The sequence below is a fragment of the Candidatus Accumulibacter necessarius genome, from assembly GCF_036625085.1.
Map to the genome: position 1 here is coordinate 342397 of NZ_JAZKUM010000002.1, position 57671 is coordinate 400067.

At 65.3% G+C, this 57671-nt stretch carries 45 protein-coding genes and 3 pseudogenes (1 of these 48 running past the window's edge); 33 read left to right on the forward strand and 15 right to left on the reverse strand.

Annotation, left to right across the window (positions count from 1 at the left end):
• The first annotated feature begins 251 nt into the window (after positions 1-251).
• Both V5B44_RS05905 and katG read left to right on the forward strand, forming a co-directional pair.
• A complete protein-coding gene (locus V5B44_RS05905; protein WP_332344167.1) occupies positions 252-449 on the forward strand; it encodes a hypothetical protein in 198 nt (65 codons plus the stop codon).
• Positions 450-607: 158 nt separating this feature from the next.
• Positions 608-2803 carry a catalase/peroxidase HPI gene (gene katG / locus V5B44_RS05910; RefSeq protein WP_332358166.1) on the forward strand — a complete coding sequence of 732 codons (2196 nt, stop codon included), beginning with the start codon at positions 608-610 and terminating at the stop codon, positions 2801-2803.
• Between the two features lie 645 nt (positions 2804-3448).
• Here the strand turns inward: katG and V5B44_RS05915 are convergent.
• Positions 3449-6190, reverse strand: a complete 2742-nt coding sequence (locus V5B44_RS05915; protein ID WP_332358167.1) for a glycosyltransferase family 2 protein — start codon at positions 6188-6190, stop codon at positions 3449-3451.
• Between the two features lie 59 nt (positions 6191-6249).
• Between V5B44_RS05915 and V5B44_RS05920 the strand changes: the two genes are divergently transcribed.
• On the forward strand, positions 6250-7956 hold the full coding sequence (locus V5B44_RS05920) for a glycoside hydrolase family 17 (RefSeq protein WP_332358168.1): 1707 nt from the start codon (positions 6250-6252) through the stop codon (positions 7954-7956).
• Here the strand turns inward: V5B44_RS05920 and V5B44_RS05925 are convergent.
• Entirely contained in the window at positions 7911-9617 is a 1707-nt protein-coding gene (locus V5B44_RS05925) for a sulfatase-like hydrolase/transferase (RefSeq protein ID WP_332358169.1), read from the reverse strand. The two genes, V5B44_RS05920 and V5B44_RS05925, sit on opposite strands and share 46 nt — an antisense overlap.
• On the reverse strand, positions 9614-10276 hold the full coding sequence (locus V5B44_RS05930) for a class I SAM-dependent methyltransferase (protein ID WP_332358170.1): 663 nt from the start codon (positions 10274-10276) through the stop codon (positions 9614-9616). Before V5B44_RS05930 ends, V5B44_RS05925 begins: the two co-directional genes overlap by 4 nt.
• A gap of 266 nt (positions 10277-10542) precedes the next feature.
• Between V5B44_RS05930 and V5B44_RS05935 the strand changes: the two genes are divergently transcribed.
• Together V5B44_RS05935 and egtD are read left to right on the forward strand one after the other, a co-directional pair.
• Positions 10543-11955, forward strand: coding sequence for an ATP-grasp domain-containing protein (locus V5B44_RS05935; RefSeq protein WP_332358171.1), 1413 nt, complete (start codon positions 10543-10545; stop codon positions 11953-11955).
• Positions 11952-12977, forward strand: coding sequence for an L-histidine N(alpha)-methyltransferase (gene egtD / locus V5B44_RS05940; protein ID WP_332358172.1), 1026 nt, complete (start codon positions 11952-11954; stop codon positions 12975-12977). The genes V5B44_RS05935 and egtD overlap by 4 nt, the downstream gene beginning before the upstream one ends.
• Before the next feature lie 34 nt (positions 12978-13011).
• Here the strand turns inward: egtD and senA are convergent, their stop codons facing one another.
• Positions 13012-14214 carry a selenoneine synthase SenA gene (gene senA / locus V5B44_RS05945; RefSeq protein ID WP_332358173.1) on the reverse strand — a complete coding sequence of 401 codons (1203 nt, stop codon included), beginning with the start codon at positions 14212-14214 and terminating at the stop codon, positions 13012-13014.
• Here senA and senB point away from each other — a divergent pair.
• The 9 genes and pseudogenes from senB (at position 14177) to V5B44_RS05990 (ending at position 26852) form a co-directional block, all read left to right on the forward strand.
• A complete protein-coding gene (gene senB, locus V5B44_RS05950) occupies positions 14177-15193 on the forward strand; it encodes a selenoneine biosynthesis selenosugar synthase SenB (protein WP_332358174.1) in 1017 nt (338 codons plus the stop codon). The genes senA and senB overlap by 38 nt on opposite strands.
• Positions 15194-15246: 53 nt before the next feature.
• Positions 15247-18630 (forward strand): type I restriction-modification system endonuclease, encoded by a 3384-nt coding sequence (gene hsdR, locus V5B44_RS05955; RefSeq protein ID WP_332358175.1) that lies wholly within the window; start codon positions 15247-15249, stop codon positions 18628-18630.
• Between the two features lie 18 nt (positions 18631-18648).
• A pseudogene (locus tag V5B44_RS05960) lies at positions 18649-20115 on the forward strand (N-6 DNA methylase).
• Positions 20112-21809 (forward strand): restriction endonuclease subunit S, encoded by a 1698-nt coding sequence (locus V5B44_RS05965; protein WP_332358176.1) that lies wholly within the window; start codon positions 20112-20114, stop codon positions 21807-21809. Before V5B44_RS05960 ends, V5B44_RS05965 begins: the two are co-directional and overlap by 4 nt.
• Entirely contained in the window at positions 21806-23392 is a 1587-nt protein-coding gene (locus V5B44_RS05970; protein WP_332358177.1) for an AAA family ATPase, read from the forward strand. The genes V5B44_RS05965 and V5B44_RS05970 overlap by 4 nt, the downstream gene beginning before the upstream one ends.
• On the forward strand, positions 23389-24189 hold the full coding sequence (locus V5B44_RS05975) for a hypothetical protein (RefSeq protein WP_332358178.1): 801 nt from the start codon (positions 23389-23391) through the stop codon (positions 24187-24189). The genes V5B44_RS05970 and V5B44_RS05975 overlap by 4 nt, the downstream gene beginning before the upstream one ends.
• A gap of 12 nt (positions 24190-24201) precedes the next feature.
• A complete protein-coding gene (locus tag V5B44_RS05980; protein WP_332358179.1) occupies positions 24202-25911 on the forward strand; it encodes an RNA-binding domain-containing protein in 1710 nt (569 codons plus the stop codon).
• A gap of 489 nt (positions 25912-26400) precedes the next feature.
• Positions 26401-26631, forward strand: coding sequence for a hypothetical protein (locus tag V5B44_RS05985; RefSeq protein WP_332358180.1), 231 nt, complete (start codon positions 26401-26403; stop codon positions 26629-26631).
• The gene (locus tag V5B44_RS05990; RefSeq protein ID WP_332358181.1) at positions 26628-26852 is read left to right on the forward strand and encodes a hypothetical protein; all 225 of its coding nucleotides are present in this window, start codon (positions 26628-26630) and stop codon (positions 26850-26852) included. Before V5B44_RS05985 ends, V5B44_RS05990 begins: the two co-directional genes overlap by 4 nt.
• A gap of 134 nt (positions 26853-26986) precedes the next feature.
• Here the strand turns inward: V5B44_RS05990 and V5B44_RS05995 are convergent, their stop codons facing one another.
• From V5B44_RS05995 to V5B44_RS06010, 3 genes and pseudogenes are all read right to left on the reverse strand, one after another.
• Positions 26987-27517: a glutaredoxin family protein gene (locus tag V5B44_RS05995; protein WP_332358182.1), complete on the reverse strand. Its 531-nt coding sequence runs from the start codon at positions 27515-27517 to the stop codon at positions 26987-26989.
• 603 nt (positions 27518-28120) lie between these two features.
• Positions 28121-28599: pseudogene (locus tag V5B44_RS06005) on the reverse strand (VOC family protein).
• A gap of 80 nt (positions 28600-28679) precedes the next feature.
• Complete coding sequence (locus V5B44_RS06010; RefSeq protein WP_332358183.1) at positions 28680-30008, reverse strand: tetratricopeptide repeat protein; 1329 nt, start codon at positions 30006-30008, stop codon at positions 28680-28682.
• A gap of 151 nt (positions 30009-30159) precedes the next feature.
• Here V5B44_RS06010 and V5B44_RS06015 point away from each other — a divergent pair, with 151 nt between their 5' ends.
• Complete coding sequence (locus tag V5B44_RS06015) at positions 30160-31113, forward strand: AraC family transcriptional regulator (RefSeq protein ID WP_332358184.1); 954 nt, start codon at positions 30160-30162, stop codon at positions 31111-31113.
• A 44-nt stretch (positions 31114-31157) separates the two neighbouring features.
• Here V5B44_RS06015 and msrA read toward each other — a convergent pair.
• The 3 genes and pseudogenes from msrA to V5B44_RS06030 form a co-directional block, all read right to left on the reverse strand.
• Positions 31158-31742 (reverse strand): annotated as a pseudogene (gene msrA / locus V5B44_RS06020) (peptide-methionine (S)-S-oxide reductase MsrA); the annotation flags it as partial.
• Between the two features lie 68 nt (positions 31743-31810).
• A complete protein-coding gene (locus V5B44_RS06025) occupies positions 31811-31978 on the reverse strand; it encodes a hypothetical protein (protein WP_332358186.1) in 168 nt (55 codons plus the stop codon).
• Positions 31979-32160: 182 nt separating this feature from the next.
• Positions 32161-32472 carry a hypothetical protein gene (locus V5B44_RS06030; protein ID WP_332358187.1) on the reverse strand — a complete coding sequence of 104 codons (312 nt, stop codon included), beginning with the start codon at positions 32470-32472 and terminating at the stop codon, positions 32161-32163.
• A gap of 580 nt (positions 32473-33052) precedes the next feature.
• Between V5B44_RS06030 and V5B44_RS06035 the strand changes: the two genes are divergently transcribed.
• The 11 genes from V5B44_RS06035 (at position 33053) to V5B44_RS06085 (ending at position 45284) form a co-directional block, all read left to right on the forward strand.
• The gene (locus V5B44_RS06035; RefSeq protein WP_332358188.1) at positions 33053-33205 is read left to right on the forward strand and encodes a hypothetical protein; all 153 of its coding nucleotides are present in this window, start codon (positions 33053-33055) and stop codon (positions 33203-33205) included.
• A complete protein-coding gene (gene selD, locus V5B44_RS06040; RefSeq protein WP_332358189.1) occupies positions 33206-35482 on the forward strand; it encodes a selenide, water dikinase SelD in 2277 nt (758 codons plus the stop codon).
• 75 nt (positions 35483-35557) lie between these two features.
• Entirely contained in the window at positions 35558-35965 is a 408-nt protein-coding gene (gene mntA / locus V5B44_RS06045; RefSeq protein WP_332358190.1) for a type VII toxin-antitoxin system MntA family adenylyltransferase antitoxin, read from the forward strand.
• Positions 35962-36393, forward strand: a complete 432-nt coding sequence (gene hepT, locus V5B44_RS06050) for a type VII toxin-antitoxin system HepT family RNase toxin (protein ID WP_332358191.1) — start codon at positions 35962-35964, stop codon at positions 36391-36393. Before mntA ends, hepT begins: the two co-directional genes overlap by 4 nt.
• A 327-nt stretch (positions 36394-36720) precedes the next feature.
• Positions 36721-37584: a putative selenate ABC transporter substrate-binding protein gene (locus V5B44_RS06055; protein ID WP_332358192.1), complete on the forward strand. Its 864-nt coding sequence runs from the start codon at positions 36721-36723 to the stop codon at positions 37582-37584.
• Between the two features lie 105 nt (positions 37585-37689).
• Positions 37690-38565, forward strand: a complete 876-nt coding sequence (locus tag V5B44_RS06060; RefSeq protein WP_332358193.1) for a phosphonate ABC transporter ATP-binding protein — start codon at positions 37690-37692, stop codon at positions 38563-38565.
• Positions 38566-38637: 72 nt separating this feature from the next.
• Positions 38638-39480: a PhnE/PtxC family ABC transporter permease gene (locus tag V5B44_RS06065; RefSeq protein WP_332358194.1), complete on the forward strand. Its 843-nt coding sequence runs from the start codon at positions 38638-38640 to the stop codon at positions 39478-39480.
• Positions 39477-40292 carry a phosphonate ABC transporter, permease protein PhnE gene (phnE, locus tag V5B44_RS06070; RefSeq protein ID WP_332358195.1) on the forward strand — a complete coding sequence of 272 codons (816 nt, stop codon included), beginning with the start codon at positions 39477-39479 and terminating at the stop codon, positions 40290-40292. The genes V5B44_RS06065 and phnE overlap by 4 nt, the downstream gene beginning before the upstream one ends.
• Positions 40293-40414: 122 nt before the next feature.
• Positions 40415-41086, forward strand: coding sequence for a TetR/AcrR family transcriptional regulator (locus tag V5B44_RS06075; protein WP_332358196.1), 672 nt, complete (start codon positions 40415-40417; stop codon positions 41084-41086).
• Positions 41083-42177, forward strand: coding sequence for an efflux RND transporter periplasmic adaptor subunit (locus V5B44_RS06080; RefSeq protein WP_332358197.1), 1095 nt, complete (start codon positions 41083-41085; stop codon positions 42175-42177). The genes V5B44_RS06075 and V5B44_RS06080 overlap by 4 nt, the downstream gene beginning before the upstream one ends.
• Positions 42174-45284 carry an efflux RND transporter permease subunit gene (locus tag V5B44_RS06085; RefSeq protein WP_332358198.1) on the forward strand — a complete coding sequence of 1037 codons (3111 nt, stop codon included), beginning with the start codon at positions 42174-42176 and terminating at the stop codon, positions 45282-45284. The genes V5B44_RS06080 and V5B44_RS06085 overlap by 4 nt, the downstream gene beginning before the upstream one ends.
• Positions 45285-45289: 5 nt before the next feature.
• Here the strand turns inward: V5B44_RS06085 and V5B44_RS06090 are convergent, their stop codons facing one another.
• Together V5B44_RS06090 and V5B44_RS06095 are read right to left on the reverse strand one after the other, a co-directional pair.
• Positions 45290-45988: an exonuclease domain-containing protein gene (locus tag V5B44_RS06090; protein WP_332358199.1), complete on the reverse strand. Its 699-nt coding sequence runs from the start codon at positions 45986-45988 to the stop codon at positions 45290-45292.
• Positions 45985-47841, reverse strand: coding sequence for a DUF294 nucleotidyltransferase-like domain-containing protein (locus V5B44_RS06095; protein WP_332358200.1), 1857 nt, complete (start codon positions 47839-47841; stop codon positions 45985-45987). The genes V5B44_RS06090 and V5B44_RS06095 overlap by 4 nt, the downstream gene beginning before the upstream one ends.
• Before the next feature lie 398 nt (positions 47842-48239).
• On the opposite strand from V5B44_RS06095, the gene V5B44_RS06100 reads away from it, so the two are divergent.
• Together V5B44_RS06100 and V5B44_RS06105 are read left to right on the forward strand one after the other, a co-directional pair.
• The gene (locus V5B44_RS06100) at positions 48240-48827 is read left to right on the forward strand and encodes a TRAP transporter small permease subunit (RefSeq protein WP_332358201.1); all 588 of its coding nucleotides are present in this window, start codon (positions 48240-48242) and stop codon (positions 48825-48827) included.
• The gene (locus V5B44_RS06105) at positions 48827-50326 is read left to right on the forward strand and encodes a TRAP transporter large permease (protein ID WP_332358202.1); all 1500 of its coding nucleotides are present in this window, start codon (positions 48827-48829) and stop codon (positions 50324-50326) included. The genes V5B44_RS06100 and V5B44_RS06105 overlap by 1 nt, the downstream gene beginning before the upstream one ends.
• A 138-nt stretch (positions 50327-50464) precedes the next feature.
• Here the strand turns inward: V5B44_RS06105 and V5B44_RS06110 are convergent, their stop codons facing one another.
• Both V5B44_RS06110 and pmbA read right to left on the reverse strand, forming a co-directional pair.
• Positions 50465-51544 carry a TRAP transporter substrate-binding protein gene (locus V5B44_RS06110; RefSeq protein WP_332358203.1) on the reverse strand — a complete coding sequence of 360 codons (1080 nt, stop codon included), beginning with the start codon at positions 51542-51544 and terminating at the stop codon, positions 50465-50467.
• A gap of 177 nt (positions 51545-51721) precedes the next feature.
• Positions 51722-53095, reverse strand: coding sequence for a metalloprotease PmbA (gene pmbA, locus V5B44_RS06115; RefSeq protein ID WP_332358204.1), 1374 nt, complete (start codon positions 53093-53095; stop codon positions 51722-51724).
• A 117-nt stretch (positions 53096-53212) separates the two neighbouring features.
• Between pmbA and yjgA the strand changes: the two genes are divergently transcribed.
• Both yjgA and mog read left to right on the forward strand, forming a co-directional pair.
• The gene (gene yjgA / locus V5B44_RS06120) at positions 53213-53752 is read left to right on the forward strand and encodes a ribosome biogenesis factor YjgA (protein WP_332358205.1); all 540 of its coding nucleotides are present in this window, start codon (positions 53213-53215) and stop codon (positions 53750-53752) included.
• Positions 53733-54338 carry a molybdopterin adenylyltransferase gene (gene mog / locus V5B44_RS06125; RefSeq protein ID WP_332358206.1) on the forward strand — a complete coding sequence of 202 codons (606 nt, stop codon included), beginning with the start codon at positions 53733-53735 and terminating at the stop codon, positions 54336-54338. Before yjgA ends, mog begins: the two co-directional genes overlap by 20 nt.
• Positions 54339-54350: 12 nt before the next feature.
• On the opposite strand, the gene V5B44_RS06130 is transcribed toward mog, so the two are convergent.
• Entirely contained in the window at positions 54351-55874 is a 1524-nt protein-coding gene (locus tag V5B44_RS06130; protein WP_332358207.1) for a hypothetical protein, read from the reverse strand.
• A gap of 172 nt (positions 55875-56046) precedes the next feature.
• Between V5B44_RS06130 and V5B44_RS06135 the strand changes: the two genes are divergently transcribed.
• From V5B44_RS06135 to V5B44_RS06145, 3 genes are all read left to right on the forward strand, one after another.
• Entirely contained in the window at positions 56047-56868 is an 822-nt protein-coding gene (locus V5B44_RS06135) for a thymidylate synthase (RefSeq protein WP_332358208.1), read from the forward strand.
• Positions 56869-56916: 48 nt separating this feature from the next.
• A complete protein-coding gene (locus V5B44_RS06140; protein WP_332358209.1) occupies positions 56917-57423 on the forward strand; it encodes a dihydrofolate reductase in 507 nt (168 codons plus the stop codon).
• A gap of 101 nt (positions 57424-57524) precedes the next feature.
• Positions 57525-57671 carry the 5' portion of a DciA family protein gene (locus V5B44_RS06145; protein ID WP_332358210.1) on the forward strand. The gene runs 288 nt beyond the window's last position, so the window shows 147 of its 435 coding nt (coding positions 1-147); its start codon is at positions 57525-57527; the stop codon falls past the right edge of the window.

Here is a 57671-nt window from a genome sequence, read left to right on the forward strand (position 1 = left end):
ATTCGAATTCGGATTCAGACGCCGACCGAGCCAGGGCCCGTCCTCGCCGAGGGTGGCGCCCTGCAGCTCCCGGAGCGGGGGCGCACGGGCTCTCATCAGTCGTAACGATGAGGTCGGTTCGCCCAGATGGGTCAGGACTTCGCACACGGCACCGGCGTCGGTGAGGAAGGCGATGATTCGCATCTCGCCGCCGCAGCGTGCACAGACCAGCGGAGAGACCTCATGGATCCGCGCGAGCAGCGGGCAAAGCCATGCGCGAGAATCCCGCATTCGAGATGGCGGCGGAACTCGCGTTCGACATGGGCTGGACCGGAAGCGCCCTGGCGGCAGTCGCAGGAGAGTTCGAGCCAGGTGGCGAGGTGCGTCTGCACGGTGCAATGGAACACGGTACGGTCGAGCGCCGCCTTCGGGTAATAGCCATTCACAATCGAGGCTATACCCACAATTGATTGGACCAATCCGCCAGACGCTCCTAGACTTGGCTCGTCTGAAGTGCATACGGCTCATTCTTCGAGTGATCTCACTCGCACATCTGCGTCGATCGATCAGTGCCCAAACTCCAGACTGGATCGGCTAGTCAAAATCAAACAGCCAAAGGAGAGAAACCATGTCAACAGAAACAAAGTGCCCGTTCTCGGGCGGCGCAGGCAGCCACACGCTGTCCGGAGCCGCGACGAACGCAGGCTGGTGGCCCAAGCAACTGAACCTGAAGATGCTGCACCAGCAGTCCGCAAAGTCCAACCCCATGGGCGAGGTGTTCAATTACGCCGAGGAGTTCAAGACTCTCGACCTCGACGCCGTGGTCAAGGATCTGCATGCCTTGATGACCGACTCGCAGGACTGGTGGCCGGCGGATTACGGCCACTACGGGCCGTTCTTCGTACGCATGACCTGGCATGCCGCGGGGACCTACCGCATCGCCGATGGTCGCGGCGGCGCCGGCACCGGCGCCCAACGTTACGCGCCCCTCAACAGCTGGCCGGACAACTGCAACCTCGACAAGGCGCGCCGCCTGATCTGGCCGATCAAGCAGAAGTATGGCCGCAAGCTTTCCTGGGCCGACCTGATCGTCCTCACCGGCAACGTCGCGATGGAATCGATGGGCTTCAGGACCTTCGGTTTCGGCGGCGGCCGCCCGGACATCTGGGAGCCTGAGGACGAAATCTACTGGGGTCCGGAAACCACCTGGCTGGGCGACGAGCGTTACAAGGGCGAGCGTGAGCTTGACAATCCGCTTGGCGCCGTCCAGATGGGCCTGATCTACGTGAATCCCGAAGGCCCGAACGGCAATCCGGATCCACTCGGCTCGGCGCGCGACATCCGGGAGACCTTTGCCCGCATGGCGATGGACGACTACGAGACCGTCGCGCTCACTGCGGGCGGTCACACCTTTGGCAAGGCCCATGGCGCCGGCGACACTGCCCACGTCGGTCGCGAACCCGAAGGCGCGGGCATCGAGGAGCAGGGCCTGGGCTGGATAAGCAGCTTCCGCTCAGGCAAGGGCGCGGACGCGATCACCAGCGGGATCGAAGGCGCCTGGACCCCCAACCCGATCCAGTGGGACAACGGCTACTTCGAAACCCTGTTCGGCTACGAATGGGAGCTGACCAGGAGCCCGGCCGGCGCCCACCAGTGGAAGCCCAAGGACCCCTCTGCGGCGAGCACCGTGCCGGATGCCCATGATCCGGGCAAACGCCACGCCCCGATGATGACCACCGCCGACATGGCCATGCGCATGGACCCGACCTACGAGAAGATCTCGCGCCGCTTCATGGAGAACCCGCAGGAGTTCGCCGATGCCTTCGCCCGCGCCTGGTTCAAGCTCACCCACCGCGACATGGGCCCGCGCGCCCGCTACCTCGGCAAGCTGGTGCCGAAAGAAGCATTGATCTGGCAGGACCCGATTCCCGCCGTCGACCATGCGCTGGTTGATGAGCAGGACATCTCGGTCCTGAAGGCCGCGATACTCGCCAGTGGTCTGTCGATTTCCCAACTGGTCACCACCGCCTGGGCGGCGGCGGCGAGCTTCCGCGGCAGCGACAAGCGCGGCGGCGCCAACGGCGCGCGTATCCGCCTGGCGCCGCAGAAGGACTGGGAGGTCAACCAGCCGGCCGAGCTGGCGAAGGTACTACCGGCATTGGAGGCCATCCAGAAGGCATTCAATAGCGCGCAGTCAGGTGGCAAGAAGGTGTCGCTGGCCGACCTGATCGTGCTGGGTGGCTGCGCAGCCGTCGAGGCAGCAGCGAAGAAGGCCGGGCACGAGGTCAAGGTTCCCTTCTCGCCGGGGCGCATGGACGCGTCGCAGGAGCAGACCGATGCAGCCTCGTTCGCCGCCCTGGAGCCCACCGCAGACGGGTTCCGCAACTACGTCCGCCAGGGACACGAGGAATCGGCGGCCGAGCTCCTGGTGGATCGGGCCAACCTGCTGACGCTGACCGCTCCCGAGATGACGGTTCTGGTTGGTGGTCTGCGCGCCCTGGGCGCAAACTTCGGGCAGTCCGGACATGGTGTTTTCACCCGGCGACCCGAAACCCTGAGCAACGACTTCTTCGTGAATCTTCTCGACATGAAAACGAAGTGGCAGAAATCCGCCACCTCTGAAGGCGTGCTGGAGGGGCGTGATCGGGCGACGGGTGAACTCAGATGGACGGGCACCATCGTTGATCTCGTCTTCGGTTCGAACTCCCAGCTCAGGGCCCTCGCAGAAGTCTACGCGTGCAGCGACTCGCACGAGGCGTTCGTGCGTGACTTTGTCGCGGCGTGGCACAAGGTGATGAATCTTGATCGCTTTGACCTGGCGTGATCTCAGGGATAGGCCTCAAAAAGCCTGTCCCGTGCAGCCGCCACCTGGCATCGGCTTATCCCCGCCCCGGTAGTGGCTGCACATTGGCGCTTACGACCAGCCCCGATCAGACGACAGGCTGACCGAATTCGTGTTCAGCGTACTCAGGCGCCGATGGCGCCTGTGGGTCGTCTTCCTGCAAAGCGAATGTCCGTTGAGGCAAATTCCAGGCATCGCCATCGCAAACCGTCCAGGAGTTCCGTCATTCCCGCGCAAGCGGGAATCGAGTCCAGAGTCTGTTCTACGTCGGGCCGAGCGACCGGTATCTGATGACTGACCTGCCGTTCGCACCACTCGATTTTGGCTGTGGTCCCTTCCGTTTTCGAGTGGGGTCGACGCGAGACGCTGCCGGCGGGCCTTGACCAGTTCGTCGCGGGTTCGGTGGGTGACATCCTCGCAGGCGAGCCCTTCGGCCCGCCGGCTCCCGACGTCGAACGAGTTCATGCCGCGACCGGGCCCGAAGCGGTCGCCGTCGCCAATGTTCAGGCGGTCGTGCGACAGCAAATTCTGTGCCTCTGCGTCCGTCATGACCTGGGCGGCATGAGCACGACGAGGAGATGGGCACCTGAGAGTTCGGCGGCGACAAGGACGCCTCCGACCTCTGCGTCATCGCAGTTGCTCCGCACGCGACAGCCAGGCACAGACAAGTGCTGCGGCGTAGGGCAGCGCCTGCATACCCAACGCAATCTGCAACCAAACCACCGGGACCGAACTCGCTGCCGCAGTGTGCACCCCGATCGCGGCAATACACACCAGCAGGCCGGTCATCAGCGCCGTCTCCTCGCGCACCGAGGCGAAGGCGCCGGGTCGCTGACCCGGTCGAGTGTCTCCGGCGCGATCGACCGGCCCCTTGCTGGTCACGTGGAAAACCGCCCGTCGCCCGACGAGGCCGGCGATGACGCCGCGGGCAATACTGTGCGACAGTGCCATGCCGGCCAGTGCGGCACCAGCGATATCGGCCACTCGGCAGGGCACCCGGCGGCTGTAGAGCAACGGGATCAGCAGCAGCCGCAGCCCGATGAAAGCCACCAGCGGCGCGACAAAAAGCGGCGTCGGGAGGCCGAAGACCTGCGGCGCGCTCAACACGCCCAGCGTCCAGCCGATGGCGACGACGCTGAACGCCAGATGCAGGGCATCACCCAGCCAAGGCAGCCAGCCGGCGACGAAATGGTAACGCTGCGCCAGGCGCAAGCGGGATCGGCCGAGCAACGCTGAGAGGTGCCGTCGCAGGATCTGCATTGCCCCCTGCGCCCAGCGCCGGCGCTGGCGCTGATAGGCGGCAAAGTCGCTCGGCACCAGGCCGGTGCCCAGCACCTCGTCCACATAGACCACTCGCAGGCCCTGCCGCAGCAGGCGCAGACCGAGTTCGGTGTCTTCGCAGACACTGCCGGCGTCCCAACCGCCGACGCTGCGCAGGGCCGCCGCCCGGATCAGGGTCATCGTGCCGTGCTGGATCGCGGCGTCTCGCTCCTGGCGGTGATGCATGCCGATGCGGAAGAAACCGTCGTACTCCCAGTTCATCATCCGGCGCAGGTGGCTGCCTGCCCAGTCGCGATGGGCTTGCGGCGACTGCACGACGGCCACCGTCGGGTCGGAGAAATAGCCGGCGAGCGCACGCAGCCAGCCAGGCTTGACCAGGTAATCGGCGTCGACCACCGCCACCCACTCGGCGCGCGGGTCGCTTTGAGCGAGCGCCACGTTCAAGGCGCCGGCCTTGTAGCCGGGCCAGCTCGGCAGGTGGAAGAAACACAGGCCCGGGCCGGAGGAGGTCGTCTGCCCTGCCCTCGGCGCTGCCGCCCGATGGCCGTTGACGTGCGCCTGCACCGGCTCCCAGAGCGCCGGGTCGCCGGTATTGTTATCCACCACCAGTACCTCGAAGGCCGGCCAATCGAGTGCCAGCAGGCGGTCGATGGTGGCGATGACCATGGCCGGCGGCTCGTTGCAGCAGGCCAGATGAATGCTGACGAAGGGGGCCGGCGCGCCGGCCGGCAACGGGCGTAGCGCCGCCTGGTGGCGCAGGCTCCCGGGCCAGAACAACTCGGCGAATTCGAAGGCCTGCACCAGCAGGATCGCGGCGATCATCGCCAGTGCCGGCAGCAGCAAGGCCAGCGGCACGATGTCGCGCGGCCGCAGGTAATCGGCAAGTAACGCTGTCGCGAGCAGAACGGCGAAGGAAAGCACCGCCTGCAGGCTGAGCGCAAAGGAAATTCGACCAGCCAGCCGCATCGGCGAAAAGACGAGCAGCCAGGGCAGGATCGCCAGCAGACCCAGGGCCGACGAGACCAGCGCCTTGCCCGGCCAGAACGGATCCGCCTGCAGCGTGCCGGTGAAGGCGAACTTGGCCTCCCGCGCGGCGTCCAGCAGCCCCCAGTGAGCACCGACTGCGCCCTCGGTGGCGCGCTTCCACGGCTGATCAACCGCCTCCAGCAGGTAGTAGTCGACGTCCAGTCGGGCGGCCCTTTCGAGAAAGGCACGCACGAAGCGAGCCTGCGCGGCCGGCGTCGCCTCTGCCGCCGCCACGCGGTCGCCGTGGCTCGGCCAGCCGATTTCGCCGATCACCACCGGCTTGCCCGGAAATCGCTGGCGCAACTCGCGCAGGCGTTGCAGCGCATAATCGACCGCCAGCTCGACGGGTAGCCCCTCCCAGTAGGGCAGCAGATGCACGGTGATGAAATCCACATGGTCGACCAGCGCCGGCTGGCGCAGCCAGACATGCCAGGGCTCGGCGGTCGACACCGGCACCGGCAGCGCCGCCCGCAGCCGATCGAGGTAACCGTACAGCTCGCTCGGCGCAAGCACCTCGCGCAACTGGCTTTCGTTACCGGCAATCACCCGCTCGATGCCGGGGTAGCGGGGCACCGCTTCGATGATGGCGGCGATTTCCCGCTCGTTGTTCGACCGACGACTGTCGAGCCACACCCCGGCACTCAGCCGCAAGCCGGCTTGCGCCGCCAGCGCCGGCAGCATCGGCAGTTCGCTCGCGCTGTAGGTGCGCAGCCGCGGGGTCAGGCCGGCCAGCCGCTGCAGGTCGCCAGCCAGCGCTGCATCACTCGGAAACCTCTGGCTCAGCGGGCTTTGCCAGCGCTGAAAGCCGTTGTAGGCCAGCCCGGCAACCCGCGACGGCACGTCCGGCGCCGTCAGCGGTGGATTGAAGGCCCGCCAGAGCAGCAGATTGACGATCGCCACCAAGGCGGCGATGAGCAACGCGCTGGCCCAGCGTAAAGCGTTGCCTCGACCGGGCGCTGGCGGGTGCTGCGCCGCGTCCACCGTGCGAGCCACCCGTGGGCAAGGCAGCGGACTGTCGGTCTCGCCCACTTTCTGAGCTACGATGGCCGCAACCTCCCCCACCCTGGCACCCGAACGCCGCTTTCGTTCCGGCGCCAGGACTGCCTGCTGAGATGACCGCGATGCCTTCACGACAAGCCCCCGCACCCTGGCGTCAAGTGACCGCCGTGGCGGTGCTCGCGCTCGGCGTCCTGGTGCTGCTCGGCTGGGCTCTGCTGCAGGGCCGGCCGGTGCCCTTGCCAGATGCCGGCGACCTGCGCGTGCCCTGCCTGTCTTATGCCCCTTTTCGCCGACCCGGCCACGCCCCTTCCGACCCGGCACTGCACATCGAGGCGTCGGAGATCGAAGCCGATCTGCGACAACTGCGCGAAATGACCGGTTGCGTACGCACCTACGGCGTCGACCACGGACTCGATGCGGTGCCGGCGATCGCCCGAAAGCTGGGCATGCGGGTGGTGCTGGGGGCGTGGATCGATGGCGACGCGGCGAGGAACGCGGCGCAGCTGCAGCGGGCACTGGCGCTCGCCCGCGACTACGCCGACGTGATCGACCTGCTGGTGATCGGCAACGAGGTCCTGCTGCGCGGCGAGCAGACGCCGGCTGCGCTGGCTTCGCTGCTCGCGCGGGCCAGGCACGAGTCCAGCGTACCGATCGCCTACGCCGACGTTTGGGCCTTCTGGCTGCGCCATGCCGACGTGCTGCGCGACCACGTCGACGTCGTTGCCGCCCATGTGCTGCCCTACTGGGAGGACAACCCGGTGGCACTGAACGAGGCGATCGCCCACGTGTCGGCGATCAACGCGCGCCTCCAGGCGGTCTTTGCGCCCCTGCCGGTGTTCATCGGCGAAACCGGCTGGCCGGCGGCTGGCCGCCAGCGCGGAGCGGCGGTGCCCGGGCGGCTGCAGCAGACGCGTTTCGTGCGCGAACTGCTCGCCGCCGATGCCGGCGCGCCGCTTGGTTCCGAGGCCGGCGCCTGGCCAAGCTTCAACCTCATCGAGGGTTTCGACCAGCCGTGGAAGCGCCGACAGGAAGGCGCGATGGGTGGCTACTGGGGCGTCTTCGACGCTGCTGGCCGGCAGCGCGTCAGCCTGCGTGGCCCGGTCGTCGCCGATCCGCACTGGTGGCGGGTAGCTTTGGCCATGGTCGTCGGCGGTGGCGCCGGCCTGCTGTGGACGCTGCGGCGCGGCCTTCGGCGGCCTGACGCCAGCGACAACAGGCGTCGCCGCCGGGTCATGGCTACCGCAGCAACGGGCCTCGCGGGATCCGCGATCGGCGCGCTGACGCTGCTGCAATGGCAGATGCTGGTCGACTGGAGTCATCGCCCGCTCGACTGGCTGTTCGGCGGCAGCGTTGCCGTCGCGGCCGGCCTGTGTGCGCTCCTCGCGACCGCGCGGCTCGGTCGGATACTCGACGGCGACAGTTCGCCTGCCGCCCGCCCGGGGGTGGTCGCCGCCCTGCGCGCGGCCAGCCCCCGGGCCATGCGGGGACTGGCGCTCGCCCAGGCGGCGCTGCTCGCCTCGGTCGCGCTGATCGCGCTCGGGCTGCTGTTCGACGGCCGCTACCGCCCGCTCGTCTGGCCCTTGCTCGCAGCGCCGGCGTCGTTGCTGCTGGCCCTGACCGTGCTCGGTGACCGGGTCGACCACGGGGCGTGGCTGGAGCGTACCCTGGCCACCGTTGCTGCAGTGGCGGCCGTCTGGCTGGTCGCGCAGGAAGGCCTCGCCAATACCCAGGCGCTGGGTCAGGCGCTGATCTGGCTCGGCCTGGCGGCCGCCGTTTGCTGGCCTCAAGGCCTGGCCTGCGCGAGCGGCAGCGATGGCGGCGGGCGATGACCCGCCGCGGAAAAAGCCTGCAGCATCATCCCGGTCAGCGTATGCAGCGGGCCCAGCGCTTGCCGCGGTGGCTCGAGCCCGGGCTGGAAACCCTGCGCGATGAAGCGGTCAAGCAGTTCGCCATCGCTGCTGACGATATGCACCGGCACATCCCAGGACGCCGCTTCACCGGTGATGTTTGCCGCCGGCTGATGATCCCCGATCAGCAGGTAGATGGCCTCGCGCGGCGACGGCTGGCGCAGATAGGCACCCAGCCACTGGTAGGTGTAGGCCACCATGCGCAGAAAATCGGGGAACATGTTGAGCCAGTTCGGTTGCTCGGCCTGCGCGCGGCGGACTTCCGCCGCGTCGAAGGGCTGCGGTCCAAGCACCCGCGCCCAGTCCGGCTGATAGGGTGGTACCGGGCTGAACGGCAGGTGGCAGGTGATGGTCGGGAAAAACACGAAGCGCGGCGGCGCGCTGTTCGAGCGTGGGTGAAGCTGCTCGAAGCGTGCGGCGCTGAACTGGTCGGGCACCTGCCAGAAGCCCATGGCGGGCCCCGCATAGCCCAGATCGCGTCGGGCCAGGAAGACATCAAACCCGTAGAAGGCGCGTTCAGGCCACTCCCAGTCGAGCGCCGGATAGAGGCCGAAAGTCTGGTAACCATGCGCCCGGAACAGGGTGTTCAGCGTTGGCCGTTGCGTGGTCAGCAAGACGTCGTGGCGCATCGGGTCGCTGAGATCCATGCCCGACAGCAGGCCCAGATGCGTCAGGTCCGACCCGCCAGCAAAGGTCGGCGAGCGGAAGAAGGCCGACACCACCTGCCGGCCACCGGCCGCGATGTCGGCGGCAAAGCGCTCGCGGCTGGCGCGCAGAGCGCTGTCGGCGCGTGCGTCGTCGTAGACCACCGCACCAAGCGATTCGAGCATGATCAGGTAGACGTCGCGCCCGCCGAGCGCGCCCAGCACGGTCCCGGGCGCCGCGGCCATGGCGGCGTCGATGGCGGTCGAGGCAGGCAGCAGGCTGGCCTGCCGCTGTGGCGAAAAGGCGGTCGCCAGCAGTTGTGCCTGCCGCCAGTAGGTCGGCAGGACCGGTTTGGCGACGATCGGCCAGGTCGCGCGAACGCCTGCCAGATTCGCCGACACCAACAGCACGCTCGCCAGCGTGATCGCCCAGGCCCAGGGAGTCCGCAGGGCAAAGGGGACGGCGTCGCGTGCGGACACCGCGATCGCCCACCGCAGCGAGCAGAACAGGAGCCCGAACAGCAAACCGACGGCCGCCAGCACGGCCGTGCTCTGCCACCACGCCAGTTCCTGCGCCGAAACCCAGAGGAAGCGGGGAATCTGCACGCCATCCCAGTAAAGGTTGATCGGACGGCCGAATAGGCTATGCACGGTCACATCGGCGTAGCGTCCGAGTACCAACAGCAGGTAGACCAGCGCAAAGACGCTGAGCGTGCGTGGCGAGAGGTTGCCGCGCCAGGCGACCGCTGCCAGCAGTGCAAGGCACAGCAGGACGAATTCGGGTGCCAGACGGTGGTCTGGCAGGATGCCCGGGGTCGGCCACCAGTCCCGGAAGCTGAGCATGCTGTTGAGGAAGAGCAGCGCGAGCACTGCGAAGGCGATACGCCGCCACGGACGGTCATTGACTGGCGTTGCCGGGCCGCGGGCCGGCGGGCTCATCGTTCGCGCCCGGACGGATCGTCCACCCGACCGGAGGCGAGATACCCCATCCCGAACTGGGTCGGCGCCCACTGCCACTGCGTCAGACGCGGCGCGATGCGGTCCCAGGGCGAGGCGAGCTCGCCCGGACTTCCGTTGTAGGCGCGATTCTTGAAATAGACCCAGGGGTTGAGCGGTGCCAGCCAGCCCGGAAAATACTTGATCCCGGCAATCGCCACCATGGCTCCCGGGCGCGCCAGCGCGAGCAACCGGTCGACGGCGGCCGGCGAACGCAGGATATCGTGGGTGTAATGAAAGAGCAGCGCGTCGACCGCCTCGGGCAGTTTCAGCGCCTGTGCCGCAGTCTCGATCAGGCAGACGTTTTGCCAGCCGGCGGCATCGACCCGGGCAGTTGCCCGTGCCAGCATCTGCGGACTCTGGTCGAAACCGTAGACCCGGCCCGATTCGCCAACGGCGGCACGCAGCAACGGCAGGCTCAGGCCAGTGCCACAGGCGACATCGAGGACTACCTGTCCGGGTTGCAACTGCAGCGAAGCGATCGCGCGCTCGCGGATTGGCCAGGTCGGGCCGCAGGTACTGTCATAGCTTGCGGCGCGCCGGCAATACCTGGCCAGCGAACGGGCACGCACGACGTCGTCGGAGAGAGGTTCTGGAGGCACGGTCGTAGAACAGAATGGGTGGCAAGAGTCGCCTTGCCGGGCACCCGGCACAAAAACGCAGGAGTGGCATTGATCCCGGCGGACAGCGCATGATAACCGGTCGATGGCCCGGCGGCGTCCTTCCCGGTGCGAGGGCGGAGGAAGGGCACATCGACTGCTGCTGAAGCAGGAAGCCGCAATGGCCAGGTTCTCCGCAACAGGGGATCGCCTATAATTCGTGGCGGTCTGACAACGGGCCTGGAGGCAACCGTGGCGGGTGACTGGCTTTGACGATACCTGGGAAGAAGGCGCAAAGCGCCGCAGCGCTGCTCGTTTCTGGAAGGCACCGGCGGGACGCTTCGTCGCGCACGCTGCTGTTGTTCAACTTCGACTGGGACCAGCTCGGCTTCTCCCGCTGGCAGGCGGAGTTTCCAGCCGACAGCGCCGGTTTCGACCTGTTCACCTTCCCCAGCAACGCCCGCCTTGCCAGTTTCGACCTGCAGCGCTTCGTCGACCGGCTGGCGCGCAAAGCCCGTCGCAAACGCTGGCGGGCGGTGACTTCCAACCACGAGCAATTCGGCGCACTGGCCGCCGCGATGCTCGCCGAACGCATGGGCTGGCCAGGAACGCCGGTGCGAGCGGTGCTCGCCTGTCAGCACAAGCTGTACGCCCGACGGGTACTGCAGGAGGTGGCACCGGAGGCGAATACGTGGGCCGAGGCGTTGCCGGCGCGCTACGGCGAACCGATACCGGACGGCATCGCCTACCCGATCTTCATCAAGCCGGTGAAAGCGGCCTTTTCGGTGCTCGCGCGCACGGTGCACAATCGCGCCGAGCTGACGGCGATGACCCGCTTCGGCGCCTGGGAGCTGTGGGTGATCCGGCATCTGGTCGAACCCTTCGAGCGCATCGCCGCCACGCGTCTGCCGGCAGCCGGCAGTGCGCATCGGCTGATGCTCGAAGCGCCGGTCGCCGGGCAGCAGTACAACCTCGACGGCTACGTCTTCGCCGGCGAGCTACACGCGCTCGGCTTCGTCGAATCGGTGATGTATCCGGGCACGCAGGCCTTCATGCGCTTCGACTATCCCTGCGCGCTGCCGGCAGCGGCGCGCGTGCAGGCGCTCGACGTCGCACGGCGATTTCTCGAGGCAGTCGGTTTCACGCACGGCCTGTTCAACATGGAGTTCTTCCACGACGCTGCGCACGACCAGCTGACGGTCATCGAGTTCAACCCGCGCATGGCCGCGCAGTTTTCCGATCTCTACCTGCGCGTCGATGGCGTCGATCTGCATCGCGTCGCCCTGGAACTCGCCCACGGGCGCGACCCGCGCCTCCTGCCACATGCCGAGCCGAACGCCGGGGCGGCGGCGAGCTTCGTCTATCGCAGCTTCGAGCTGGCGGAGCAGCCGCCGATGCCGAGCTTGTGGCAGCGCCGCGAACTGGCGCAGCAGTTCCCCGACGCAATGCTCTTCCGCTTCGCCAAGACGCCGGCGCAGATCGCCCGCGATTTCAAGTGGCTCGGCTCTTACCGTTACGGCATCCTGCATCTGGGCGGGCACGACGCGCACGACCTGCGTGCCCGCTGCGAGGCGGCGAGCCGACTGCTCGGCTGGCCGATCCCCTACACGCACCCGTCGGCGGAAACAGCCTACAATCTACCGCTCCCCCTGCCTGCGCTTTCGCTGGAGAGCCCCCGATGAACCCTCTGCTGCATCCCGACCAAGAACGGGCCGGCGGTTGCCCGGAAGAAAGCCGCAGCGGACGGCGCGCGGTGATTTCGCCGAACCTGCTGCAGTTGGCGCACGACGAGCCGGCGGCGATTCGCGCCGAACTGCTTGCCGGACTGACAGAGCCGACGGCAACGATCGCGCCCAAGTACCTCTACGACGCGCTCGGCTCGCGGCTCTTTGCCGCGATCACCGAGCTGCCCGAGTACTACCCGACGCGCACCGAGGCGGCGATCTTCGCCGAACACCAGGACAGCATGGCGGCGGCACTCGGCCCGGTGCAGACACTGGTCGACCTCGGCGCCGGCAACTGCGAGAAAGCGGCCCGCCTGTTTGCGGCGCTGCGGGTGCAGCGCTATGTCGCGGTGGACATCTCGGTGGACTATCTTCGCGAATCGCTGCAGAACCTGCAGCAGCAGTACCGGGCGATCGAGATGCTGGGCATCGGTCTCGATTTCTCGTCGTCGCTGCACCTACCGGCCGAAGCCGGTGCCGGGCCGCGGACGCTGTTCTACCCCGGTTCCAGCATCGGCAATTTCACGCCGGCAGCGGCGCTGACCTTCCTGCGCCAGGCGCACGCCGAGTGTCACGGCGGGTCGCTGCTGATCGGCGTTGACCTGATCAAGGAAACCGACATCCTGGAAGCGGCCTACGACGATCCGCTCGGCGTCACCGCGGCGTTCAACCGCAACCTGCTGCTGAATCTCAACCGGCTCGCCGGCACCGACTTTGATCTTGCCGACTGGCGCCACGTCGCCTTTTTCAACGCACCCGAGTCACGCATCGAGATGCATCTGGAAGCGCTGCGCGCGACAACGGTGCGCTGGGCCGGCGGTGAACGGCGCTTCGCTGCGGCCGAGCGCATCCATACCGAGAACTCGTACAAGTGGCGCCGGGAGGATTTCGCCGCGCTGCTCGCAGCCGCCGGTTTTTCCGCGATGCGCCACTGGTGCGATGCGCGTGGCTGGTTTGCCGTGTTCGCGGCGCATGCGTGAGCCAGTGCCGCTTTCCGTGACATGGACGGAAGCGCTAGGCAGCGCAACTGCGAAAGCCGTTGTGCAGGTCGTTGCGCTCGGGCGTGAAGTAGTTGCGGTAGCGGGGGTGCGCCAGGCGTGGCGAGGTCGCCCGGCTGGCACCGCGCAGCACATAGCGGTCGCCGAACCAGGGCGCCGAATAGTCGCGGTAAGGGTGTGCCACGAAACCGGGATAAGGCAGGAAGCGGCTGGCCGTCCATTCCCAGACCTGGCCCCAGTGAAACTCGGGCCGGGTCAGCGCCACTATCTCCCACTCCGCCTCGCTTGGCAGGCGGCGACCGGCCCAGCGGCACCAGGCGTCGGCTTCGTTCCAGCTGAGATGCGTTGCCGGCGCGTCGAGCGGCAGGTCGTGCCACTGGCCGAAAAAGCGGCGCTGCCAGCGGCCGTCCTGCTGGCGCAGGTAACGCGGCGACGCGGCGCCGCCCTGCTCGACGAAGGGCAGGTAGCGTCGCCAGCTGACGACCTCGGCATCGATTTCGAACGCGGCGACCGCGACTGGCTGCGGCGCCAGTTCGTTGTCGAAGGCGAATCCTTCGCCCTGCCAGCCGAGCGTCCAGGGCTGCGCAGGAAGGGCGAGCGAACTCGCTGCCGGCGGCGCCACAACGGGCGCGAGCAGCGCGCCGGGCAGCGGAATATCAAGCGCCTGCGCCATGTAGATGCCCGCTTCGCCGTGCATGTCCTCGTGGAACAGCGCCAGGCGGAAGAAGTACAAGGCCTCGTCGCTTTCCGCTGTGTCGGCGAGCAACGACAGCGTTTCGGCCAGGCCCGCGGCCAGATAGGCACGCGTCGCAGCAAGGTCCGGCAAATCGAGTTGCCAACGCGTCGCGTGTGCGACCCGGCTCGAGTCATACAGCGCGTCGGCCTGCGGCAGGCGGCCGGCGGGACGTGGGTGATCGGGGTTGCAGTCGATGCCGTGCGCACGCTGGCGGTTGCGGGCAAGCCAGTAGTCCTGGAACCAGCCGACGTGCCCGACTTCCCAGAGCGGCGGATTGAGCTGCGGCGAACAGGGGACCGGCAGTGAATCGCCGAGCGCAGCGGTGTAGGCGTCGAGCAGAGCCAGCGTGCGCGCCCGGCTGTCGTGCAGCGCTGCGGCGAGGATCTGGCGGCCGCCCCGGCGGGCGGCTTCGGCATAGGTGGTGTTCATTGGCGGAGCGGCAGCGATGAGCAGGGCCTCCAGTATGCCGCAACTGGTGATCATCAGTCCGGCGCTGCGCGCTGCCAACAACGGCAACTGGCAGACCGCCCGCCGCTGGCAGCGGCATCTTGCCGGCCTCTGCCGCGTGCGCATCAGCAAGACCTGGCCAGATGCGCAGGCGGCCGGCGACGCGGCGATGATTGCGCTGCACGCCCGCCGCTCGGCCGAGGCGATCGCCGCGTGGAGCGCTGAGCATCCGCAGCACGGGCTGGCAGTGGTCCTCACCGGCACCGACCTCTATCACGACATCGCCAGTAACGCAGCGGCGCAGCGCTCGCTGGCGCTGGCGCAGGCACTGGTCGTACTGCAGGAACTCGCGCCGCTGGCGCTGCCGGAGCCCGTCCGTGGCAAGGCAAGGGTGATCTTCCAATCGACCACTGCCCGGCAAGCGCTGACCAGGTCGACGCGTTATCTGCGGGCGCTGATGGTCGGTCACCTGCGCCAGGAGAAGTCTCCGCAGACGCTGTTCGGCGCCGCCCGACGGCTCGCCGGCCGGCGCGACATCCTGATCGATCACATCGGCGAGGCGCTCGATCCGGCGCTCGGCGACGAAGCCCGCGCGACAATGGCAACGGCGCCGAACTATCGCTGGCTGGGCGGTCTGCCACACGAGGCGGTGCGCCGGCGAATCCAGCGCGCGCACCTGCTGATCCACGCCAGCCGCATCGAGGGCGGCGCGCATGTGATCATGGAAGCGGTGACGAGCGGCACGCCGGTACTGGCCTCGGCCGTCGACGGCAACATCGGCATGCTGGGTGCCGATTACGCCGGCTACTTCCCGTGCGACGACGTCGAGGCACTGGTGGCACTGCTGCTGCGCTGCCGGGAAGCGGCCGCCGCCGCAGCCGGCGAGGACGCGCCGCGTGAGAACCTGCTGCAGCGGCTAGCGGCGCAGTGCCGCGAACGGGCGCCACTGTTCGCCCCGGCGCGCGAACGCGCCGAGCTGTACCGGCTGGTCGATGATTTGCTGGGAGCGAACTGAATGCAGCCAGCAAGCGCACCCATAGTCCTGGCGCTCTTCGTGGAGCGTCGCCAGTGAAGCCGCTCGCATCGCTCGCCGGCAATTTTGCCCACCTCAAGGCGCATGACGAGCAACTCCTGCGCCTGGGTTTACTGGCCGAGCGCTACTTCAGCGAGGACCCCAATACGTCGCTGCTGAAGTTGAGGCAGTTGGCGGAATTGCTCGCACAGCACGTCGCAACGCGTATCGGACTTTTCGTCTCTGCCGAGGAGTCGCAGTACGAACTGATTCGTCGCCTGCTGGAACAGGGCATCCTCACCCGCGAGATTGCCCAGCTCTTCGGCGAAGTCCGGCGCGCCGGCAACGCGGCAAGCCATACCTTGGCCGGCGACCACCGCAGCGCGCTTGCCACGCTCAAGATCACCTGGCAACTCGGCGTGTGGTTTCACCGTAGCTTCGAGGATCCCGCTTTCAGGAGTGGCCCGTTCATTCCCCCGGCGGCACCTGCCGACGACTTCGGCGAACTTCAGGCCGAACTGGATCGCCTCAACGGAGAACTCGCGACTTATCAGAAAGCCCACCGTGAGGCCGCACAGCAGCTACAGTCAATGGACGACAAGCTTCGACAGGTGCGCGACGACCAGGCGTTCTGGGAGCAGTTGGCGCAGGAAGCGGAGAACGCCAAAGCCGCCCTGGGCGAGAAATTGGCTGCGATGCAAGCCCAATCCGCGACGCAGGGGAAGGACAGAGTTGCCGGTTTCGTGACGGCGGCCAATGCGGCCGCTGCGAACTTGGTCCTCGACGAGACCGAGACGCGCAAGCTGATCGACGAGCAGCTTCGTCTGGCGGGTTGGACGGTAGACTCGACCCGTCTCCGGTATGCCAAGGGTGCGCGGCCCGAGAAAGGGAAGAATCTGGCAATCGCCGAGTGGCCGACCGCCAGCGGCCCGGCCGACTACGTCCTGTTTGTCGGGCTGCAGCCGATGGCGGCGGTCGAAGCCAAGCGCAGGAACATCGACGTGTCGGCGGCATTGCAGCAGGCCAAACGCTACAGCCGCGACTTCACGGCAAGCGACGCGACCTCGACGCAGACCGACGCCGCCACCAGCAGGAGCCCTTGCCGCCTGCCCTTCGCCTTCGCCACCAACGGCCGCCCGTACCTCCGCCAGCTTGCCACCAGGAGCGGCGTCTGGTTCTGCGATCTGCGCCGGCCAGACAACCTTGGCCGCGCGCTCGACGGTTGGTACACGCCTGAGGGCCTGAGCGCACTCCTGAAACGCGACGAAAAGCGTGCGGACACGCAACTTCAGAGTGAGCCCTTCGCCTACGGCTTTTCGCTTCGCCCCTACCAACAGGCGGCCATCCAGGCCGCGGAAAGAGCGATCGCCCTGGGCCAGCGCGAGATGCTCCTCGCCATGGCCACCGGCACCGGCAAGACCAAGACCTGCATTGCCCTGATCTACCGCCTGCTCAAGACGCAGCGCTGCCGGCGGGTACTCTTCCTGGTGGACCGTTCCGCACTCGGCGAACAGGCGGCCAACGCGTTCAAGGACACGCGAATGGAAAGCCTGCAGACCTTCGCCGCGGTCTTCGGCATCAAGGAACTGGACGAGCAGTCTCCCGATAGCGATACGGCGGTGCACATCGCGACGGTTCAGGGCATGGTGCAGCGTGTTCTCTACACCGGAGAGGACAGCACACCGCCAGCCGTCGATCGTTACGACTGCATCGTCATCGACGAGTGTCACCGCGGCTACCTGCTCGATCGCGAACTCTCCGACACCGAACTCGGCTTCCGCAGTTTTGACGACTACATCTCGAAGTACCGGCGCGTTCTCGACTATTTCGATGCCACGAAGATCGGCCTCACCGCCACGCCGGCGCTGCACACGACGCAGATCTTCGGCGCACCGATCTACAGCTACGGCTACCGCGAGGCGGTGATCGACGGCTACCTGGTCGACCACGAACCACCCGTCCAGATCAAGACCGAACTGTCGTCAAACGGCATCGTCTGGAAGACCGGCGAGCGGATACCGGTTTACGACGCGCGGCGCGACGAGATCGAGTTGTTCACCACTCCCGACGACATCAAGCTCGAGATCGAGGACTTTAACCGCAAGGTCATCACCGAACCGTTCAATCGCGTCGTCTGCGAGTACCTGGCGCGCGAACTCGACCCCGCGTCACGCCAGAAGACACTGATCTTCTGCGCCACCGACGCGCACGCCGACCTCGTCGTCGCCTTGCTCAAACAGACCTTTCATGACCACTACGGCAGCGTCGACGACGACGCGGTGATCAAGATCACCGGCACCGCCGACAAGCCGCTGCAACTGATTCGCCGCTACCGCAACGAGCGCAACCCCAACGTCGCCGTCACCGTCGACCTGCTGACGACCGGCGTGGACATACCCGAGATCTGCAACCTCGTCTTTCTGCGCCGGGTGTGCAGCCGCATCCTGTTCGAGCAGATGCTCGGCCGCGCCACCCGCCCGTGTGACGCGATCGGCAAGGAGACCTTCCGCATCTTCGACGCGGTACGAATCTACGAAGCCCTGCAGAACCTCACCGCCATGCGTCCCGTGGTGATTTACCCGGCAATCACCTTCACGCAGCTTGCCACCGAACTGGCAACGGTGCCGGGCGACGAAGAACGCAGGCTGGTGCGCGACCAGTTCATCGCCAAACTGCAGCGCAAGAAGCGCCATCTGAGCGAAGACGCAGCCAGCGATTTCGAAACCCGCAGCGGCTTCTCCCCGGAAGCCTTCATCAGGAAGCTGCGCGGCATGCCACTCGCCGACATCGCCGCCTGGTTCACGCAGTGCCCGGACCTCGGCGAGATACTCGACCGCAAGAATGAGGGGCCCGGCTCGCCGGTTTTCGTCTCCAACCACCCGGACCGCCTGCTCGGCAGCCAACGCGGCTATGGCCAGGCGCAACGTCCCGAGGACTATCTCAAGGCCTTCAGCGAGTACATCAACAGTCACCGCAACGACATCCCGGCCCTGCTGACCGTGCTGACGCGCCCGCGCGACCTGACACGCAAACAACTGCGCGAACTGGTGCTCGAGCTCGACCGGGCCGGCTTCAGCGAGGCCACGCTGGCAACCGCCTGGCGCGAAATGACCAATCAGGACATCGCCGCGCGCATCGTCGGCTACATCCGGCAGGCGGCCATCGGCGACCCCTTGCAGCCCTGGGAGCAGCGGGTCGACAACGCCCTGCAGAAGTTGCTCGCCTCGCGTCGCTGGACGACGCCGCAGCGTCAGTGGCTGCACCGCATCGGCGCGCAGACCAGGGCCAACCTCGTCGTCGATCGCGCCGCCCTCGACGAGCCCGACCTGATCTTCCGACGCGAGGGCGGCGGCTTCAACCGCCTCGACCGCCTGTTTGAAGGGCAACTGACCGAAATCCTCGACACTTTCACCGATACACTATGGCAGCCTGCTGCCTGAGAAGGACGACATCCCCGCATGACCACCGTCACCCACGACATCGTCGCCAAGCTCTGGAACCTGTGCAACGTCCTCAAGGACGACGGCGTCACCTACCACCAGTACGTCACCGAACTGACCTGGCTGCTCTTCCTCAAGATGGCCAAGGAAACCGGCACCGAGGAACAGATTCCTGTCGGGCATCGCTGGGACGATCTCTCGAAGCCAGGCCGGCGCCGGACCGGCTGGAACATTACAAGCTGACGCTGATCCACCTCGGCAGCCATGGCTCGATGCTGGTGCAGGAAATCTTCGGCAACGCCAGCTCGTTCATCAAGAAACCCGCGACGCTGTCCACCCTGGTCGCCGAAATCGACAAGCTCGACTGGTACAGCGCGCGCCACGAGGGACTCGGCGACCTCTACGAGGGCCTGCTGGAGAAGAACGCCAACGAGAAGAAGTCCGGCGCCGGCCAGTACTTCACGCCGCGGCGGCTGATCGACAGCATGGTCGCGGTGATGAAGCCGACGCTGGCCGACGTCATCCAGGACCCGGCGGCTGGCACCGGCGGCTTCCTGATCGCCGCCAGCCGCTACATCCGCGCCCGGCACGAGATTGACGGGCTCACCGAGGCCGCGCAGAGGCGTTCTACACCCGGCACCTTCTTCGGCATGGAGCACGTCCAGGACACGCACCGGCTGGCGCTGATGAACCTGATGCTGCACGGCCTCGACTCGGACCCGAACGGCGCCGGCATCCGCTACGGCGACACCCTCTCGCCCGAGGGCCAGGCGCTGCCCAAGGCCACGCTGATCCTGACCAATCCGCCCTTCGGCACCAAGAAGGGCGGCGGCCTGCCGACCGCACCGACTTCACCTTTCCGACCAGCAACAAGCAGTTCTGCTTTCTGCAGCACATCTATCGTGGCCTCAAGCCCGGCGGTCGCGCCGCCGTCGTCCTGCCCGACAACGTCCTCTTCGAAGGCAACGTCGGCCGCCAGATCCGCGCCGACCTGATGGACAAGTGCAACCTGCACACGATCCTGCGCCTGCCGACCGGCATCTTCTACGCCCAGGGGGTGAAGACCAACGTGCTGTTTTTCACCCGCGGCGAGACGGACAAGGCAACACGAAGGAGGTCTGGGTCTACGACCTGCGCGCCAACATGCCGCAGTTCGGCAAGCGCACGCTGCTCAGACCCGAGGACTTTGCCCAGTTCGAAGGAGCATTCGGCGACGACCCGCTGGGCGGCGCGGCGAGCCTGGCAAAGCGCAAGGACACCGGTGAAGCCGGTCGCTTCCGCCGCTTCACGCGCGACGAGATTGCCGCACGCGGCGACAGTCTCGACATCTCATGGCTGAAGGACGAGAGCGACACGGGTAACGACGGGTTGCCCGAGCCGGCAGAGCTCGCGCGCGAAGCGATCGACGAACTCGACGGGGCGATCGAGGAACTGCGAGCGATTCTGGAGGAGTTGGGCGAGGATGTTGAGGAGTTCGAGGGGTGAATGACCTTCCCGATTCCTGGGCCATGGCCTCGCTGGCCGCAGTAAGCGTCGACTGCGAGCAACGGATTCCGGCCGCGGATGCTACGTTTCAGTATATTGACATTGCGTCCATTGACCGCGCAACGAAGAGCATCGTGACTCCCCAGACACTCCTTGGCCGGAATGCACCGAGCCGAGCTCGTAAGGTCGTACGAACCGGAGACGTACTGGTTTCCATGACGCGGCCGAATCTGAATGCCGTCAGCTTTGTACCCGAGATCTTCAACGGGCAAATAGCGTCGACCGGTTTTGATGTGCTTCGATCTGACGGTGTCGAGCCGCGTTGGCTTTTCTACCTTGTGCGGACGGAGGGTTTCGTCCAAAGCATGTCGCAACTGGTACAGGGCGCGCTCTACCCGGCGGTGCGGTCGAAAGATGTTCGTGGATACGAGGTGCCTATCGCGCCCCTCAACGAACAGAAGCGCATCGCCGACAAGCTGGACGCGCTCCTCGCGCGCGTGGACGCCTGCCGCGAACGCCTGGACCGTGTGCCCGCCATCCTCAAACGTTTCCGCCAATCCGTCCTCAGTGACGCTATGGTCGGTAATCTGACAGCGGAGTGGCGTCGGGAGCACCCGACCCACACATCGGCAAACGATCTTGCGGCCAAACTTCATTACGCCCACCAATTGGCAGGAGGCCACAAGCTAGGCAACGCGGCGCCGCCCACCGAGGAAGTGCACAACTTGACTGCGGAGATGTTTCCGAAAGGTTGGGAACTCGTGACTTTGCGTGACTTGGTCATGCCCGATCGCCCCATTACATACGGTATCTTGAAACCTGGCCCGGAGATTGATAATGGAATCCCCTATGTACGAGTGGCGGATTTCCCAAACGAGAGGTTGAACATCACCGCGATCCGCAGGACTTCCCCCAGTATCGACCAAGAGTTTAAGCGGTCGCGGCTTCGAAGCGGCGACTTGCTCCTTTCAATCCGCGGCACAGTGGGGCGCGTGGTGTTAATTCCGCCAGAGATAGAGGGCGCCAACATCACTCAAGACTCAGCAAGACTCACCATTCAGTCGGCCGTAAACCCGGACTTCGTCTTGTGGTATCTAAGATCCGAGCTCGCGCAAGCCCGCATGAGCAGGGCGGTCAAGGGCGTTGCAGTCCGCGGCATCAACATTGGTGACGTGCGCGCGCTCCAGACCCCGCTGCCACATCGTCACGAGCAAGACGAAATCGTCCGCCGAGTCGAAACACTCTTCGCGTCCGCCGACCGCCTCGAAGCCCGCTACGCCGCCGCGCGCGCTCAGGTCGTGCGTCTCACGCCCGCCCTGCTCGCCAAGGCCTTTCGCGGCGAGCTGGTGCCGCAGGACCCCGACGACGAGCCGGCGAACGTATTGCTCGAACGTATCCGGGCCGCGCGCGCGGCGGTACCGCCAAAGGCCAGGTCACGCAAGGACACCGGTCGCCCGACGAAAACCCAGAAAGCCGAGATCCTCATGCTGAATCGACAGGACATCCGCGACGCGCACCTCTGCACCATCCTCCGGGAGCGTGGCCCGCTCACCGCCGAAGCGCTATGGTCCGCCTCGCAACTCGACATTGACGACTTCTACGATCAGCTCAAGGACGAGGAAGCGCGCGGTCTGCTGAACGAACGGCGCGGTGACTCGCCCGGCGCGCAGCGTCTGCTGGCGGTGGCGGCGTGAGACTCGATCGCCTGCGCATCCCGAACTACCGCAACCTGCGGGGCTTCGAGATCGACTTCGACGAAAGGCAGCCGACAACGGTGCTGCTCGGCCGCAATGGCACCGGCAAGTCGAATCTGATCGAGGCGATCGTCGAGATCTTCCGCGAGCTGGAGTTGGGCGGAGCGCCGGCTTTTGCGTACACGCTCGACTACGTCTGCCGCGAGCGCGCGATCCACATCGACGCCGATCCCGCTCGCCTGAGCAAACGCCTGGAGATCAGCATCAACGGCCAGCCGATCACGCAGGCGGCATTCCAGAACGACCGGGACAGCTTGCTGCCGAACTACGTCTTCGCCTACTACTCCGGCTGGAGTAGCCGCCTGGAGCGGCACTTCGACCGCCCGACTCGTCGCCACTACGACCGCATCCTGAAGAATCCGGACGGCCAGCTCCCGCTGCGCCGGCTGTTCTTCTGTCGCAAGGATTACAGCCAGCTCGTGCTGCTGGCTTTCTTTCTCGCCCCATCCCCTGCGGCGCGAGCACTGCTTGAGAAATATCTGGGCATCAAGCGTTTTGAGGCGGCGCTGTTCGTGCTGAAAACGCCCTGGTGGCGTGGCAGCGGCGCGCCGAACAGGACGCAGCTAGCGGAGGGCGACGCGCGCTTCTGGTACGCGCGCGGGGCGTTCAAGAGCTTTCTCGGCCGGCTGTGGGAGCGCGCGCTGGCGCCGATCCGCAATACCGAAGCGATCGAGCGCGACGTGCGCCGACAGGGCGAAAGCACCGAGCGGCTGTACCTGTTCATCAAGAACGAGGCCGAACTGGCCGCGCTGAGGCACGACGGCGAGGACTCGAAGACCCTGTTCGGCTACCTCGAAAGCCTGTTTCTCTGCGACCTGATCGACGAGGTACGCGTGACCGTCGAGCGCAGCGACGGCAGTCGAGTCAAGTTCGTCCAACTGAGCGAAGGTGAGCAGCAGCTCCTGACCGTTCTCGGTCTCCTGCTGTTCACCCAGGACGACGAGTCGCTCTACCTGCTGGACGAGCCCGACACGCACCTCAACCCGGTGTGGACCTACGACTTCCTCAATCTGCTGCAGCAGAACATCCGTGCCGAGAAGGGGCAGCTCATCGTCGCCACGCACAACCCACTGATGATTGGCAGCCTGCACCGGAATCAGGTACGCATGTTCACGCAGACCGAGAGCGGGCTCAGCGCCGCCGAACCCGAGTACGACCCGATCGGCATCGGCGTCGAGGGCCTGCTCAAATCCGAGCTGTACGGGCTGCGGTCGACCCTGGCGCCGGAAGTGCTGGACAAGCTGGATCGCCACTACGCACTGCTTGGAAAGAGCGATAGATCGGACCCCGAGAACACCGAGTTGATGCGCCTGGCGATTGAACTGAACGAGTTGGGCGTCTCGCGCACGCATCCGAACCCCTACTTCGAGGCGTTCGCCACGGCGATGGCTAGGCGGCGCATGCCCGAACTTCGTAGCGAACTCTCCACGCGGGAGATTGAAGAACAAGCCGAATTGGCCGAGGAAATACTCAAGGAAGTTCTTGCAGAGGAGCGCGCCGCGGACCACGGCGCGAAGGCATGAGGCACATTGTGCACCGGCATGCACCGGATGACGCTGCCTGGATCGCCAAGGCCACTCAGATCCTTGCCCAACTTGGCGCCGCACCCGATGCCGCCACGCGCAACGCAATCATCAAGACCAATAAGGCGGTCTGTGGCGAGATCAAGCAATGGCTGCTTTCGCTCTCACATCAAAAGTGCTGGTTCTCCGAGGCCAAGGATTGCTTCAGTCACTGGGACGTCGAGCACTACCGGCCCAAGAAGTCAGCCAGGGACGCGGACGGCACGGAGCACGAGGGCTATTGGTGGCTCGCGTTCGACTGGCACAATCTCAGAATCTGCGGCAACGTGGGCAACCGCAAGAAAAGCACCTATTTCCCCCTGCGAGTGGGCTGTCCGCGATGCGCACCGCACGGCGATCTGCGCCATGAAGACCCACAATTGCTCGACCCTGTCGATCCGCAGGATCCGGCGCTGATCTCGTTCAACCTGGAAGGGCGAGCGATTCCCGCGCCAGATGTCACCGACGGCTGGGAGAAGTCTCGCGTCGAGTATTCGGTGGAGCGGTACAACCTCGACTTTCCGCCGCTCATGGACAAACGCAAGGCGGTATGGGCGAATTGCTGGGATCAAATACAGCAATACTTGAAGGACCTTCACCTGTATCACACTGACAAGACGAATGGCATTGCCAGGGATCGCTATAAGCAAGCCATGCTAGCACTGAGAGCGATGGTGCGTGAGGACAAGGAACTCTCCGCGGTTGCTCGGGCCTGCGTTCTGAGCAGTGGTGACCGCCGGCTGATCGGCATTCTTTAAACCAACTGAGACATGAACACCGCTGAACTCACCGCTCTGCTCGACCGCCTGCGCGCGGAGCCACGCGAAACGGAGTGGCTGGAGTTCAAGGCCAATCGCCACGAACCGCAAGTGCTCGGCGAATACCTGTCAGCGCTGGCCAACTCGGCCTGCCTGCTCGGCAAACCGCGCGCCTACCTGGTGTTCGGCATTGAGGACGGCAGCCATGCGGTGGTGGGCACCACCTTCGACCCGCATGCCGAAACCGGCAAGGGCAGGCAGTTGCTCTCGCTCTGGTTGTCGCTCGGACTGCACCCGAATGCCGGCTTTGAAACCCATATCTTCACCTACCAGGGCAAACGGGTGGTGCTGTTCGAAGTACATCCGGCCTTCGATCGCCCGGTCCATTTCTACGGCAAGGCGTATGTCCGGGACGGCACAAGCAAGACCGAACTGGCGAAGTACCCGGAAAAGGAGCGCGCGATTTGGCACCGCCGCGTGGACTGGAGCGCGCAGATCTGCGAGCAGGCGACGCTGGACGATCTGGACCCGCGTGCCATCGCCAAGGCGCGTGCTGAGTTCACCGCCAAGTCCCCAACCCAGGCGGCGGCGGTGGCGGCATGGGATGACACGACCTTTCTCAACAAGGCGAAGCTGACGATTCGCGGCGCGGTGACGAACGCCGCGCTGCTGCTCCTCGGCCACCCCGAGTCGACGACCCTAATCGCGCCGGCCGTGACGCGCATCACCTGGCTGCTGAAGAACGAGCGCAACGAGGAGCTGGATTATCAGCACTTCGGGCCGCCGTTATTGCTCAACGTGGACGCGGTACTGGCCTGTATCCGCAACCTCACGGTGCGCGAGTTGCCGGAAGGTACGCTTTTCCCGGTCGAGCTGACTCAATACGATCCGTGGGTCATCCGTGAAGCGCTGCATAATTGCATCGCCCATCAGGACTACGGCCTGCGCGGGCGAATACAGGTCGTCGAAACGCCCGGTGCCCTGCTGCTGACCAACGTCGGCGGCTTCCTGCCGGGAAGCGTGGAGGCGGTGATCGAGCAGGACGCACCACTGGAAATCTACCGCAACCCCTTCCTCGCCGAGGCGATGGTCAACCTCAACATGATCGACACGCAGGGTGGCGGTATCAAGCGCATGTTCCAGAAGCAGCGGCAACGCTTCTTTCCGATGCCCGACTACGATCTGTCGGAGCCCGAGAGGGTCAAGCTGACCCTGCGCGGACGGGTTCTCGACGAGCGCTATACGCGAATGCTGATGGCCCGCACCGATCTCGATCTCCGTCTGATCATTCTGCTCGACAAGGTGCAGAAGCGACAGTGTATCTCGACAGACGACAGCAAACGGCTCAAGGCAGCGAGCCTGGTGGAAGGGCGCTACCCGAACCTGCTTGTCGCCGGCCGGGTTGCGGCGGCTGTCGGCGAAAAAGCGCGGCACATTCGCGACCGCGGATTGGATGGCCAATACTACGAGGACATGGTCGTCGCGCTCGTCCGCGAGCATCAACCCGTGGCAAGGGCAGACATCGACCGCTTGCTCCTGGACAAACTGCCGGAGGTTCTGACTCCCGAGCAGAAGCTCAACCGTATCCACAACCTGCTGCGGAAGCTGGCCGAAACCGGCCTGATCGTCAATCGGGGTAGCCGGCGCTGGCCGAAGTGGATCCCCGCCGATGCCCGGCACCCCGCTGGAAAATCAAAAGAAACCAATGGCAGCAAGCGCTAGGCCCTCCTTGAACGAATGCAAGTGGCTGAGTTTACAGGGGAGGCCTATTGATAGCCGCGCAGATGACGTCATCCGATCAATAGCGCCTGCGATCAATTGGGACCAAAGAACGTCTGGTCGCGCCTGGCGTCGCAGTGCCGCCAACGGGCGCCACTGTTCGCCCCGGCGCGCGAGCGCGCCGAACTGCACCGGCGGCTGGTCAATGAATTGCTGGGAGCGAACTGAATAAGGATAAGAAATCCAACGGTGGCAACCAGGGTATATGAGCCTTCATCAAACGCGTCAATCTCGCACTTGGGCACGGGAGCCCGTGAAGGGTCATACGAACCGACCAAGAGGCCGTTGCTTGCTCCCCGCCGCACCACCCTTCCCTGCTGGCCGGAGATGGGCGGGATTATGAAAAATGGCTCCACCCCCTTTCTTTGCGGTTGGGTACCGATGTGTGCGTCAAGGCATTGGCAAGTCAGAGAATCGGAGTAGCAGTGATCGATGGAATTCTGTATTGTCGGCAAGATCGCGGATGTCCAGACCATCGCCGAAGGCAGTGGTATTCGGGAGATTGCCCTGCTGCGGCAGCGATACGGGGTTGGCTATTGGCGCAGGAAGAAGGGGATCGCCACTGTGCGCCTTCTTGATGGAACGACCGCAAGGGCCGAACTTCACTGGTATGAGGCGCATGGAATCGGCAAGCTGAAACTCAAGATAAAGGAATGGCTATGAGGTTTGTGGTTTGCCTGTCTCGCGAAGGATTTGGCGAGTTCTCGACGGATGATCTGACGCTCGGGCGGCTCTATGAAGTGCTTGCCCCGACGGACAACCACGGCATGCTGCGGATCATTGACGATTCCGGCGAGGACTTTCTTTACCCGGCTTCTCTTTTCGAGGCTGTGGAGGTGCAAGAGCAAACGGCCACCCGGCTGCACGAGTTGTTGGCAGCGTAACGCAACCGTCAGGAAAACAGTCCTCTGATCTTTATGCCGCAAGGGTGTCGTCAGGCGACGAGTGGCGCCGCGTCGCGACCGGCCTCAAGCCACCTGGGCCTTTTCGCGTGCCTGAACGAGCTGGCTCGTCGTGTTCACCGACTCGATGCAATGGGCGCTCTCATCCAGGGACCCAGCATCCGGGAGAGTGCTCGCTCGTCGAATCCGTGCACCAGCCCGTCCTTGCCGACGAGGATCGTCGGGATCCCGCCGCCGCCCAGCAAGCGGTTCATCTGCTCGGCGCGGGCATCGCGCTCGATGTCCAGTTCAACATAGCTGATGCCGTGCTCGGCAAAGAAGGCGCGCGCCCTGGCGCAATAGCCGCACCAGGTGGTGGCGTACATTACGACCTCCGGCTGGGTGGTCGCGGCACGGGTCGCGGCGCCCCGCTCACGCTGCCTGTCCTGCATGGCATACATGCCGCCGGCAGCGAGCAGGACCAGCGCGATCACGAACCACAGCATCCCAACGCTGCGCCGGGTCGGCCTGGCGACCGGCCGAACGTAAGCCGCCTCTTCGGCCTTGTTGTAAGCCACCTCGCAGGACGGGCATTGCCAATCGGGTGCCGTGTCCGTCGACCGGCGCTCGTAGCGGCAGCTCGGACAGCGCTTTGGAGTGATGTACATGGCGGCGGCTGTTTGAAGTAAGGCAGAGGGTCGGGGGCGGTGACCCGACCCCGCGCCCGGCAGTATAGGCAGCACCGCAAACCGCGGTCAATCCCGGCTGTGGTGCGCGCTGGCCCGAGGGACAAGAAATCCAACGGTGCCAACGAGGGTAGATGTGCCTTCATCAAACGGCGTCATTCTCGCATTTGGCCCCGAGAGCTCGTGAAGAGTCATACGAACCCCGAGTCAGGTGACATCATTCCCGGGAGCGCTGTTTGCCGCAAAGTTCGATGGGCGGCGTCTGGATGGGGAAAGCGCGGTGGTGCACGCGTCATCCATTTCATCGCCCCTGAGCGGACGACCTGGTCGCTGATCGCCTACAAGAAGGCACAGTTCGACAATTTGCCTACGTCGTTTCTCGTTGATCGGAAAAAAGGAGCTGAAGATGTCCTCTGAACTCGAAAAGTTCCAACGTGACTTGCTTGAGTCCGCCAAACAGATGCAACGCGGTCAGACAGCGCGAGTGACGAAGATAGGAATTACGCCTGCAGCCGGGGCACGTTCGAGGATTAGACCCTGCCGGCTTACCCGTCTGCGGCGCCTACAGCTCACGATCGATGAGCATCACCCCCGCCGGGCCGCTTCGATCGCCGCGATGTCGATCTTTCCCATCTGCATCATCGCCGCGAAAGCGCGCTTGGCCGCTGCCCGATCAGGATCGGCAATCGCAGCGGTAAGGGCGCGCGGGGTGATCTGCCACGACAGGCCCCACTTGTCCTTGCACCAGCCGCAGGCGCTTTCCTGGCCGCCGTTGCTGATAATCGCGTTCCACAAGCGGTCGGTTTCGGCCTGGTCGTCGGTCGCCACCTGGAACGAGAACGCCTCACTGTGCTTGAACTCCGGCCCCCCGTTCAGGCCAAGACAAGGCATGCCCATCACGGTGAACTCGACTACCAGGACGTCGCCCTGCTGCCCAGAGGGATAGTCACGGGCGCCCGCTGGATCGTTCCCACCGCACTGTCCGGAAATGTCTTGGCGTAGAACTGTGCGGCTTCGAGTGCGCTGCCGTCGAACCAGAGGCAAATCGTGTTCTTGCTGAGCATTTTGCTTCTCCTGTGGATGAGGTAGCGGGCGGACGCCGGCGCCGCCGGTCGTAGTTCCCGGCCGGCGCCGGCAGTGCAACTCAGGCAGCAGCCCGCAACGGCTCACTCCGCGCCAGAAACTGCCGCGTCAGCGGGCTGTGGCCGCGCATCGGCAGACGTTCGGCGCACAGGGCGGCAGCGAGGTGGTGCTGGCCAGCGCGCAGCGCGGCTTCGATCAGGGTCAGGTCGAGCAAATCGCGCTGGGCGTGGCTACCGCCGAAACGCTGGGCGATGTCGCGGACCGGGCGGATCAGGCGCACGCATTCGTCGTAGCGCCCCTGGCCGAAGGCCTTGATGGCCAGCGTCAGTGGATGACCGACTTCGCGGGTGAAGGCTGCGTTGTCATTGCTGCGCTGCATCGCCCATTGCTGGGTTTCCAGCACTGCCGCCACGGCATCCGGGCGCTGGGCGCCGACGAAGGCCATCACCGCGTGCAGGTCGTTGAAGGCGTAGTTGCCGGCAGTGGCGATCGGCTGCCAGCCGTCGGCCACGCTCTGCCAGCGGCTGCCGACGTCGATGCCGCGCAGGTGCAGGCGCCACAGAAGCGCCGAGGCATCGATCATGTCGAGCACAACAGTCGAGCGCTCGCCGTAGATCGGGCCGTCGAACAGCGCCAGCACTTCGTCGATCTCGCCCAGTTCGAGGTGGTAGAGCGCCAGGTGCCACCACAGGTGCACCTTGAAAAAGCTGTCGGTCGACCAGGCGGCCGGGTTGGCGCGCATCCAGGCAATGCCGTCGCGCTGGCGGCACTGCATTTCCATGACGTGGGCGACCGCATGCTGCGCCCAGCCGTCACGTGGTTCGATTTCGACTGCCGCCTTGCCCTGCACTTCGGCGCGGGCGTAGTCGGCCATTTCTTCGAGGCCGAAGGCGTGCATGCCGAGGATCGCGTGATAGCCCGGCATGCCCGGCGACCAGGCGGGCAGCGCCCGGCTGATGCGGTCGCGCAGCAGGCGGGAATTGCCGAGGTAGAAATCGGTCAAATGGCCAGCTTGCAGCGCCAGGCTGTCGCGCGGAAATTCAATCGACAGGTCTTCGAGCAGGCGCCCGGCGCGATGCCACTGGCCGTCGAGCATCTGGCTGACCGCCGCGATGTGACCGCGTTCACGCGGGTTGCTGGGCAGCCGCTGGACGGCGTCGAGGCATTTGCCGGCAACGGCCAGGCCGGCCGGTTCGGTGCCCAGCAGGTGCAGGTAGGCCTTGAGGACGTGGGCCATGACGAAATCCGGCTGCTGCGCGATGGCGGCATCGGCGCTGGCGACCGGATCTTCGATGTAGCAGGCGAATTGATGCAGGGCGCGGTGGTAGAACGCGAGGCTGTCGGCGCTGGCGCCCGAATAGCTAAGAGTGAGATCGTCTTGCAGGATCATGGGGGTTCTCCTTTGGCTGGATGACTTTGCTTGTCGTGGGCGCGGGGGTTGGCGCGCAGTGCCACGATAATCCGCAGCCAGCGGTGCTGACAGACCCGAGGCGCCTAAAGGTTTGACCGAAACGCCGGGGCCTTGTTCAAGGAGGTGGGAGATGGATGTGCTGTCCGAGGTGTTTGCCGCGGTGCGCGTTTCCGGCGGTGTGTTTCTCGACGCCGAATTCACCGCGCCGTGGTGCGTGGTGTCGCAGGTCCGGCCGGAGGATTTCGCGGCCCAGGGGCGCCTGCCGGCACACCTGATCGCCTACCACTACGTGATTGATGGCCGGCTGCTGGTGCGCGTCGGCGACGACGCGCCGCTACCGGTGCTGGCCGGTGAGATCGTGCTGCTGCCGCGCAACGACACGCATGTCCTGGGTAGCGCCGCCGACCTGCGACCGGTGGTCATCGACGACCAGGTGCAGGCGCCCGGCGAACGGACGCCTGCGGTGCTACGCCACGGCGGTGGCGGCGAGCCGACGCACATCATCTGCGGCTATCTCGGCTGCGACATGCCGGACAACCTGCTGCTAAAAACCCTGCCGCCGCTGCTCAAACTCGGCGTACGCGACGGCGCCGGTGGCGCCTGGATGGAAAACTCCTTCCGCCATGCCGCCGCGGAATTCGCCGTCAGCAGCAGCGGTTCGGCCGCCGTGCTCGGCAAGCTGGCCGAACTGCTGTTCGTCGAGGGCGTGCGCCGTTACGTGGCAGCCCTGCCAGAAGGCCAGAGCGGCTGGCTGGCCGGCCTGCGCGACCGCCGGATCGGCCGCGCCCTGGCTCTGTTGCACGGCCGCGTCGCGCATCCGTGGACCACCGAGGAACTGGCACGCGCCGTCGGCCTGTCGCGCTCCGCCTTTGCCGAGCGCTTCACCGCCCTGATCGGCCAGCCGCCAATGCGCTACCTGGCCCACTGGCGCCTGCAACTGGCCGCCGTGCGCCTGCGCGAAAGCCCGGCGGCGACCGCGCAGATCGCCGCCGAAGTCGGCTACGAATCGGATGCCGCCTTCAACCGGGCATTCAAGCGGACCTTTGGCACGACGCCGGCGGCCTGGCGCAATGCCGCGACGTAGCCCCATCGTCGGCCAGGCTGGCGCATTCCTTACATAGCGACGTCAGCGGGATATTTGACGCCAGTGCCACCGAGGCCGCAGTAGCCGTTCGGATTCTTGGCCAGGTAATCCTGGTGGTATTCCTCGGCCAGGAAGTACGTTTCCAGCGGCGCGATTTCCGTCGTGATCCTGCCGTGACCGGCGCCCGTCAGCGCGGCCTGATAGGCATCGCGGGTCTTCAGGGCAATGGCCTGCTGGGCATCGCTGCTGGTATAGACGGCGCTGCGATAGTTGGTGCCAACGTCGTTGCCCTGACGGTCACCCTGCGTCGGGTTGTGGCTTTCCCAGAACTGGATCAGCACTTTTTCCAGATCGACCCGGGCCGGGTCGAAGGTGACCTTGACCACTTCGGCATGGTTGCGCCGGGTCGTCCTGCCCGATTGCAGCATCCGTTCGTGGGCCAGCACCGCATCGTAGGTGCCAGCGATCTCGCCGTTGGCGTAACCGCTTTCGACATCAAGCACGCCGGCAATGGCCGCCATGCGCCTTTCGGCACCCCAGAAACAGCCCATGGCCAGCACGATGCTGTCGGTGACAGCGGCCTTGCCGTCAGTGCAAGCGGTGATCAGAGAACTGCTGGACAGGGTCAAGGTGGATCCTCCGATGAATTTGCTCTCGGTAGACTGATCCGCTTGGCCGGTAGTTCCAGCGCGATCGCTTACAGTTGGCAGGATAGCGGATGAGTGCGCTGCATTTCTCTGTAGTTGTCGATTTCGCGCTCGTGCGACGCGTTCAGTCCGTCGAGCAGGCCGGCGACCAGGAGGTAAAGCAGCAGCCCAGTAGCCCCGAAAGAGAACCAGCCTTTCAGGATGCTTGCGCGGATCATGATGTCCGGACCGTGATCCGTATTTGACTGTGGCAGATCGGGCAACTCAGTGCCAGGTCGCCAGCGATGCTCGCCGGCGACCCGGCCCACAGAACCCTTGACCCACGCTCCCGTCTCCGCTCGCCAGCGAACCGGGGTCCCAACCGTTCATCGGACGTGCCGGTGAAAGCCGATGAAGTCATTCAAGTTCGCTTGCCAGAGCCTGCCAATGTTCTGCACGGCAAGTAGTTGACCTTTCGAGATCCGGTTCTGGTGGCGCCACGACAGGAAAGACGTGTCTCGCCGCCGACCGTGCCATGCACGACGCTCTGCTTGCCCTCGCTTTCCACCAGGTCAACAAGTCGAGCGATGGCCCGTCCATAGTAGTCCGAACTGTCGCAGTCGGCGATCGACATTTCCGTCTCTCTCGCGGCGCAGCGCCACAACTCGAGCGCAAGGTCTTCACTGATACCGGCCCGATTGGCAAGCCACGAAAGGATTTTCGGTACTTTCATGCTGGTGCTCCGCAAGCACTGCTGCAGGACAGTGGCGAACATTGGATGTCGCAGAGATCGCGTCGCCACGACAAGAGGTCTGCGCCCTGCCTGAACCGGGACGATGCCGCACAGAAAGCCCTGCGTCGTACCACCGGGGCTCCGGCCACAACCTGGGCACGCTGAAGATTAGCCGGGCAATCACTGTCCCGCCATCCGGAAAACTACCCGCTGCTCCGTAGAACTACGCAGCCGAGCAGCGCCTGGGCAAGACCTTGCTGCGCGCTGGGGCGAGTGGCCAACGTGGCGTCTCTTGCCGGCAGTCCCCGGTAGTCTCGCTGTCGAACAAACGCCATCGTGGACTGATCCCGCCGAAGATGCGCAGCCGGCGCCCCGCGTCGCGCGCCGCCTCCAGGCCAGTCTTCTGGCTGCCGTGGAAACTCAGGAAACGCAAATAGCGCCTGCTCTCAATTGCGACCAAGGAACGTCTGGAATCCAGGCCTGCTGTTTGCCGGCCGGCAAGCGCTGCGGGTGGTCATGGTCATTTGTTCCATCTTTCCCTATCATGAAGCGTCAAGAATTCATCGTGATGGAGCCTGCCATGATTGCCACCGTGCGGAGCGGCGATGATGTTCACGGCAAGAACGTCTGGTTGTGCATGGCGCAGTTCCGCGAGAGGGTGCGGCTCTTCACACCGACGCGCGAGCGGCCCGAGTTGAGGCGGCTGGTCAATGATTTGCTGGGAGTGAACTGAATGCAGGCCGCAACCACTCCGATCGTCCGCGACATCGTCCTGATCGGTGGCGGCCACAGCCACGTCGTCGTGTTGCGCAGGTTTGCCATGCAGCCGCTGGCCGGTGTGCGGTTGACAGTGCTCTGCACCGACACCGACACACCTTACTCGGGCATGCTGCCCGGATACATCGCCGGGCACTACGATTTCGATGCGGTGCACATCGACCTGCGGCGACTGGCCGAGTTCGCCGGTGCGCGCTATTTCCGCGACGAGGTGGTCGGCATCGATCGCAGCGCGCGCAGCGTGCTGTGCCGTACACGTCCCGCGCTGCCCTACGACCTGCTGTCGATCAACATCGGCTCGACGCCGCAGCTCGCGCGCGTCCCTGGTGCCACCGAGCACGCCGTGCCGGTGAAACCCATCCGCCGCTTCAACGAACGCTGGCTGGCACTGCTCGCGCGCGTCCAGGCGCATGCCGGAACGACGACGATTGCCGTTGTCGGCGCCGGTGCCGGCGGTGTCGAGCTGACGCTGGCGATGCAGTACCGGCTGCGCGGCGAACTGGCGGCGCTCGGACGTGATCCGGAAGAGTTGCGTTTCCACCTCTTTTCCGCCGACACGACGATCCTGCCGACGCACAACGCCTTCGTTCGCGGCGCCTTCGAGCGCGTGCTGGCCGAGCGCCGGGTGGTGGTCCACCGCAGCGCGGAAGTGGTTGACGTCGCCGCTGGCTGGCTGCGGGCGAGCAACGGCGACACACTGGACGCCGACGAGATCGTCTGGGTGACGCAGGCCGGCGGTGCGCCGTGGCTGCGCGACACCGGTCTGGCGCTTGATAGCCAGGGTTTCATCCGCGTCCGCGACACGCTGCAGAGCGAGAGCGATCCGCTGATCTTCGCCGCCGGCGACTGCGCTTCAGTGATCGACCGGCCGCTGGAAAAGGCCGGGGTCTTCGCTGTGCGCATGGGGCAGCCGCTGGCCGCGAACCTGCGGCGAAGCCTGCTGCGCCAGCCGCTGCTGTCCTATCGCCCGCAGCGGCGCTGGCTGGCGCTGATCAGCACCGGCGACCGGCACGCGGTCGCCTCGCGCGGCTGGCTCTTTGCGCGCGGCGAATGGGTGTGGCGCTGGAAGGACTGGATCGACCGCCGCTTCATGCGTCGCTTCTGCGAACTCGCGCCGATGGCAGAAGGCGCCGCGCCGCCGGCCGCGGTGATTCCGCTCGACGAGGCCGAGCAAACCCAGGCCATCTCGGCGATCGCCATGCGCTGCGGCGGCTGCGGCGCCAAGGTCGGGGCGACGGTGCTGTCGCGGGCGCTGGCCAACATTCACCCGGTCACGCGCGACGACGTGCTTATCGGCCTGCACGCCCCCGACGACGCGGCGGTATTGCGGGTGCCGCCGGGCAGCGCAGTGGTGCATAGCGTCGATTTCTTCCGCGCCTTCGTCGACGATCCCTGGCTGTTTGGCCAGATCGCTGCCAATCATGCGCTCGGCGACATCTTCGCCATGGGCGGCGCGCCGCAGTCGGCGACGGCGATCGCGACCATTCCGCCGGGGCTGGAAAGCAAGGTCGAGGACGCCGTCTTTCAGATGATGGCCGGCGCCGTTTCAGTGCTCAACGACGCCGGCTGCGCGCTGGTCGGCGGCCACACCGGTGAGGGCCGCGAGCTGGCGCTGGGTTTCGCGATCAACGGCCTGATCGACGAGGAACTGCTCGGCGTCCTGCGCAAGGGCGGCATGCGGCCGGGCGACGCGCTGATCCTCACCAAGCCGATCGGTACCGGAACCCTGTTCGCCGCGCACGCCCGGCTGCAGGCGCGCGGCCGCTGGATCGACGCCGCACTGATATCGATGCAGCAGTCGAACCGACTGGCCGTGCCGTGCCTGATCGCGCACGGCGTGACCGCCTGTACCGACCTCACGGGATTCGGCCTGCTCGGGCACCTGCTCGAAATGACGCGACCGTCGGGGGTGGACGCCGAGATCGACCTCGCCGCGCTACCGCTGCTCGACGGCGCCGCTGAAACCGCGGCCGCGGGAATCCTCAGCTCGCTGCAGCCGGCCAACGTACGTCTGCGCCGCGCCCTGCGAAACCAGGCGGAGGCGCTGCCGCACCCGAACTATCCGCTGCTCTTCGACCCGCAGACGGCCGGCGGCCTGCTCGCCAGCGTACCGGCGGCCAACGCTGAGGACTGCATTGCCGCGCTGCGTCGCCTGGGCTACACGCACGCCGCCCGCATCGGCTGCGTGTTGCCGGCCGGTGAGGCAATGGAACCGATTCGTCTGCGCACCTGACGGTTGACCGCGATCGTTGCGGCCACCTATACTGCCCGCGAGTGAATTCCCACCCGTTCCCTTGATCGTGACGCCATGCAGTCAGCCGCATTGATCGAGTCGCTGCGCCAGTTCTTCGCCAGCCGGGGTGAGGATCTGGCGTGCGTGTATCTCTTCGGCAGCCAGGCGCGCGGTACCGCGGGTCCGGCCAGCGACGTGGACCTTGGCGTGCTGCTTGTCACCGATCCCCCGAGGACCCTGGAAGGGCTGGGTATCGACCTTGCCGCCGATCTGGAAGCAGCGATCGGTCGCCGCGTCGATCTCGTCGTACTCAACCGGGCACCAGCAGACCTGATCCATCGCGTGTTGCGCAATGGCGTCCTGGTTTGCGAACGCGATCGCTCGGCGCGAATCCGTTTCGAAGTTCAGGCGCGTAATGCGTACTTCGATCTCCTGCCGTATTTGCGCGACTATAGGCGAGTCGCGCGACAGCCACTGCGATGACCGACACCGACCTCGTCGAGAAGAAGCTCGCGTTCATCGAGACCTGTGTGCGCGAGTTGCACGACCTGTGCCAGCCGGAGCGCATTCCGGTCGACATTCGCGAGGAACGATTTGCCGCCCACACGCTGCAGATCGCAATTCAAGCCGCGCAGGACATCGCTTCGCACATCGTTTCCGAGGGCCGCCTGGGAGAGCCGGAAAGCAACCGCGACCTATTCGCGCTGCTGTGTGCGGACGGCTGGATCGAACCTGAACTGTCGGTGGTGATCCAGAGGATGATCGGCTTTCGCAATGTCGTCGTACACGGCTATCAGCATCTGGACCAGACGATCGTGGTCGACGTCGTGCGCAATCGTCTCGGCGACTTGCTCGCCTTTTGCAGCGCGATTCGCGCGCGGTTGCATGCGACTCCGGGCGCGGGACGCTGATTCCGTGCCCGTCGGATATGGCTGCTGGTCGTCCCGCATTCCGTTGAGCTGAACAGCGGCGCAGGTCCGGCGTCGTTGGTGCGTGTCATCGCCCCTGCCGGGGCACTTTCCCCGGGGGCAGCAGCACGGTTATGGAAACACGATCGGCAAGGCCCTGGGACTTCTGCCTGGGCTACACGCACACCGGCCGCGTGCTGCCAACCCGGCACGCGGCGATGGAACCGATTCGTCTGCGCACATGACAAAAGGACGCGGGAGGATGGCGCCGCACGCCCTCCCGGCAGGACGTCTTCCACCGCGGCAAGCCATCAACCCACGGAGCCCCCCATGATTCCCATGCCCCGCCTGATTTCCCGCAGCGCCCTGGCGCTCGCACTGATGCTCGGCGCCGCTGCCATCCACGCCGACGTGTTACGAGTCTCGGCGATCCCCGACGAGGCGCCGACCGAGCTTCAGCGCAAGTTCAAGCCGCTCGGCGAGTATCTCGAGAAGGAAACCGGCCTCAAAGTGCAGTTCACACCGGTCAGCGACTATGCCGCGGTCGTCGAAGGCCTGGCGGCGAAGAAGATCGACCTCGCCTGGCTCGGCGGTTTCACCTTCGTGCAGGCGAAACTGCGGACCGGTGGCGAGGCCATGCCGATCGTCCAGCGCGCCGAAGACGAGGTGTTCACCAGCAAGTTCATCGTACCGGCCGACAGCCCGGTCAAATCGCTTTCCGAACTGAAAGGCAAGACCTTCGCCTTCGGCTCGCCGTCGTCCACCTCGGGGCACCTGATGCCGCGCTTCTTCCTGCTCAAGGAGGGTATCGATCCCGACAAGGACTTCAAGAACATCGCCTTCTCCGGCGCGCATGACGCCACGGTCGCCTTTGTCGCGTCCGGCAAGGTGGACGCCGGTGTGCTGAACGCTTCCGTGATGGACAAGCTGGTCGAGAAGGGCGATGCCAACGCCAAACGGGTCAAGGTCATCGCCACCACGCCGCCCTACTTCGACTACAACTGGACCGTGCGCCCCGGCCTCGATCCGGCGCTGCGCGAGAAAATCAGCCAGGCCTTCCTCAAACTCGACCGGGCCAATCCGGCACAGCGGGAACTGATGGACCTGCAGCGCGCCTCGAAGTACGTGCCGACCACGGCGGCAAACTACGACGGCATCGAGCGTGCGGCGCGCAGTGCCGGGCTGATCAAGTAGGGGCAAAGCCCTCGCGGGCCGCACGCCGCCCTGGCCGGTGGCGCGCGGTATCGACAGACCGCGGCGTCCGCCGGCAAGCGGGCGTACGCCGGATGGAACACACGAATGGCATTCGAACTGCAAGGCGTCGGCCTCACCCACGGCAACGGCTTTCGCGCGCTGCAGCGGATCTCGATCCGCCTCGGGCGCGGCGAACGGGTAGCGGTCATCGGCCCTTCCGGAGCCGGCAAGACCAGCCTCATCCGGCTGCTCGGCGTTACCACAAGGCCCAGCGAAGGGCGGCTCAACATTCTCGGCAGCAATCCCTGGCAATTGCCGGCCGGCGAACTGCGGCGGCTGCGCGCGCGCATCGGAACGATCCACCAGGCGCCGCCGATTCCACCGCGTCTGCGCGTGATCACCGCGATCCTCGCCGGCCGGCTCGGTCAATGGCCCGCTTGGAAGGCGCTCCTGTCGCTGCTTTATCCGGTGGATATTGCTGGCGCGCAGGCGACACTGGCCCGCTTTGACCTCGCTGACCGCCTGTTCGATCGCTGCGACCACCTCTCGGGCGGCCAGTTGCAGCGCGTCGGGATCGCCCGCGCGTTCTACCAGGAGCCCGACCTCTTCCTCGCCGACGAACCGGTTTCGGCTCTTGACCCGGCGCTCGCCGATGCCGCTCTGGGCGAGTTGGTCGCCGAGTCGGAACGTCGCGGCGCCGGCCTGTTCGCCTCGCTGCACGCGGTCGATCTGGCGCTCAAATGGTTTCCGCGTATCGTCGGTCTGCGGGCAGGCGAAGTCGCCTTCGATCTGCCAACTGCCGAGGTCAGCAACGGCCTGCTGCATGAGTTGTATGCCGCCGAGGGCAGCGTTCTGCCGACGCAGGCCAGTGATCCGGCGGCGCTGCGCCATGGCGGCGCCACCGCTGAAGCCACGGCCGAAAGCGGTGACGGCACGCTGGCGGCCAACGTCGTACGCCTTGACACCTGCCGCGGACGCTAGGATGAGACGGCCCCCCAGTGCTGGCTCGCGAAGGTCCGGCAGCCGATTGCCGGCCTGCCCGCCGGCGTGCCAATGAACACGGACAGTGACTCGCTGCCGTGCGCGGCCCGCGACCCCGACACGAGGGCACGTCTCGGCTGGACGGTGCTTGCCCTGGTGCTGTTGTGGCCACTTCTGCTGCTCGCCGAATTCCGGCCCTGGGCGCTGTTCGAGGCCAACAACCTGCAGGTGATGGGCGCTTTTCTCGCCGGCTTCCTGCCGCCCGCGACGTCGACCGAGTTTCTCGGCCTGCTGCTCAAGGCGACGCTGGAGACGCTGGCGATTGCCACCGCCGGGATCGCGCTGGCCCTGTTGATCGCGATACCGCTGGCGATCCTGTGCACCCGCGCCCTGGCGGTGTCGCTCCTCGGTCCGGGGCCGGGCCGCCTCGGTGGCAGCGCGCTGCGCGCCGCCGGGCGCGCGCTGCTGACCTTCCTGCGCGCAATTCCGGAGATCGTCTGGGCGCTGATGCTGGTGCGGGTATTCGGCCTCGGACCGGCCGCCGGCGTGCTGGCGCTGGCGGTCACCTACGGCGGCATGCTCGGCAAGGTCTACACCGAAATCCTCGAATCGACCGACACGCGGCCCACCCGCTCGCTGCTCGCGGCGGGTGCCGGCCGCTTTGCAGCGCTGACCTACGGCCTGCTGCCCAACGCCGCGCAGGAGCTGACTTCCTACACCGTCTATCGCTGGGAGTGCGCGGTGCGTGCCTCGGTGATCATGGGCTTCGTCGGCGCCGGCGGGCTCGGGCAGCTGATGGATCAGTCGATGAAAATGCTCAACGGCGGCGAGGCCGCGACGATCCTGCTCGTCTTCCTGCTGCTGGTGGTGCTCGCCGACGCCCTCAGCGCGACGCTGCGCAGGGCGCTGGCATGAACGCCAGGGAAACCCGGGACACCTGCTCGCCGCGTGGCGCCGGCGACTTCTGCCTGTCCTGCGTGCTGACCAGCGGCCTGCTGGTCACCGCCGTGGTGGCAAGTTTTGCCTATCTCGAGATCGACTTTGCCGCCCTCTTCGCAGCCGACTCGGCGACCGCGATGGCGCGCTTCGCGGCCTCTTTCTTCCCTCCCGACCTCGCCCCCGACTTCCTGCAGAAGACCGCCCATGGCGCCCTGCAGACCTTCGCAGTGGCCATGATCGGCACCCTGCTCGCCGCGCTGGCGGGGCTGCTGCTGGCGCTGCCGGCTGCCGGCCGCCATGGGATTGCCGCTGGCCGGTTGTCACGTTTCCTGCTCAACCTGCTGCGCAGCGTGCCCGAGCTGGTGTGGGCGACGCTGATGGTCCTCGCCGCCGGACTCGGCCCCTTCGCGGGCGTACTGGCGTTGGCCCTTCATACCACCGGTGTCCTCGGCCGGCTGTTCGCCGAAGCGATCGAGAACGCGCCGCCACAGCCCGAGCAGAGCCTGCGTGAAGCGGGCAGCGGCGGCGTCAGCGCCTTCCTGTACGGAACCCAGCCGCTGGTCTGGCCACAGTGCGTCGCCTACGGACTCTACCGCCTGGAGATGAACATCCGCATGGCCGCGGTGCTGGGTTTCGTCGGCGCCGGCGGCCTCGGTCAGATGCTGTACTACCACCTGTCGATCTTTCAACAGGCGCAGGCGGCAACCGTGCTGATCGCGATGTTCGTGCTGGTGCTCGCTGTCGATATGCTGAGCGATCGCCTGCGTACGCGGATGGCGCGCAGCTGAAACGAGCCGCCGCGCGGGCTGGCGCGCCTCTCCCGGAAGCATCTGGTCGCAGACCGCCGTCCGCTTGACCTTGGTCAGCCACTGGCGTAAATTACTGACCAGTCAGTCATTAATATCGCCCGATGAGTCATCCCATTGCCAGCCCGGCCTCCAGCCTGCTTGCCGACAGCTCCCCTGGCGGTCGTCGACGCAAGGATGCGCGTCCGTCCGAACTGACGGCGGCAGCCCTGGAACTCTTTGTTGACAAGGGCTTTGCCGCGACCCGACTGGACGATGTGGCCGCCCGCGCAGGCGTCTCCAAAGGCACCCTCTACCTGTATTTCAGCAGCAAGGAAGCACTCTTCAAGGCGGTCATCGAAGACGGCATGGTAGCGGCACTGGCTGCTGCCGAGGAGCGCCTGTCCGACTATCAGGGCTCGGCGGCAGATCTGCTGCACGAACTGCTGCTCGGCTGGTGGGAACAGATCGGCCAGACGCCGATGGCCGGCGTGAGCAAATTGATCATTTCCGAATCGAGGAACTTCCCTGAGCTGGCCCGCTATTACCACGATCGCATTATCACCCGCGGCCGCGCGCTGTTGCGCACGACGCTGCAGCGCGGCATCGCGGGCGGCGAGTTTCGTCCGGTCGATGTGGAAGCGGCGATCGACGTGATCATCGCGCCGCTGCTGATGCTGGCCATCTCGCGCTTCTCGATCCGTCTGTGCGGGCAGGAGGTCTCGCCCGAGGCTTACCTGGAAACGCATTTCGCCCTGCTGCTGCACGGCCTGCAGGGTGCCGGACGAAAGGTATGACTCTGAACACTCCGCAGGCACGGAAGGTTCGTCGGCGGCTGCTCGCGCTGCCATTGTTCGCCCTGCTGGTCGCTTGCGGCAAGGCGCCGGCACCGCCCGAGCCACCCCGACCGGTGCTGACGCGCGTCCTCGGCGACACCGCCGGCGAAGAGACGCTGACCTACTCGGGAGAGGTTCGCTCGCGCTACGAAACGCCGCTGGCCTTCCGCATTCCCGGCAAGATCACCGCCCGACTGGTCGATGCTGGCGCGGTGGTCAAGGCGGGTCAGGTGCTGGCGACGATCGATCCGGCCGACAGCGCGCTGTCGGCGATGGCCGCCGCCGCGCAGCTCGATCTGGCGACCGCCGATCAGCAACGCTTCCGCCAGCTGCGCGAGAAGAATTTCGTCAGCCAGGCCGCGCTGGATGCCCGCGAAACCAGCTACAAGGCGGCGAAGGCGCAGGCCGAACTGGCCCGCAACCAGGCATCCTATACCGTCCTGAAGGCCGACCAGCCGGGGGTGATCGGCCTGATCGCGGCGGAAGTCGGGCAGGTGGTCGCGGCCGGGCAGACGGTGATGCGGCTGGCACGCGCCGACACGCTTGAAGTCGCGATCGCCATCCCCGAGGGACGGATGCCCGAAGTGCGCGCCCTCGGCGCCGCCGAGGTGACGCTGTGGGCGGACGACAAGGCGCGTTATGCCGGCGCGCTGCGCGAGGTGTCACCGGTTGCCGATCCGCTCACCCGTACCTACGCCGCGCGGGTGTCGATCGATCAACCGGATGCACGGGTTCTGCTCGGGATGACCGCCAAGCTGCGTTTCCTGCGCCGCGACGGCAGCACCCGCCTGACCGTGCCGTTGACCGCCATCTTCCAGCACGACGGCAAGCCGGCGCTGTGGATCGTTGGTGCCGATGGGACGGTCAGCCTGCGGCCGGTCGCCGTCGCCAGTTACCGCGAAGATACGGCGGTGATCGAAAGCGGCGCCAGGGCTGGCGAGCGAATCGTCGTTGCCGGTGTCCACAAGTTGACTGCCGGCGAGCGGGTGCACATCATCGGGCAAGCACACGCCGAGCCGCCGTCGCGGCGCCCGGACAAGCCGGGACGATGACGCTACCCAATCTCTCCGAATGGGCACTGCGCCACCGCTCGCTCACCGGTTACCTGATCGTCGTGCTGATGCTCGCAGGGGTGTTGGCGTACTTCAAGCTGGGTCGCGCCGAAGACCCGGACTACACCTTCAAGGCAATGGTCGTTCGCACCTTGTGGCCCGGCGCCACGGCGCCGGAAGTGCAACTGCAGGTCACCGAACGCATCGAGCGGCGCCTGCAGGAGGTGCCCTGGGTCGATGTGCTACGCTCGCAGACACGCCCCGGCGAATCGCTGATCACCGTGCTGCTCAAGGACTACACGCCGAAGACGGTCGTACCCGAAACCTGGTACCAGGTGCGCAAGAAGATCGGCGACATGCGCCATACGCTGCCACAGGGCGTGCTCGGGCCCTTCATCAACGACGAGTTCGGCGACACCTTCATCACCATCTACGCGCTGACCGGTGATGGCTTCGACCTCGCTGCACTGCGCCGCGAAGCCGATCGCTTCGGCCGCGAGCTGCGCCAGTTGCCGGACGTCAAGAAGATCGAGCTGTTCGGCGTTCAGGACGAAAAGGTCTATATCGAGGTGTCGCACGCCAAACTGGCGACGCTGGGCCTCAACCCGCTGGCAATCCTCGACGCGCTGCAGAAGCAGAATGCGATGAGCCCGGCCGGCTTCTACGAGACGCCGTCCGACCGTGTGCGGATTCGCGTCTCGGGTGACTTCGAATCGCTGGCGCATATCCGCGAGATCGGCATCACGGCGGCTGGGCGCCTGTTCCGCCTGGGCGACATCGCCAGCGTCGAGCGCGGTTTCGCCGACCCGCCGACGCCGCGCATGCGCGTCCAGGGGCAGGACGCGATCGGTATCGGCATTGCCATGAACAAGGGCGGCGACGTGATCCGGCTCGGCGAGCAGCTGCACGCCGAAGCCAGGCGGCTGCAACAGCAGCTGCCGCTGGGAATCGACCTGCATGTCGTGGCCGACCAACCGCAAATCGTTCGCCAGTCGATGAACCTGTTCATGTCGTCACTGGCCGAGGCGGTGCTGATCGTCCTCGCGGTTTCGTTCATCAGTCTCGGCCTGCGCACCGGTGCCGTCGTCGCACTGTCGATCCCGCTCGTGCTGGCCATCACCTTTCTCCTGATGTACGCCTTCGGCATCGATCTGCAGCGCATTTCGCTCGGGGCGCTGGTGATCTCGCTCGGCCTGCTGGTCGACGATGCGATCATCGCCGTCGAGATGATGGTCGTGAAGATGGAACAGGGCTGGGACCGCTTCCGTGCCGCGACCTTTGCCTACACCTCGACGGCCTTCCCGATGCTCACCGGGACGCTGATCACCGCCGTCGGCTTCATGCCGGTGGGTCTCGCCAAATCGGGCGCCGGCGAGTATACCTTTTCGATTTTCGCGGTGGTCAGCATCGCGCTGCTGGTTTCCTGGGTGGTTGCGGTGCTGTTCACGCCTTACCTCGGTTACCTGATGCTCGACGCCGAAAAGCTGCAACGCAAGGCGCAGCAGCACGGCGAAGACCCCTACGACACCGCCTTCTACCGCCGTGTCCGGGCAACCGTCGAATGGTCCTTGCGCTACCGCTGGCTGGTCATCGCAGCGACGCTGATCGCCTTTGCCGCGTCGCTGGCAGGACTGGCGCTGGGGGTGCAGAAGCAGTTCTTCCCGGCGGCGAGTCGGCCCGAACTCCTGGTCGACCTGTGGCTGCCCAACGGCTCGTCGCTGAAAGCCACCGAAGCGCAGGCGGCAAAGGTCGAAGCGCTGCTCGACCAGCCGGAAATCAAGCGATTGATCAGGTATTACGCGAGCTATCTTGGCAACGGCAGCCCGCGCTTCTATCTGCCGCTCGACCAGCAACTGTTCAACGACGGCTTCGCCCAGTTCGTCATCACGACACAGGACATTGCCGCACGCGAGGATCTCAAGCGCCACCTCGAGCAACGGTTTGCCGACGCCGGCGGCGAGTGGAGCGGGCTACGGACGCGCGTGCTCCGCCTCGAGAACGGGCCGCCGGTCGGTTTTCCGGTGCTCTTCCGCGTTTCCGGCGAAGACCTCGGCGAGCTGCGACGAGTTGCGGCCGAAGTGGCGGCAGTGATGCGCACCCATCCCTACCTCAAGGAGGTCAACTTCGACTGGAACGAGCTGGGCAAGGCAATCCGTATCGACATCGACCAGGACCGCGCACGCGCGCTCGGCATCAGCTCGCAGGAGCTCTCGGCTTTTCTCAATTCGATGCTCAATGGCGTCGCCGTCACCCAGATGCGCGAGGGTGACCAGTTGATCGACGTCGTTGCGCGCGCTGCCGGCGACGAGCGCGCGCAAATCTCGGCGCTGGCCGACATCAACATCCACACCGGCAGCGGACGCTACGTGCCGCTGGCGCAACTGGCGAAGATCAGCTACGAACTGGAAGAACCCGTGATCGCCCGTCGCAACCGGCTGCCAACGGTGACCGTGCGCGCCGATATCCGCGACGGCATGCAGGCGCCCGCCGCCACGGCGCAGATCGACCCGCAACTCGATCCGCTGCGCGCGCGGCTGCCGCCCGGTTTTCGCATCGAGGCCGGCGGCGCCACCGAGGAATCGGCCAAGGGCGAGAACTCGATCAAGGCGGTGATGCCACTGATGCTGGTCAGCGTGATCACCCTGCTGATGATCCAGTTGCAGAGCGTCGGCCGCATGCTGCTCGTGCTGCTGACAGCGCCACTCGGACTGATCGGCGTCGCCCTGGCACTGCTGCTCTTCGACGTGCCTTTCGGCTTCGTTGCCAACCTCGGCGTCATCGCGCTGTCGGGGATGATCATGCGCAACTCGGTCATCCTCGTCGACCAGATCGAGCAGGACGAAAAAACCGGCAAACCGGCCTGGGAAGCAGTCGTCGACTCGACTGTCCGCCGCTTCCGGCCGATCACCCTGACTGCCGCGGCGGCAATCCTGGCGATGATTCCGCTCACCCGCAGCGTCTTCTGGGGACCGATGGCGGTGGCGATCATGGGCGGGCTCGTCGTCGCCACGCTGCTGACGCTGCTCTTCCTGCCGGCGCTCTATGCCGCCTGGTATCGGGTGAAGCCTGCGCCGCGAGTTCCGACCGGCCAGCCGACCAGCGGCTGAGCGCTTCAGTCGAGCAGGAGATCCCCGAGCGTCCGCCGACCGCGGGCGGACAACGCTTCGGCTTCGGCGAGAAAGAGTTCGGCGGCGGCCAGCGCATCCGAAAGTGCATGATGCATCGCGTAGCGCGGCAGGTGATGACGGGCCCGCAGTGCCGGCAGGCGAAGGCTGCCCGGAGCGTGCCCGGCGCGCCGGGCAAGTTCGAGGGTATCGACGACCAGTGGCAGAAACGCGCCGCCGAAGCAGGCCCGGCAGGCGGCGTCAATGAAACGCAGCTCGGTGGGCGTGTAATGGGCAATGAGCACGCGGTCCTGCAGCTCGGCAAGAAAATCCGTCAGCACGCTGCGCAGCTTTTCGCCTGCTGCCGCCCGATCGTCGGTGATCCGGTGGATGGTGACGCTGGCTTCGTTCAGCGCCCGGCGCGGCAGGACCAGGCGATGCCGCGCGCTGTCGAGGCGAATCTCCGGACCTTCCAGGCAGACCCAGCCAAAGCTCAGGATGTCGTCGCGTTGCGGATCGCCACCCGTGGTTTCGAGATCGAGTGCGAGATAGTGGGCAGACCGCCAGTCCTGCCTGCGATCCGCCAGCGGCGCGTCGAGCTGGGCCAGCAAAGGGGCGGCAGCGGCCCGCCCGCGCAATCGACGCGCCTGCCAGCGGCGGCGCCAGGACAGCCACAGGTAGCCAGCCGGGAAAGCGGAGCAGATCATTGGGCGGGGGCGTGCGGGAAGGCCAGCTGCAGCGCTTTCTGCTGCCTCGCAACAGCCAGGAAGACATCGCGCAGAGACTGCCTGTCGCCTGCGCTCAAGCTCGCCGGAGCGACAAAGTTGTCTGCCCTCAGACCCTGGCTCAGTTGCTCCTTCTGATGACGGGTACGCAGCGCGAGCAGGAACTCGAAGGCGGCGCCCAGTGTCTCGGCGCCGTCTTGGCTCAACAGCCTCCCGGCCGCCGCAGCGCGCAACCGGGGCAGGGTACCGGTTTCGCGAACCCCGGCAGCGAGGGCATGGATGCGCGCCAGGTCGACAATCGGCAGCAGGCCATGGCGCTTGATGTCGAGGTCGCCCTCGTGCTCGCCTTCGCGGATCACCACCAGTTGCCGGAAGAAGCCCAGCGGCGGCGGGATGGAACAGGCGTTGGCGACCAGATGGACGAACAGGGTGTCGTGCCGCGGGCAATTGCGGGCGATCTGCCGGCGCAGGGGGCGACCCAGCTGCTCATCCCCGTGAACGACCCGAAAATCGAACAGATTGGAAGCAAGACGCGCCTTCTGCCGGTCAGTGTGTTCGATCCAGTCGCTGAACAGTCTGGTCCAGCCGGCCAACGACTGGCGCCAGCGCGGATTGCTGGCCATCATCTCACCTGGGCAATGCGTGAAGCCGCAGGCAGCGAGGCCATCGCAGACCTCGCGCGCGAGCTGGGCGAAATAGGCCCCATGATGGCTGGCGTCGAAGCCATCGGCAAGGATCAGGGCGTTGTCCTGGTCCGAGTTCAACGTCAGCTCGTGCCGCCCCTGCGAGCCATAGACGATCCAGGCGTAAGGCACGGGCGGCGGACCACGCCGCATCTCGGCCAGGGTGAGCAGGCGACCGGCCAGCGCGTCGGCGATTCCGGACACAATCCGCCCGAGAACCGGCGTCGTCTCGCTGCGTCTGGCGAGGTTGAACCAGAGCTCCGGAAGTTCTGCCGCATGCGCCACCAGTTCCGCCAGGTCGCCGGCTCGACGAATGCGGTCGGCCAGGTGAACGCTGCTGACGCCCTGGGCATGCAGCAGGTCGGTGCTGCTGACCAGGCCGTGCAGCCGCCCGTGCTCGACGACCGGCAGATGATGAATGCCACGGCGAGTCATCGCCAGCACGGCTTCGAAGCCGGGCGCATCGGGCGGCAGGGTGAACGGGTTGGCGGTCATGATCGCCGACAGCGGCGTGTTGTCGGGGAGGCCGAGGGCAAGACAGCGGCTGCGCAGGTCGCGGTCGGTGACGATGCCGCAGAGTCGCCCTCCGTCGACCACCAGCAGGGCCGAAACGCGCTCGCGGGTCATCCGCATGGCGGCCTCGCGAATCGTCTCGGTTGCCCTTGCGCAGACCGGCGAGCGAGCAACGAGGGTGGCAAGCGGCAGGCTGCCGAGGTCGCGTTCGATCGGCAAACCCGCGCCGCGCCGGGCCTGGCGCAGGCGCTGCCCGAGATCGCTGAACGCCTGCTGGCGCAGCTCCGGGTGGTCTCCCCAGAGCTTTTCCAGGTCAGCCTGCGGCAAGCCATAAAGCAGCGTGTCCTCGACTGCGCGTCCGCTCCATTGTCTTTCCAGCGAGTCGGGCAGGCAGGCCGCATCATGAACGTCGCCCTCGGCCATCCGTCGGGCGAGTTGTCCGTCGGCCGTACGCAACTCGATGGCCCCCTGGCGGAGCAGCCACAGGCAGGCGTTTCCGTCTGGCGGAAAGGTGGCGCCACGCCGCAGATAGCGAATCACGAAATGCCTGGTCAACGCGGCCAGGCTGGCTATATCGAGGCCATCGAAGGGCGGACAATGCTCCAGGAAATCGCGTATCTCGGCCAGTTCGTCATGCACGTGGCTTTCCCTTTCAGGGTGGTCTCCGGGCTCCCCGGTTCATGCGGTGGCCTTGAACCGTGGCCCGTTCGGCCTGCCCGGCACCGGGGCACGCCACGCCGCCGTTCTTGCCCGGCCAGTCTGCAAAATAACTGGCAAGCCCGCAAATCTATCACTGCAGCTGACTTATGTCACTGATTGGAAAACGCTTTACCTTCCAATGTATGCCGGATTCCGGATCGTCGAATCGCGCTCGCATAGATAAAGGTGTGCCATAATCGGCATCTCTGCATACAGCGCAAGCCTTTTGCGCGATCATTTTGGCAGGACGGCCTGGTGAATTGCCCGACAAGGAGGCAAAGCGCAAGCGATCGGGTCCTGGAGGAGCAGGTTTTCAGTTGTTTATGGAGGGATATCCCGTGAACGGTTTACTCAAGCTTTCAAGCCTGATAGACAGGCTCACCGAGCTGGTCGGCAAGAGCATCATCTGGCTCGTGCTGGTCGTCACGCTGATCGCTGCCGGCAACGCGATCATGCGCTATACGATCAACTACAGTTCGAACGCCTTTCTCGAAATTCAGTGGTACCTGTTTTCGGCGATATTCCTCTTTGGTGCCGGCTACACGCTGATGCGTAACGAACATGTGCGCATTGACCTGATTGCCGGTCGGCTGTCGAAGCGTGCGCAGACCTGGATCGACATCTTCGGCATCATTTTCTTCCTGCTGCCGATGGCGATTGCCGTGATGTACATGTCGTGGCCGATCTTCCTCCTCGCGCTGCACAACAACGAGCAGTCGAGCAACGCCGGCGGCCTGGCGCTCTGGCCCGTGCGGCTGCTGGTGCCGATCGGCTTCTTCCTGCTGGTGATTCAGGGCATCTCGGAGCTGATCAAGCGAGTCGGCTTTCTCCAGGGCAGGTGTCCCGACCCAACCGAAAAGGCGCACAAGCCGACACCCGAAGAAGAGCTGGCGCTGGCCATCAAGGCCCAGAAGGGAGAACTGTGATGACCGAGTTCCTGATCGCCAACATGGCGCCGATCATCTTCGTTTCGATGGTCCTCTTTCTGCTCATCGGCTTCCCGGTGTCCTTCGCGCTGGCGGCGAACGGCATCTTCTTCGCTCTGATCGGGATCGAACTCGGGCTGCTCGGACCACAATTGTTCCAAGCCTTGCCGGACCGCATTTTCGGCATCATGAACAACGACACGCTGCTGGCCATTCCCTTCTTCACCTTCATGGGGCTGATCCTCGAAAGATCAGGCATGGCCGAGGACCTGCTCGATACCATTGGCCAGCTTTTCGGGCCGCTGCGTGGCGGCCTGGCCTTTGCGGTGATTTTCGTCGGAGCACTGCTCGCCGCGACAACCGGCGTCGTCGCCGCCTCGGTCATCTCGATGGGTCTGATCTCGCTGCCGATCATGTTGCGCTACGGCTACGACACCAAACTCGCCACTGGCGTCATTGCCGCCTCCGGAACGCTGGCGCAGATCATTCCGCCGTCGCTGGTGCTGATCATCATGGCCGACCAGCTCGGCAAATCAGTCGGCGACATGTACAAGGGCGCCTTCCTGCCGGGCCTGACACTGACCGCATTCTACGTCGGCTACGTGATCCTGGTCGCCATCGTCAAGCCGCGCTGGGCGCCGGCGCTGCCGGCCGAAGCACGGACGCTGCACGGCGGCAAGCTGCTGATGCGTGTGCTCACCACGCTTCTGCCACCGCTGTTCCTGATCTTTCTCGTACTCGGCACGATCTTTCTCGGCATCGCAACGCCGACCGAAGGTGGCGCGATGGGCGCGACCGGCGCCCTGATCATGGCCCTGGCACGCAAGCGCCTGAGCTGGAGCCTGCTCCGGCAGGCGATGGAAACGACCGCCAAACTGACCACCTTCGTCGTTTTCATCCTCGTCGGCGCGCGGGTGTTCTCGCTGACCTTCTACGGCGTCGATGGCCACAAATGGGTCGAGCATCTGCTTACCGGGCTGCCCGGGGGTGAAGTCGGCTTCCTGATCGTGGTCAACGTTCTCGTCTTCCTGCTGGCCTTCTTCCTCGACTTCTTCGAACTCTCGTTCATCGTCGTGCCGCTGCTCGGGCCGGTCGCGCAGGCGCTGGGCATCGACCTGATCTGGTTCGGCGTGCTGCTGGCGGTGAACATGCAGACCTCGTTCATGCATCCGCCTTTTGGCTTCGCCCTCTTCTACCTGCGCTCGGTGGCGCCGGCTTCGGTCAAGACCACCGATATCTACTGGGGAGCGATACCCTTTGTCTGCATCCAGATCATCATGGTCGGGATCCTCATCTTCTTCCCTCAACTGGTGACTTTTGGCCTCGATCAGGACACCAAGGTCGATCTCGATTCGGTGCAGATCGAAATCCCGACTTCCGACTACGGCGAGCCATCGAAGCCGGCGGGGCTGGACGGCCCGAAAGGGTCGCCTGCCGACGCCGAAGACGACGCCAGCAAGGCCATCCGCGACGCGATGAAGCTGGATCAGGCGAAGTAGCCGAAGGCGGTGCGCCTCGACGATCGGCGTCGTCGGGCAGCCTCGCAGGAAAGGGAACGGAGGCTCGCGCCTCCGTTCCCTTTCCTGCATCACTGAGCGAAGCGGCCAACTGACAACCGCCCCGCCTTCAGGGCAGAGCTATCGTTTGCTGTGCATGTAGTTGTTGTAAGAGCCTTCGGCCACGCGCATCCAGAGGATCTGATCGTCCATGAACTTCTTGTAGTCGTCGTAAATCTTCTTGAAGCCGGGATTGCTCGCCGAAGTTTCCGCATAAAGTTCCATGGCCGCCTTGTAGCAGGCGTCCATGACCTCTTTCGGGAACTGCTTCAACTGCGTGCCCGAACCAACCAGTTGCTTGAGCGCGGTCGGGTTCCTGGCATCGTACTTGGCGACCATGTCGACGTGTGCGTCGGCGCAGGCGAGCTGGAGAATGGCCTGGTATTCCTTCGGCAGTTCGGCCCATTTCTTGGTATTGACGTAAGCCGACACCTGCGGGCCACCCTCCCACCAGCCCGGGTAGTAGTAGTACTTGGCGACCTTGTTGAAACCGAGCTTCTGGTCATCGTAGGGACCGATCCATTCGGCGGCGTCGATCGTGCCCTTCTCGAGCGCCGGATAAATGTCACCGCCAGGAATCTGCTGCGGCACGGCGCCCAGCTTGCTGATAACGGCCCCGGCGAAGCCGCCGATACGGATCTTCAGCCCCTTGAGGTCGGCAACCGTCTTGATTTCCTTGCGGTACCAGCCGCCCATCTGCGTCGTGGTGTTGCCGCAGGGGATGACCAGGATATTCGACTTGCCGAACAACTCGGCCATCAGCTTGCCGCCGTTGCCGTAACGCATCCAGGCGTCCATCTGACGGTTGGTCATGCCGAAGGGAACTGCCGTCTCCAGCGCGTAACTCGGGTCCTTGCCAAAAAAATAGTAGGAAACCGTATGCCCCATTTCGACCGTACCGTCCTTGACCGCGTCGAAGACCGCCGGTCCGGGAACGATCTCCCCACCGGCAAAGACCTGGATCTGGAACTTGCCGCCGGTAGCCTCAGACACCCGCTTGGCCATCACTTCCGCCCCCCCGTAGATGGTATCCAGGCTCTTCGGGAAGCTCGACGCGAGACGCCACTTGATGGTCGGGGCATTCTGGGCAATCGCCGGCATGGCCACGCTGCCGGCGGCAAGGCCGACACCCGCATTCTTCAGAAACGAACGTCTTTCCACAATTTGTCTCCTATAGGGTTCTTGTGAACGAATTGCCCGCTGATTATAGCGAAAGCCGCCCTGCCTGAAACGAGGATTTACCCGCGCTGAAGCTGAGCACGGGCCCGGCGATGGCAGAGTTGCGCTCCGGCCAGTCCGGAACAGGCGTCCGTCGCTCGCCCTGCACGACTTTCCCGCCTAGTCGCCGGCCACCCTCATCTGCTCGATGAGGATCGAACCCACCTGCTTCGAGCCGCGAATCAGAACGTCGTTGCCGACCGCCGCGACGTTCCTGAACATGTCGCGAAGATTGCCGGCAATCGTTATTCCTTCCACCGGGTGAGCGATCTCGCCCCCGTCGACCCAGTAGCCGGCAGCCCCCCGCGAATAGTCCCCCGTCACGTAATTGACGCCTTGACCAAGCAACTCGGTGACCAGCAGGCCGCGCCCCATCTTTTTCAGCAGCCCTCGCAGGTCGCGCTTGCCGGGATGGACGATGAGGTTGTGGCAGCCGCCAGCGTTACCGGTGGTCTGCATGCCCAGCTTGCGCGCGCTGTAGGCACTCAGGAAATAGCCCTGCAGCCGTCCGTCGACCAGCACTTCACGATCGTGGGTCGCCACCCCGTCGCTGTCGAAGTGGCTGCTTGCCAGCCCACAGGCAAGATGCGGTCGCTCGCTGATCTGCACCTTCTTCGAAAAGACGCGCCGGCCCAGGCTATCAACCAGAAAGGATGTCTTCCGGTACAGGCTGCCGCCGCTGACCGCGTGCACAAAGTTACCGATCAACGAGGCGGCAAGAGGGGCCTCGAAGATCACCGGCACCTTGCAGGTCTTGACCTTGCACGCGCCGAGTCGCGACAGGGCTCGCCGCGCCGCCTGCTCGCCAATCGACTCAGCTGAGCCGATCGCCAGCGGATCGCGCGCAACCGAATACCAGTCATCCCGCTGCATGCTTTCGTTCTTGCCGGCGATCACCGAGCACGACAGGTAATGCCGTGAGCTCGGGTAGCCGCCGACGAAGCCAAGGCTATTGGCCGACACGAATTGTCCTTCCTGGATCGAGACCGTCGCCCCTTCCGAGTTGCTGATCTGCGGGCTGACCGCAAACGCTGCCTGCTCACAGCGCCGGGCGAGTTCAACGCCCGCTTCAACCGAGAGTAACCAGGGGTGGTACAGGTCGAGGTCCGGCTGCTGATGAAGGTCGATGGCCAGCAATTCGGCATCGGGCAAGCCGGCGCAGGGATCTTCAGCGGTGAAGCGGGCAATGTTCAGGGCCGCATCGACGGTCTCACGCAAGGCGCTGGCAGAAAAATCGGAGGTGCTCGCGTGCCCTTTTCGCTGGCCAAGGTAAACCGAAACGGAAATCCCCTTGTCACGGTTGTATTCGATGGTTTCGACCTCGCCACAGCGAACCGTGACCGATTGACCGAAGCCAGTAGAGACATCGACCTCGCAAGCGCTCGCCCCCTGCTTTTCGGCATAGGCAAGGACGTCTCGCGCCAGCTCCTGCAGCGTGTCGAGACGGTGACTGAAGCGCGATTCGGTCAAGGGAGTGGTCGCTGGACGGGACATGAGGACGGTGGCCAGAGGAAAAAGCCGCTATCATAGCAGTTCACCGGAAGGCATCCGCTGCTCCATCGCGCGGGCTTCCACTTTCACCTGCCAGCGCGAAAGACGATTCGCCACGCCATGAGCACCGCCGAAGAAGAATCTGCACCGCCATCGAAAACCCAGCGCAAGCGGGCGATGGAGGAACTGCAGGTGCTGGGCGAGGATCTGGTGGCACTGCCGGCTGACCGGGTCAGAAAGATTGAGCTCCCCGAGGACCTGCGGGCGGCTGTCCGTGAAGCGCAGCGCATGACACGGCACGACGACGCGCGACGACGCCAGATGCAATTCATCGGCCGACTGATGCGCGACGTGGACCCTGAGCCGATCCGTGAGGCACTGGCGGTGGTACGCGGTGAGTCGGCCGAAGACACGGCCAGGCTGCACCGTCTCGAACGACTGCGTGCCGACCTGCTCGCTGACGAGAAAGTCCTCTACGAGATCGCCAGCGGATCGCCTTCGATCGACCTGCAGCAGCTGCGCTCCCTGCGCCGGGCAGCGCTGCTCGAGCAGGCTCAGGGCAAGCCGCCGCGCAGCTACCGGGCTATCTTTCAGTTACTCAAGGAACTCGACAGCGCCGATACCCCGGCCGATCCCGACGATGAACTCGAGCCCCCATGAGGAAGTGCTGATCGGCCTGGTGTCGATCAGCGACCGCGCCACGCAGGGCGTCTATCCGGACCAGGGAATTCCGGCCCTGGAGGAGTGGTTTGCACGGGCTCTGAGCAGTCCATGGCGAACGGAAACCCGTCTGATTGCAGACGACCAGGCGGCCATAGAAGCCACTCTGATCGAGCTGGTTGATCGGGTCGGCTGCCATCTGGTGCTGACCACGGGTGGCACCGGCCCCGCGCAGCGCGATGTCACTCCAGACGCCACCCTGGCCGTCGCCGACAAGGTGATGCCAGGCTTCGGTGAGGAAATGCGGCGTATCAGCCTGAACTTCGTACCAACCGCAATCCTCTCGCGTCAGGTTGGCGTGGTCCGCGGCAAGGCACTGATCCTCAACCTGCCTGGGCAGCCAAAGTCGATTCGGGAAACGCTGGAGGGGGTCAGGGCTGGCGATGGCACGGTGACAGTGAATGGCGTCTTTGCCGCTGTGCCTTATTGCATCGACCTGATCGGCGGTCCTTACATCGAGACAGTCGATCAGGTCATCAAGGCTTTCAGGCCGAAATCCGCGCTCCGGCCAAAACCGATCGCTTGACTCGACGGCGCCTCAGCCAGGCGACTGCTCGCGGAAGCGGGCAATTTCGTAATCGCCGCCGCTTTCCTCCAGTTCAACTGGTATCAAGACGCAAGACCGACCTTCCAGGTTGAAGTCGAGGCTTTCTCGCACATTGAACCCCCCCTGCGGCAGGACGATTCGTACCAGGCCAGGCTCGCCACCGTCACGCAGGTAGATGCCGGGAATGGCTGTCGAAAAACCGCTGCGACGTGGATGCAACTCGACGCTGCGCGCCTGCCGGGAAAGGACCTGGACACCGACGACGGCGCGGCCACCAGCAAGTCGGTTGAAGCGCCTCGCCACGCCCAGCAACCAGTTTTCGCCACCCTCCGGCTGCATGCTGAACAGCGAGCCCAGCTTGATTCGCTCACCTTTCGAATCGTCGAGACAAGCGCGAAACCCCCCGAGACTGACATTTTCAACCAGCCAGTGTTGCGCCCCGGCTTCCCCTGCCAGATGCCCGGCTGCCCCCGCGAAAACAGCATAGCAGTGGTCAAAACCATCAAGCGCAGCCATTCGTGTCTTGACGGAATGGCGATGGTGTCGCCGTTGCGGCGGCTGCAGTGCCCAGTAGACGCGCAGATGGTGCAGGACCGGCAGCAACACCTTCGGTGGATACTCCCCTCCAAGATTGAGGTCTGACGGCACTTCGCCGCGTTCGACAAGGTGGATCAATTCGGTGAGTGCGGTCAGCGTCGGCCCTGGCGAGAAGAAACGCAAACACGGCCTGCTAACCCCCGGACGTCGGGCCAGTCGAGCCGGTGCAACACCGCCACCCGCGTCGACCCAATACACGCTGTCCGGCCGGCAATCGCGCGAAAAAACGAAGCCGGGAGAGAAATGGGCGACCAACCGATCAGCCAGGTCGATCTGCTGCGGCAGCAGGCTGTCCATCGAAGAGGTGAAGAATACCAGGCTATGGAGGTAATGCTGCGCAACACTGCTCAGCCCCCGCACGGAGGGATACAGCTGGACCGGCTTCTGCGCATGACCCGCCGCCTCAGCCGCCAGATAGGTCTCGCCAAGCTTGCCCCAGAGGTCTTCCCCGACCGGCCCATAGCGATAGGCCAGCCACCGGACTTGCGCACCGAGTGCCGCCTGCACGCGTGTCATCACCAGGGGTAGCGCGCCCTTGAACCTCTCTGTGCCCTTGCTCTTGGGATCCAGCTGAGCCCGTTGCAGACACAAGCGATAGAGCGCGGCAACTTCACCCCAGTAGTCGTAGCTCTCCGTCCACAGCCGCTGTTGTTCGAGCGGTGACAGGTGAAGAGAGTGAAGATAATCCCGTTCCAGGCGACGCAAGTGTGGCTGCGCGGCATCATCGAGCTGGCGAATGACATCCAGGTAGTGGTCAAGGCGGAAATTCTCGGCGTGTTTCAGTGACTGATACCAGCCCCTCAGTTCCTCGACCGCATTGACCGGTCTGTCGACCAGGATCTCTGCGAGGATCCGCTTGAACTCCTTGCTATCAGCCAGCGGATGATCAGGACGTTGCGGGAACAGTTTGAGGATCATTGAAAGCCAATCTTGGTGCGCAACAGCGAGGGGAGACGACCAATTGTAAACCAGGAGAGCAAGCAGTGCCGATCAGGAGGGGCAGGCCCCGCCGCGATGCGACAGCATGGCGGTGTGGTGGCCTGCTCGCCATGCCTTACAATGCTGCCTGGCGGATCAACAGGTATAAGGCATGCAGCAGTATCTCGACCTGATGCGCCATGTCCTCGAACATGGCAGCCCCAAGGCAGACCGCACCGGAACGGGCACGCGTTCGGTATTTGGCTGGCAGATGCGTTTCGACCTTGGCGCGGGCTTTCCCCTGCTCACCACCAAGAAGCTGCACTTGCGCTCGATCATCCACGAACTGCTTTGGTTCCTGCAGGGTGACACGAACATTCGCTATCTGCAGGAGAATGGCGTACGCATCTGGGACGAGTGGGCCGACGAGAACGGCAATCTTGGTCCGGTTTACGGCCATCAATGGCGCCACTGGAAAACGCCCGATGGGCGTGAAATCGACCAGATCGCGCAACTGGTCGACGACCTGAAGAACAACCCCGACTCGCGCCGACACCTGGTGACGGCCTGGAACCCGGGCGACGTCGAGCGCATGGCCCTACCACCCTGTCACGCTTTCTTTCAGCTGTATGTCACCCCGCCAGAAGCGGCTGACCCCGACTGTCGCCCGAAGCTTTCCTGCCAGTTGTACCAGCGCAGTGCCGACATCTTTCTTGGCGTACCCTTCAACATCGCTTCATACGCCTTGTTGACCTTGATGCTGGCACAGGTCTGCGGCTACCGGCCGGGGCACTTCGTGCATACCTTTGGCGATGCGCACCTCTACAGCAATCACTTTGCACAAGCGCGTCTGCAACTGACGCGCGAGACGCGTAGCTTGCCGACGATGCGACTGAACCCGGAAGTACGCAATCTGTTTAGCTTCGGCTTTCAGGACTTCACGCTTGAAGGCTACGATCCGCATCCCCATATCGCTGCGCCAGTCGCCGTCTGAGCCAGTGAACGGCAAGCGGAATCCCTGCCGGCCCCGGGATCGCTCGCGATGATCTCCCTGATCGCTGTCGTTGCGAGAAACCGCGCCATTGGCCTGAACCAGAAACTGCTCTGGCACCTGCCGGAAGACATGCGTCATTTTCGCGCAATGACGCACGGCAAGCCGGTGATCATGGGGAGAAAGACTTGGGAGTCGCTGCCAGCAGCCTTTCGCCCTCTGCCGAATCGGCACAACATCGTCGTCAGCCGCAACCCCGCCTACCGACCGAGTGGGGCGACTTGCGCCAGTTCCCTCGCAGAGGCGATCCGTCTTGCCGGGACCGCCAGCGAGGTGTTCGTCATCGGTGGCGCCGAGCTGTATCGGCAGACGCTGCCACTTGCCAATCGCCTCTACCTGACCGAAGTCGCCGAGGACCGCGCCGGCGACAGCTTTTTCCCTGAAGTGCCGCTGGCCGAGTGGCGGGAAGTCTCGCGCCACGCCGGCAAAGCCCAATCGCCGGCCGGCAAGGCCGGCGAAGCCCCGACCTTTGATTTCGTGGTCTACGAGCGTTGTTAGGCGAAACGCTGGGGCAGCGCAAAGCGTCTCCACGTCCCGGCGACTGGCGGAACCCTGACGCGGGGAAGAGCAGGCGTCTGTCACCGCCGCCTTGAGACTCGATGTCGAACTCACTCCAGAACTATCTTGAAGCGGCCGAAGGGGCGGGAAAGGTGCTTGCGCACGCGAGGCTTCTGGTCCAGTTGGCAGGCATCTATCAGGAGATGACACCGCCGTATCTGGCGCACGCAAGCCGCGTCGCCAACTAC

What these genes read in the sequence shown, in the direction of transcription:
- V5B44_RS05905 (WP_332344167.1), top strand. Translation starts at nt 252, where the DNA reads ATGCGCGAGAATCCCGCATTCGAGATGGCGGCGGAACTCGCGTTCGAC.
- V5B44_RS06140 (WP_332358209.1), top strand. Translation starts at nt 56,917, where the DNA reads ATGATCTCCCTGATCGCTGTCGTTGCGAGAAACCGCGCCATTGGCCTG.
- yjgA (WP_332358205.1), top strand. Translation starts at nt 53,213, where the DNA reads ATGAGCACCGCCGAAGAAGAATCTGCACCGCCATCGAAAACCCAGCGC.
- pmbA (WP_332358204.1), bottom strand. Translation starts at nt 53,095, where the DNA reads ATGTCCCGTCCAGCGACCACTCCCTTGACCGAATCGCGCTTCAGTCAC.
- hepT (WP_332358191.1), top strand. Translation starts at nt 35,962, where the DNA reads ATGACCGACACCGACCTCGTCGAGAAGAAGCTCGCGTTCATCGAGACC.
- V5B44_RS06135 (WP_332358208.1), top strand. Translation starts at nt 56,047, where the DNA reads ATGCAGCAGTATCTCGACCTGATGCGCCATGTCCTCGAACATGGCAGC.
- V5B44_RS06055 (WP_332358192.1), top strand. Translation starts at nt 36,721, where the DNA reads ATGATTCCCATGCCCCGCCTGATTTCCCGCAGCGCCCTGGCGCTCGCA.
- V5B44_RS06060 (WP_332358193.1), top strand. Translation starts at nt 37,690, where the DNA reads ATGGCATTCGAACTGCAAGGCGTCGGCCTCACCCACGGCAACGGCTTT.
- V5B44_RS05980 (WP_332358179.1), top strand. Translation starts at nt 24,202, where the DNA reads ATGAACACCGCTGAACTCACCGCTCTGCTCGACCGCCTGCGCGCGGAG.
- katG (WP_332358166.1), top strand. Translation starts at nt 608, where the DNA reads ATGTCAACAGAAACAAAGTGCCCGTTCTCGGGCGGCGCAGGCAGCCAC.
- V5B44_RS06015 (WP_332358184.1), top strand. Translation starts at nt 30,160, where the DNA reads ATGGATGTGCTGTCCGAGGTGTTTGCCGCGGTGCGCGTTTCCGGCGGT.
- V5B44_RS05990 (WP_332358181.1), top strand. Translation starts at nt 26,628, where the DNA reads ATGAGGTTTGTGGTTTGCCTGTCTCGCGAAGGATTTGGCGAGTTCTCG.
- V5B44_RS06085 (WP_332358198.1), top strand. Translation starts at nt 42,174, where the DNA reads ATGACGCTACCCAATCTCTCCGAATGGGCACTGCGCCACCGCTCGCTC.
- V5B44_RS05975 (WP_332358178.1), top strand. Translation starts at nt 23,389, where the DNA reads ATGAGGCACATTGTGCACCGGCATGCACCGGATGACGCTGCCTGGATC.
- V5B44_RS06035 (WP_332358188.1), top strand. Translation starts at nt 33,053, where the DNA reads ATGATTGCCACCGTGCGGAGCGGCGATGATGTTCACGGCAAGAACGTC.
- phnE (WP_332358195.1), top strand. Translation starts at nt 39,477, where the DNA reads ATGAACGCCAGGGAAACCCGGGACACCTGCTCGCCGCGTGGCGCCGGC.
- V5B44_RS05985 (WP_332358180.1), top strand. Translation starts at nt 26,401, where the DNA reads ATGGAATTCTGTATTGTCGGCAAGATCGCGGATGTCCAGACCATCGCC.
- V5B44_RS06065 (WP_332358194.1), top strand. Translation starts at nt 38,638, where the DNA reads ATGAACACGGACAGTGACTCGCTGCCGTGCGCGGCCCGCGACCCCGAC.
- V5B44_RS05920 (WP_332358168.1), top strand. Translation starts at nt 6,250, where the DNA reads ATGCCTTCACGACAAGCCCCCGCACCCTGGCGTCAAGTGACCGCCGTG.
- V5B44_RS06030 (WP_332358187.1), bottom strand. Translation starts at nt 32,472, where the DNA reads ATGAAAGTACCGAAAATCCTTTCGTGGCTTGCCAATCGGGCCGGTATC.
- senA (WP_332358173.1), bottom strand. Translation starts at nt 14,214, where the DNA reads ATGATCACCAGTTGCGGCATACTGGAGGCCCTGCTCATCGCTGCCGCT.
- senB (WP_332358174.1), top strand. Translation starts at nt 14,177, where the DNA reads ATGAGCAGGGCCTCCAGTATGCCGCAACTGGTGATCATCAGTCCGGCG.
- V5B44_RS05995 (WP_332358182.1), bottom strand. Translation starts at nt 27,517, where the DNA reads ATGTACATCACTCCAAAGCGCTGTCCGAGCTGCCGCTACGAGCGCCGG.
- V5B44_RS05925 (WP_332358169.1), bottom strand. Translation starts at nt 9,617, where the DNA reads ATGAGCCCGCCGGCCCGCGGCCCGGCAACGCCAGTCAATGACCGTCCG.
- V5B44_RS06130 (WP_332358207.1), bottom strand. Translation starts at nt 55,874, where the DNA reads ATGATCCTCAAACTGTTCCCGCAACGTCCTGATCATCCGCTGGCTGAT.
- V5B44_RS06105 (WP_332358202.1), top strand. Translation starts at nt 48,827, where the DNA reads ATGACCGAGTTCCTGATCGCCAACATGGCGCCGATCATCTTCGTTTCG.
- mntA (WP_332358190.1), top strand. Translation starts at nt 35,558, where the DNA reads ATGCAGTCAGCCGCATTGATCGAGTCGCTGCGCCAGTTCTTCGCCAGC.
- V5B44_RS06025 (WP_332358186.1), bottom strand. Translation starts at nt 31,978, where the DNA reads ATGATCCGCGCAAGCATCCTGAAAGGCTGGTTCTCTTTCGGGGCTACT.
- selD (WP_332358189.1), top strand. Translation starts at nt 33,206, where the DNA reads ATGCAGGCCGCAACCACTCCGATCGTCCGCGACATCGTCCTGATCGGT.
- V5B44_RS06090 (WP_332358199.1), bottom strand. Translation starts at nt 45,988, where the DNA reads ATGATCTGCTCCGCTTTCCCGGCTGGCTACCTGTGGCTGTCCTGGCGC.
- V5B44_RS06010 (WP_332358183.1), bottom strand. Translation starts at nt 30,008, where the DNA reads ATGATCCTGCAAGACGATCTCACTCTTAGCTATTCGGGCGCCAGCGCC.
- mog (WP_332358206.1), top strand. Translation starts at nt 53,733, where the DNA reads ATGAACTCGAGCCCCCATGAGGAAGTGCTGATCGGCCTGGTGTCGATC.
- V5B44_RS06080 (WP_332358197.1), top strand. Translation starts at nt 41,083, where the DNA reads ATGACTCTGAACACTCCGCAGGCACGGAAGGTTCGTCGGCGGCTGCTC.
- egtD (WP_332358172.1), top strand. Translation starts at nt 11,952, where the DNA reads ATGAACCCTCTGCTGCATCCCGACCAAGAACGGGCCGGCGGTTGCCCG.
- V5B44_RS06075 (WP_332358196.1), top strand. Translation starts at nt 40,415, where the DNA reads ATGAGTCATCCCATTGCCAGCCCGGCCTCCAGCCTGCTTGCCGACAGC.